Consider the following 57,671-nt stretch of genomic DNA (forward strand, 5'->3'; position numbering starts at 1 on the left):
CATGCTTTAAACGTTGACGCATTTTGGCGCTAGGTATGCTATCTAATGTTAGCGGCAATAAAATATTTTCCTTTACCGTTAACGTATGAACAAGGTTAAAATCCTGAAAAACAAAGCCTAATTCAGAACGTCTAAATTTTGCAAGGTCCTCATCATTTAAAACATAGGGATTTCTATTATTAATAACAATATCTCCAGCAGTGGGGCGATCAATGGTGGATACACTATTTAAAAATGTTGTTTTCCCACTTCCGGAGGGCCCCATGACTGCTACAAACTCCTGTTGCTGTAACTGGAAATCAATGCCTTTTAATGCCTTGTAGGTAATCTCCCCGATATATTCTTTTTGCAAATTGGTCACTTGAAGAATGATGTTTCCCAACTTGGAACAACTCCTTTAAATTAATTTGATAGCTATAGTATAAAAAAGGAGCGATCAATAACCCATTTCACTTGATGACGGGAATATGACAAAGTTGTCATATTCATTTTATAAGACTGCTTGAGAAATTGATGGAAAACTTAGTGTGATCATGTGAGGATTGCAAGGTGAAGGGATGGTCTAGTATAGTTAAAACCTTTTTCACTAAAAATAATCCTATGCCTGTTGCTTCTCCATTTGTTCGTCCTTTTTTGCCCGTATAAAACAAATCAAAGACACGAGAAATTTCGTTAGTAGGGATTGTCTCACCACGGTTATCGATATGCAAAAAGTCGTTGTCATAATCAATATGGACAGTGCTTGCAACTTCACTGTATTTGACAGCATTATTTAATACTTGATAAAGAACAACCTTTAACCATTTACGATCGGAGTATATCATTTGATCTTCTGCCAGCGTTAATTTTGGGAAAACCTCTTTTGTAATAAAATAATCTTTCAAATCATTCACGACTTCTTTTACAAGCTCTTTTAAAAGAATAGGCTCAATTTTTAAATCAGCTACTAAGTTTGAACTACGCTCATACGTTAATAGCTGATTGAGTGTAAATGTCAGCTTATCACATTCTTTACTAATGGTTTGCCATTGCTGTAATTCGTTAGAAGTCATGGTGGACGCTGATTGTGTAAGTAATTGAATAACAGATAGCGGTGTTTTCATTTGATGTGCAAAATGTGATAATACGAGATGCTTTTCCTCCGCTTGCTCCTCTAATTGTTGCTGTTGCGTTAAATGTAAATATTGCATTTGTCTTAGTTTTTCACTATAGGCTTGTTCGATTGAAGCTTGGGGCTCATACAGATGAAGGTCGTCCCTCGATAGATCTTCTTTTTCTAAGTGTGTATATAGTCGTCTCCTTCGGTAATAACGGCCAACAAGCCAAAGGATAAATAGAAAGCTAACGAGAAAAATAAAATAAAAATAATGCGCTGTTAAATCATCTAATGCTTGAATCATCCAAGGTAAGAGTAGGAAGCTGATACCATAAAGAATAATAATACTCATATGATCTTTAAAAAACAGCTTCATTTTTCTTCCTCCACAAGTTGATAACCTAGGCCGCGAATGGTTTTAATTTCAAGCTGAGAGTGGATAGCTTCGAATTTTCTTCGTAGACGACCAATGTTCACAGATAATGTGTTTTCCTCCACAAAGGTTTCATCATCCCAAATAGCACTTAATAGTTTTTGGCGAGCTACAACATTTGGATAGGCTTCGAACAGTAGTTTACTGAGCTGCATTTCTTTTAAAGTTAGCAGGCTCTCATTGCTATCTGTTTGGAGACGGACTGTGTCTGGGTTTAATGTGGTATTGGCTATTGTAATGGTGGATGTATCAAAGGAAGCATACTCACCATATGTACGCCGAAGTAAACCATTCACTTTTGCCATAAAGACATCTAGTGAAAATGGTTTAGTAATAAAGTCATCAGCACCATTTTCAATACCATATACTTGATCGATATCATTGACTCTAGCTGAGACAATGATGATTGGACAAGTGGAAAGCTGACGAATTTTACGTGACCAAAAATATCCATCAAAGGTCGGGAGATTGATATCCATAATGACTAAATGTGGTTGGATGTCATTGAACTCTTCTATGATGTGCTGAAACTGTTGCACTGTATGGCATTCAAACTGATATTTCGATAAATGTTCGACAATCAGTGAAGCTATATTGCTATCGTCCTCTATTATGTATATTTTGTACATATCTATCGACCCTTCCTTCGCTCTTTACTTTATAATGTACCCTTTTACCATAAATCTATAGAAGAATTGTACCTTGGAACATCAAAAAAGAGCTACCACAAACTTACTTGAAGCTATTTTTAAATAAATTCCCTGTTAGACCTTTAGAATTATAAAGAATACTTTAAGTGTGAACAGAAAGAACTAATCGAGATGTATGCTTTCTTTGAATTCAAGCGCTTTACTCAATAAAGTAAAAAATACCCAGCTGTTAAGTTTTCTTTAAGAAGTATGACGTATGATGATTGAATAGATATATTAAATTTTAAGTTAAAACATAGATAAGATTTAACGAAAAAATCATCTCAATGGGAGAAATGATCTATTGTGGGTAAATTCAAGTTAAAGTTATCATTTCTTATTGTTTGTATGACAATAATGGTTGTACTGGCGACATCTGGTGTTAGTATTTGGAGTAGCTATCAAAGTTTTAACGAAATTTTGATGGAACATTTTATGCAAGATACATACGTAAAGGGATCTTCTGCAATTAAAGACGGCTATCTAGAGGACTCGATGAAGGAAGATATTACATTAGAACCATTTTTGGAACAGGTAGCTTCAAATGAAAAGATTATTCCTTTTAGCCTGTTTCTTAAAAAGGTTTTTGTCCCTATCGTTTTAGTCATTGCTATAGTAGTGGTGCTCGCTATATGGCTAGCATTAAAAATAGTACGCCCCCTAAATGAGCTTTCGACCATGATAGAAGCTGGCGAAAACGGGCAGGGGAAAGAACATATTGCTGATTGGTATGATGAAGCAAAGTTGCTGAAAAAAAACGTACAAAATATGATGATTTGCGCAGAAAGTAAAATTACTGATTTAACGGATCAATTAAATTTAGACTCATTAACAGGTATTCCGAATCGCAGAATAATGGATCAAACTCTCCATGAATTAATTATTAATAAAGTTCCGCATTCAGTTATCTTAATTGATCTAGATGATTTTAAAAGTATAAACGATACGTATGGTCATACCGTGGGGGATGAAGTATTAAAAGCTTTCGCTCATCATATGCAGCTAAATATGGAGGAGCAAGGTATGTGCTTCAGGTATGGCGGAGAAGAGTTTATGATTATTTTGCCTTCAAGGAGTATAGATGAAGCGGTAGAACTTGCAGAAAGCTTGCGGGTTAAACAGGCCTTACAGGAAACTGCGTGTGGTAGACCTGTTACAATGTCCGCCGGAATTACTGCTTTTACACCAAATGTACAGAGCCCAAATCAATTGATAGAAATTGCAGATCATGCTCTGTATAAAGCAAAACAGTCAGGGAGAAATTGTTTATGTGTAGTACGGAATATGAGACAAATGATTATTAAATCATGAGTAAAAGCATGCTGGCTTTCTACACCAGCATGCTTTTTTGTCGTCACTCTTGGTTGTTGTTTCCTTCATAGGCAAAACATTTAACTTAGACAATAGAGTACGTTTAAAAGAACGGTAAATTTTTATAGCCTCTGCTCGGTTCCCAATATTAGCATAGTGCTTGATTAATTGCTGGACAGCTTGATCGGAATATGGATTTAACTTTAAATCTATAAGTAACGAACGTTCTAGGTTTTTGACATCCTGAACTTGTTCATAATAATGGGCTAGTTCTTTCAGTAATTGAGTAAATAATTTATTCATCAAATTTGCTTTACTAGCAATCGGGTAGGCCATCGTAGCCATAAATTCTCCACGATAGTCTTGAAGAAGTGCTTCAGCCCTTTCGATATCCAATTTTCCGGTTTGTTCTTTTTTATTCAAAATAATCTCTAAATCATTAGCGTCACATTGAATATGGTCTAATGTTAAAATATAACACCCGTTTGTATAATCGATTACCTCTAAAAAGCCCTATGCTGAAAGGGAGGAGCGAAGGTATGAGACGGTGGTATGCAGTTGAAGCCTTGCTTTATTAAAATCAGTATAATAACTCCATAGATTATCAATAATAGTGTCACGAGGCACAGGGGTATTGAGATGTAAAAAAAGTAGTGCAAACAATTCTTTCGTTTTAATAGTCCGCCAATGAGAGGTTTTCCTTCATAGGAAACAACAAATTCTCAGAAGCATTTTATTTTTAGCAATGGCTCTGAATGAAATCATGTTGGCAATGACGTTATTTTTGGCTCAAGAAGATCCTCAACCCTTTGAATAGTCGTCGCTAAGCGAGATGTTGAAACGGGCTTTAACAGGTAATCATTGAATGTAGTTCAAAGGCTTGAACAGCACAGTCTCGGTAGGCTGTAACAAAACAATATAGATGCTCTCATTCCACGATTTTAATAGTACGGCAATGTCTAATCCATTCATACTTTTCATTTCAATATCTAGAAATGCTACTTGAAAGTCCAAGCTCGGTCCCTCTATAAGTAGATCTTTTACAGATGTAAAAGTTTTAATAACCTCAAACCTATCAAATTTTTGCAAGTGTTTCTCCATACTAATAAGTGCTAAAGGCTCGTCGTCCAACAATATCGTCCGAATCAAAATAAAAAACACGACCTTTCATTTCAGTTTAGAGGTTATTAGATTGAGATATCTATCCTTTGTATGGATGTGTTAGGATTTGCTGCTGAGGTAAATGCTCAGTAATTTACCTCAGCAGACATATTTAATTTCCATGCATGTTGCCATGTTTACCTCACGATTTGAAAATGGTTTTGGATGAATTCTCAATTTTTTATGTCATCTATTTCTTCTTTTATTGCCCGTAAATAGTAAATATCTAATATAAAAAATACTAGTCTAAACGATGATTTTTCCATCTAATTGGACGATTTGTTAAAAAAATAATCGAAATTGTATAATTTTCCGTTTTTATAGTAATAATTCCTAATATCAGGCAGACAGTCCTGAGTTATTAATTTGTAAGCTTATTGTTGCTTGCATACTAGATTATTTGACTCTAGCGTGCTAACAGCAGACTTGCAAAAAATAATAAAATATTGGAGGTATTACTAAACATGAAGAAGAAAGCTTTAGCTTTAGTAGTAACATTGACCGTTGGTTTGAGCCTATATGCCAGTCCTTCCTCTGCGAAAGACAATTCCGGCAATATTCTATGGGCACTCCCTCAAATTTATAATTTAACCGTTGGAGAATTTCAACAATTGGCAGAAATGGATTCGTTTTGGTTTTATCCAGAGCAAGATTTAGTGAAGGACACATCAAATACAGAAAAAACATTGGAAGATGAATATGTCATTAAAGGCGGTGACACATTATTTTCAATCGCACGTAAAAACGATATAACAGTTGATGAATTAAAAGCATGGAATAACCTTGGTACAGATTTGATTTTTGCTGGTGAATCTTTAGCTATAAAAGCTTCGGCAGCTAAACCAAAACCTAAAACATCAGAAGCAGTTTCGACAAGGGTGGTGGCTTCAACAGCAAAAACGAAACCTGCGAGCGCTCCATCAAGTGGATCTGGTAGAACGTTAACAATGCGTGCTACAGCCTATACAGCCTATTGTGAAGGATGCTCGGGAATAACAGCGAATGGAACGGATATTCGATCTAATCCAAATTTAAAGGTAATTGCGGTTGACCCTCGTGTCATCCCGCTTGGCTCAAAGGTATGGGTAGAAGGATATGGTGAGGCGATTGCAGCTGACACGGGCGGAGCTATTAAAGGAAATAAAATTGATGTCTTTATTCCTACCGAGGGACAAGCTCTTCAATGGGGCGTCAAAACAGTAACCGTCAAAATTCTAGACTAAAACATGAAGGGATTTCTCATAGGAGAGATCCCTTTTGTGCATGTAACGACCTCGGTAAAATTAATAAAAAGTGCATAAGTATTGATTAACTTGGAAACCATCAGAAATAGAGGAGGTATTTTTATGAAAAAAATTAGCTTAATTAGCCTTTCTTTATTAGTTTTAGTTGGTGGTTGTAGTTTCTTTGATAAGAAAGAAGAAAAAGTACAAGTAAATGCATCATCCCCATTAACAGCTACTGCAAAAGTCATTGGTGCAAATAACGAAAGTTATGGGAACGCGTATTTTCAGGAAGAAGATAATGGTGTAATGATGACCCTGGCATTATCAGGCCTACCACCAGGTACACATGGAATTCACATTCATGAAGTAGGGAAATGTGAGCCCCCTAAGTTTGAATCGGCTGGTGCGCACTTTAATCCGACCAAAAAAGAGCATGGTAAGTTAAATCCAAATGGTTATCATTTAGGGGATTTACCCAATCTAGAGGTTGGTGACGATGGCAATGTCGATTTGAATTTCTTAGCAGAAGGGCTAACATTACAAAAAGATCAACCAAATTCGTTGTTAGACAGTGACGGAAGTTCAATTGTTATTCATGAATCAGCAGATGACTATAAAACAGATCCAGCAGGTAACTCTGGTGCAAGAATTGCTTGTGGCGTTATTCAATAGAATAGAAACTGTATCCAATCATCATTGGATGCAGTTTTTTAGTTTTCGTTATTTATATGCACTTTTTATACGGTTTTGAATTTAGAAATTATATGTTTTTTATAGGTAAAAAAAGGTTAATTAAATAATAAACTATTTTTGAAAATTAATAGTAATGATCAACAGTTGTATAAATATAATATTCAGAATTTACTATAAAATAATTGACACAATAATACTTAATTTGCTAATTTTATATAGATTGTAATTATTATACTCAATGAGGGGGAGAACGATGGAGAAGAAACAATTTAGATGGTTGCTTTTATTAAGTGCGTTTGCACTTATGATTTTAGCAGCATGTGGGACAGATGGCGGAAGTGGCTCTAAGGATACGGACGAGAATGCTTCGGAGTCATCCGAAAAGCCCAAGTTTTTAAGTCTATTAACAGGTGGAACACAAGGTACTTATTATGCACTTGGAGGTACATTTGCTGATCTCATTACGAAAGAAACAGATATTAAAACAACTGCTGAGGTGTCTCAGGCATCTGCTGCCAATATGACTGCTTTGCAAGAAGGTAAAGGCGAAATTGCATTTGTTCAAACGGATATTGCTTACTATGCTACGGAAGGAAAGCTTATGTTCGATGGAAAGAAAATTGATACAATTTCAGCTTTAGGTGCCCTTTATCCTGAAACAGTCCAATTAGTTACTACAGAAGCAACAGGTATTAAGACTTATGCGGATTTAAAAGGGAAAAAAGTGTCTGTAGGGGCACCTGGTTCTGGTACTTATGCGAATGCCGAGCAATTACTAGAGATTCATGGCTTAACAATGGATGATATTAAAGCTCAAAATTTAGATTTTGGGGAGTCGACAGATGGACTTCAATCAGGTCAAATTGATGCGGCATTTATTACTGCAGGTACACCAACAGGTGCAGTTGAAGCGTTAAATGCTACAACGAAAGTAAATATAGTTGGTGTAGATGCAGGTAAAGCGGATGAATTAATTGCTAAATATCCTTATTATGCAAAGGATACAGTAAAAGCAGGGACTTATGGTATTGCAGAAGATACAGAAACGGTTTCAGTTCTTGCTATGCTAGCAGTGAAAAAAGAACTACCAGAGGATGTTGTCTATGCTATGACAAAAGCTATCTATGATAATACTGATAAGATTTCTCATGATAAAGGTAAATTTATAAAAGCTGAAACAGGCTTAGATGGTATAAGTATTGACATTCATCCAGGTGCTCAAAAATACTTTGATGAGAAGAAATAGTCTAAACTATCACTAAAATATGAAGGGGCTCGAATTGCGTAAAGCTTCGAGTCTTTTTCCTACTATAAGGTGTGAGTATAGGCGAGTAGCTTTTAAAGTAGGGAGAAGGATAAAATGCAACAGAGGAAAGTTAGTATTGCAGTCATTTTAGTAATCTTCTGCTTAATTAGTGTAGTTATTCTTCCATTTCAAAAGGTATTCACCTTTACAGAAACGCGCACGGCAAATCCGAGAGTATACTACATACCAATTACTGAAAATGAAAAATTTCAAATTAGATATACCCATTCCATACATAATTCAGATGTATTCGAATCCTATCAACATGTAAAGGGAAATCGTATTAAGATGTTAGAGATGGAATATGAAGATTTAGCAATAGGTATGCCAGGCTATGCCGAGGAGGGCCAAACATTTATAGAAAGGGACGGCAAATATGTTCTTCAATTTGATGATCATCGAGTCATTGACAATTTTACCATTTTAATTGGCGATTTGGATGTAGATTTGGTATTCAACTATGAAGGCGTGGAATATGATTTAAAAAAAGATTTACAAAGGGGAAAATCCTATTTATTTGAAATAAGGCAATTATCTCTTTATGAACAGTGGAAAGGAGTAAGGATGAAATGACAACACAGGAAAAAGCAAAGAAAGAAAGAGTAGAAGAATTCGAGCAAATTTCTGCTGAAGAGCAACAAGCTATACTTGAAAAATATGATATTGAATCCAACGTAAGAACTGTAACAGGTATTATGAGGCATGTCATTTTCTATGGTCTTTTAGCATTCTCTTTGTTTCAACTTTATACAGCCATTTTCGGGCAATTCCCAGCACAAATCCAACGTACTATCCATTTAGGCTTTGGTTTGACACTTATTTTTCTACTATTCCCTGCTCGTAAAAAAGCACCAAAGCACAAAATTGCATGGTTTGATTATTTATTGGCTTTGCTTTCAATAGGGGTAGGGTCGTACTGGTCTATGAACTATACTGAGCTTGTGAATCGCAATGGCTCTATAACACAAATGGATTTTATTGTAGGTCTTATTGCTGTTTTATTAGTGCTTGAGGCCGCTCGTCGCGCAGTCGGGCTTCCAATTACGATTATTGCAGCATGTTTTTTAATCTATGCTTATTATGGTCCGTATTTTCCGGCATTTATGGCACATAGAGGACAGGATTTAGAGAGTATTGTAAACCTTATGTATTTTACAACAGACGGGATATTCGGCACCCCAATTAGTGTGTCAGCCACTTTTATATTCGTATTTTTACTCTTTGGAGCCTTTCTAGTGAAAACAGGGGTCGGTCAGTATTTTAATGATCTAGCCGTTTCGTTGGCAGGTAAATTAATAGGCGGCCCAGCAAAAGTAGCAGTCTTTTCTAGTGCTCTACAAGGTACCATTTCGGGTAGCTCTGTAGCCAATGTCGTAACATCAGGCTCCTATACGATTCCGATGATGAAAAAACTAGGCTATCGTAAAGAATTTGCAGGTGCAGTTGAAGCGGCAGCGTCAACTGGTGGTCAGCTAATGCCACCAATTATGGGGGCGGCGGCTTTCCTAATGGTAGAGTTTATTGGTCGTGGCATTACGTATTGGGATATAGCAAAGGCGGCAGCTATTCCAGCCCTTCTATACTTTACAGGTATTTGGATTATGACGCACTTTGAAGCAAAACGAGTTGGTTTAAAAGGTCTTAGAGACGATCAAATGCCTAATCGAAAGGAAGTATTTAAGAAAATCTATCTTTTATTACCGATTGTTGCGATTATCGTACTAATGTTAACGGGGACACCTGTTATGCATGCTGCATTGTATGGAATCATTATTTCCATAGGGGTTGCTATGTTTAATAAGGATACACGGCTTAAACCGATGGACGTGATAGAGGCATTGGTCGAAGGTGCTCGTACTGCGTTAGGTGTAGTGGCAGCAACAGCTTGTGCAGGGATTATTGTAGGGGTTGTTGTAAAAACAGGACTTGGTTTAAGTCTAGCCAATAGTTTAGTAGCTTTGGCTGGTGGTAGTATTATCTTGACATTAATATTTGTGATGATTGCTTCACTTATACTTGGTATGGGTGCACCAACTACCGCAAATTATGTGATTACATCGACAATCGCAGCTCCAGCGATTGTAGCATTATTATCGCCGAATACACCGCAAGAGTTAGTACCATTAGTTGTATTACTATCGGCTCACTTCTTTGTGTTCTATTTTGGTATTATTGCAGACATTACACCACCTGTAGCGTTAGCCGCCTTTGCAGCATCAGGTATTTCAGGTGGCGATCCTATTAAAACAGGTGTGAATTCAGCAAAGCTTGCTATTGCGGCATTTATTATACCGTATATGATTGTCTTTTCACCGTCTTTATTAATGATTGATACGACAGTACCACAAATAATATGGGTTGTATTTACTGCTATTACAGGAATGGTTGCCATCGGTTCGGGTGTTATTGGGTATTGGTACCGTAAACTGTACTGGTTTGAAATAATAATTGTTTTAGTTGCTGGTTTATTACTTATTTATCCAGAGAAGTTCTCGGATTGGGTAGGTTTAGGCATCTTTATTGTCATGTTTGTGATTCAAGTATTATCCCATAAAAAGGGTAGTCACAATGATCATACAAATGACAAAACGGATGTGACTGTATCGTAAATTTTTGATGTAATACAATAGTAGTCTGCTCTAATAATAGCTGGCCCACGGTTTCAGTCAGGTGCTAATAGGCAGACTTTTTTTATTATTTGGAATTAAAAGGAATAATTTGTATCTCGATTGTTCTAAAAATGAGATTGATTTTATATTAATAATGCATAATGAGTATAATTTGTTGCGTTTTATCGAAGTCCTATTGTATAATTCTTTTATCAGAAAATTCAATTAAATAAAAGAGGGGTGATACAATGGGTAAATTGTTAAATTCTAAATTTGAGACATACTTAATGGATCAAGAATTTGACCGTAAGGAAGAGGAAGAAAGAAATGAGGAGTCATTAGCAATCGTGCAATATGAGGAATATCCAGAAGGATTTTTTACAAGTTTATAATAAATACTTGATGGCTATGTTGAAAGAGATAATAACTTTTAACATAGTCCATTTTTTTGTGTCCTTGCAATTTTAAGTGGCATATAAATTTATTAAGCTACTTCATATTAATGGGTCTTACTGCGTATATACTTTTATAAAATAGATTCATGTATAATGAGAAACAAAAATGCGTATAGAGGTGTCGTTATGTCAAAAGCTATAACATTAGAAGAAACAATGCATCAATGGTTTGAACATTTTCACAAATACCCTGAAGTGAGCTGGAAGGAGTTCGAGACGACAAAAAAATTAGCGTCAATCTTAGACGAATTGAATGTTTCTTATCGCTTGCTTGGGGATGTACCTGGATTAATTGCAGAAATTGGAGCAGGTGAAGAAGTTGTTGCGGTACGTGCTGATATTGATGCTTTATGGCAAGAAGTAGATGGGAAGTGGCAGGCAAATCATTCTTGTGGACATGATGCTAATATGACTATGGTGCTTGGCGCATTATTACTACTTAAAGATCAACCATTGCAACATCGCGTCCGTTTTATTTTCCAGCCTGCCGAGGAATTAGGGAATGGTGCAGTCGCTGCTTTTGATCGAGGAGCTGTTGAGGGAGTATCACATTTATTTGGTGTACATTTAAGACCTATTGAAGAGCTACCCCTTGGTAAAGTTTCACCAGCTATTCATCATGGTGCTGCCTATTTCCTAGATGGGACTATTCAGGGAATTGACGCTCATGGGGCGAGACCGCACCAAGGGAAAAATGCTATTGATGTCATTATGGCTGTTCAACAAATGCTAAACAGTATTCATCTATCGCCTTTTGAGCCACATTCTGCCAAGTTAACAAAAATTATAGCGGATGGCGGTAGTACAAATATTATTCCAGGGAATGCTAGTTTCTCGATGGACATTCGAGCACAGCATAATCAACAACTTGAATTACTTCGTAACAAAATTGAGTCTGGCTTAAAATCAATTCAGCAACAATTTGAAATTGATATGAATTGGAAGTGGCTTGATTTCACACCAGGCGCGGAGGTGTCAACAATTGCTGCAAAAATGGCGAAAGAGGCAATTGTTCAAGCATTGGGCGAGGAATATTTAGCAGATGAAATAACGACTCCAGGCAGTGATGATTTCCATTTTTATACCGTGAAGAAGCCAGAATTAAAAGCGGCAATGATTGGAATTGGGGCAAACTTAACACCAGGATTGCACCATCCTAAAATGACATTTGATCGTAGCGCATTAATGGATGCTGCCAAAGTACTTGCCTGCGTATTAGAAAAAAAACCTGAATAAAAAAATATTTTTTTAGCTATATGAAAAATGCAATAATTTTTTCATATAGCTTTTTTTGCATGAACATTTCTTTAAATGCATGGATATTCAAGGGTTTGCGGAGCTTTTTATTGCTACTTGAAAGCGTTTTATTGCCCTAAAACAAAGGGATTTGCTAGAGAAGCATAATTTTTTTGCGTTGACTTTTAATTTTTTGAATATTAAGCTAAAAAACGTAAAAAATTATTTGCGTCTTTGAAAAACCGAAAAGGGATTTGGTGCAAAAAAAGGGGATGGAAAAATGAAAAAGGATATAAATGCGGGCTGGGCACTACTAACTTTTGCAATTATGATTATTACAATGTTGATTACAGTAGTTGTTTTAGAGCAAAGTCCTCACGTACCTCTTCTTGTCGGCACAACTGTAGCAGCAATTGTTGCCAAAATGCATGGATACAAATGGTCTGAAATTGAAGAAATGATGTATAAGGGGATACGTTTGGCATTACCTGCCATTGTCATTATTATTTTAGTAGGTTTGACAATTGGAGCATGGATTGGCGGCGGGGTCGTAGCAACGATGATTTTCTATGGCTTAAAGCTAATATCTCCAGCGTGGTTTTTAGTAACAATTATGCTCTTATGTTCCATCGTGTCATTAGCTATTGGTAGTTCGTGGTCGACGATGGCGACAATCGGTGTCGCAGGCATGGGTATTGGTTTAAGTATGGGTATTCCAGCAGCTATGATTGCCGGTGCGGTTATTTCAGGTTCTTACTTTGGAGATAAAATGTCACCATTATCAGATACAACGAATCTGGCAGCTGGTTTAACAGGTACAAATTTATTTGAACATATTAAGCATATGCTTTATACAACGATTCCAGCGTTAATTATTTCACTTGTTGTTTTCGGATTTTTGGGTAGAAAATTTGCAGATGTTTCGATGAAATCAGAAGAAATTTTAACAACGTTAAAAGTGATGGAAGAAAGCTTTGTTATTTCTCCTTTACTATTACTTGTACCAGTGGGTGTTATTGTTTTAGTAGCTAAGAAAGTACCAGCAATTCCAGCTTTAATTATTGGGATTGTATCAGGTTTCTTACTACAAATTTTTGTACAAGGCGGTTCGGCTGCAAGTGCTGTACAAGCATTACAAGCCGGATTTGAAATCTCGACAGGCAATCACATGGTAGATGATTTATTTAACCGTGGTGGTTTAGATTCTATGATGAATACGGTTTCAATGACCATTGTGGCGATGACATTTGGTGGTATTCTAGAATATTCAGGGATGTTGAAAGCCCTTATGAATGTAATCATGAAGTTTGCTAAATCTACGGGGAGCCTTATTGCTTCAACAATTGCAGCGTGTGTCACAACGAATGCAACGTGTTCAGAGCAATACATTTCAATTGTAGTCCCTTCACGGATGTTTGCAGGTGTCTATCAGCAACGAGGCCTACATTCTAAAAATCTATCTCGTGCTTTAGAAGATGGGGGAACATTAACATCTGTTTTCTTCCCATGGAATACTTGTGGTGTGTTTATTTTAGCGACATTGGGTGTAGGCGCTATGGAGTATGCACCATATGCCATTCTTAATTTCATGGTACCTATTATTTCCATCATCTATGGATATATTGGTTTTGCTATTGTTAAATTAACGCCAGAAGAAATGGCGGAAGCAGAGAAACGTAAAAAGGAACAAGAAATGGAAAACACTGATAATATGGTAATGGTTGATTAATCATATGAATTCTCGTAGATGCTTAGCATTTACGAGAATTCCTTTTATATAATTGGTTAATAGGTGGCGAAATTTAATTCATAAATGGTGCGAGGTCGACCCTGTTGATGTGTCATTTCTTCGCCAACGACCTTAGCGTAACCTTGATCTACTAATTTTTTTATAATACGCTCAGTTGTACGTCTAGTAACCTGTAGGTATTCTGAAAGATTCTGCGATGTAAATTGTGCGGATTGCCTTTCATGACTAAAATTGATGATTTTAGAAATATTTAATGGACTTAAGCTTGTGAGTTTGGCCATTTGTAATACATAAGGATCATCTGTTTTTAAAGATAATTTACCTTCTGATTTGGGAAAGGGACCTAAAAGGTTTTTATGTTCATCCAGAATATAAATCTCAAATGGTTTCGAAAATGTTAAAGCATGCTGAGCATTTCGGGTGGCTTCTAACATGGAGTGACCATACCCGAAGGCTAGTTTAATTGGTATTTCAATTTGTTTAATAAGCTCTTTTAAAGTTTCCTTTACAAGTGCATTTTGTAAATGGCCAGCAGTTGTATAAAGCTCAAAGGTTTGTGATGAAATTTGTTTATATGTTGAAAAGGTAGCCTTCGCAATTTGATTTAAAATAGCTGAATCAATGGAAGAATCAGTAGGGAATTCTAAAAATCCAACTACGGCCTTAAATGATTCGGATTTTGTTAAAAGTGATTTTGATTTGGTTTCTTCGAGACATTGAATAATAGAATTCGTGGCATCTATCATGCGCATGGCAGGTATTTGATGTGCTTGTAATGTATCAAAAACACTGTGGATACTTGTAATCACGAAATCTATGCTTTTGGTATTCCACAGCGCAATGTGACGCTTTAGAATATGTTCTGTGGGTTCTGTAATAGAAATATGTTGAATATGTGGCTTCGGACCCTTATAGTCAATTTCTGTTAAAACATTATCAACAAATGCTGGATTCATTACATCAATTGAAATTCTATTGATTGGTATAGCATGTTTAGCTACTAGTGATAACAGAGTTGTAGAGATAGTTGTTTCATCTTGTTTTATATAATTCCAAGGTATTGGTATTTTCGGTAGGAGAGATTGAGCATGTAAAAAGGGTAATGTACCTCCGAATAAAAGAGCATCACATGGTTTAATTTGCTTCATTAAAATTGGCGCCTCAGAGGGGTGGTTGTATAGATAAAATTCTAATTGAATATTGTCTATATTTTGTGCGATACTAATAATACGCTTCATAAATGCTTTAGAACAAATAATCGCTATTTTCGTAGACATGGGCATCGTTCCTTTTCTATTTTTTTAAATATTTAGCGACGTATTAGCGACGTATATAACGACGAAGGAGACTGATTATTATGAAAATCCAACAAGTAGAAATTTATGCTATACATTTACCGCTAATTGATCCATTTATCATTAGTTATGCTACATATGATACAATGCCTTCTATTATTTTAAAAGTAACAACTGATACTGGTATTGTAGGTTATGGTGAAGCGGTTCCTGATGAACATGTAACGGGTGAAACATGGGAAAGTACATATGCTGTGCTTCAACATCATCTTGCACCTGCTGTTATTGGTGAAGATCCCATGGCCTTTGAAAAATTGCACGATAAAATGAATAAGATTGTAAAAGATGTTCCGGCAGCAAAGGCAGCTATTGATATTGCTTGCTTTGATATTGCTGGGAAAGCATTGGGAGTTCCAGTATATCAGCTTTTAGGTGGGCGTTATCATGAAAAATTCCCTATTACACATGTGTTAAGTATTGGAACGCCCGAGGCAATGGCTGAAGAGGCTGCGAAGCGTGTAGAGATGGGGTATCGTTCATTTAAAATGAAGGTAGGTACAGAGGTAACCCGTGATGTTGCTCGTATTAAAGCAGTAAGACAGCAAGTAGGTGAAGATATCGCCATCCGAGTAGATGTCAACCAAGGGTGGGAGAATGCTGCAACTACATTACAGGGCTTACGTGCAATGAAGGATTTAAATATTGATTGGTTAGAGCAACCCGTTGATAGTGAAGATATCGATGGAATGGTTGAGATTAAGTCAAAATCTGATGTACCTCTAATGATTGATGAAGGGATTCGAGGAGTACGTGAAATGCGTGAAATCATCGCCAAGCGTGCTGCAGATAAAGTAAATATAAAATTAATGAAATGTGGAGGCATCTATCCTGCAATGAAGCTAGCAGTTATGGCAGAAATGGCTGGTATTGAATGTCAAGTTGGTTCCATGGTAGAGTCCTCTGTTGGCTCTGCGGCAGGTTTCCATGTAGCATTTTCTAAAAAAATTATGACAAGTGTTGAATTGACAGGGCCATTGAAGTTCTCAAAAGATGTGGGTAATCTTCATTATGATGTTCCTTTTATCTGTTTAAATGAACAACCGGGTCTCGGTATTGATGTAGACGAAGCTGTTATGAAGGAATTGTGTAAGTTTTCAACTGTTGTCACAGCCTAAGGAGGCGAAACATGGAAAAAATATATGAAGGTATGCTAGGAGAGACTCCATACTTTGTCACAGAGTTAACAATTCAACATTTACAACAAATCGAAGACTTGCAGGTGGAGGTTTATGAAGCTTTAGCTGATAAAAGCATCTTACAGCCATTGAGCACCGAGGAATTCGAATTTATTCTAAATGGACAAGGTATGATGATAGGCGCCTATGCAGGTGAGAAATTGATTGCCTTCCGTGCCCTATTAAATCCTCCTATTGATGAGGAACATCTTGGGTATGATTGTGGAATTCCTGAGAGCGAATTTAATCGAGTTTTATATCAGGAGATTTCTAATGTTTCACCAAAGTACCGTGGCTACGGCTTACAAAAAACATTAGCGACAATAGTGATGAGTAACATCGATGTGGAAAAATACGATTATGTATGTTCAACAGTCAAGCCATTAAATATTCCGAGCTTAAAGGATAAGTTCGCTCAAGACCTTGTTATTAAAGGATTAAAAATTAAATATGTAGACAAACTACGTTATATATTCTTTAAGGATTTACGTCAAGAGCTCCCTTTATTGACAGAAAAACAAGTAATCAACATGAAAGATACAGCGGCACAACAGCAGCTTTTGAAGCAAGGCTTTCTTGGTACGTCTATGTATGCGGAAAATAATGATTGGTTTGTAGTATACGAAAAATAACATACAAAGCCTTAGCTTTCACATGTATTTGTGGAAGTTAAGGCTTTTTTTGTCTTGCTATTATTTCTTCATTGGACAAAATCCGCATGCCATTAATCCCGGTATATCTTTCGAAAAACAACACGATTTACGGACAGGGACATTGACTAAATTTGTTGGACTTAGACCCCCTGTATATTGTGCCCACCAAGATTTATTAGAGAAGCGTGCCCATGTTTTAGGGTCCTCCAATATTTCTATATCGTCCATAGCTTGATCGGCTAAGCCAGGGTTCGATAGTAAAATATGATAATGCCATAGTAAATAGCCAAAGAAATTTTCCCATATAGTAAGAGGGGAGATTGAAGTTACTTTTCGAAGTTGTTGAACAATCACATGACCATCGTATAGAATTTTTTCAATGACCACCTGACGTTCATTCTCCTCAACATAGCGCCAATCATTAGGATTAACAAACATAGCGACTGTAAAGCTGTTGAATTCCTTGGCAGCATCGAAGCGTAATTCAATTGGCTTTCCATCCCACACCTCGTCATAAGCGGCGAGCATATAAAGCTGCATAGCAAAAAACATCCCATAGCGGCGTGCGAAGTGAGAAATCGCGGCAGTTTCCGTAGCGGCGTCCGTGATACCCATCATGAGATTTAAAAAATCAGGATGGTAAAAGTCTTTATGTATATCAGCTAAAGTAAATAACGTTCGCTTTGGTTCCGTTGTATAAATACTATAGGAGTTTAATTGTTGAACTTGATCCATCGTTAAAGCTGGCATGATGATCCCCTTTTCTTAAGAGCTTTCGTAATTCAATTATAAAGTAATCATTTTTGCTTCACAAATGGAATGCCATATAGTAAAATACATTAAACATATAAGAAAAGTGGGTTTTAAAGTGTAATTGCCTCATGCAATTCCTAGACCACTGGTACGACTTAATCAATGGACGATACTATTAAGTGTGATCGCCACATGGATTACAGGAATTATATGGATTTTAGCCATTCCATTGGTTGCGAATTTATTGGGTGTCTTCTTTAACTATAACCCCATTATTCGGTTTGGGAGTTTGTTTCTCAAAAAAGCTCCATCTACCTATATACCAGAGGATGCACAGCAACAAAAATTTAATGCGAGTATAGCTAGCTTTTGTTTAACGGGTGGCTTGTTAGGTTATCTATTAAATTGGCAGGTAGTAGGTCATATCTTTACGGCAATGGTAGCAATAGCTTCTTCCATTGCTATAGCAGGTTTTTGTATAGGTTGCTTTTTACATTTTCAATTGAAGCAATGGCAGTACCGCCGTTCGTTAAAAAAATCTTTTTAAAAAATTATTAGATTATTGTTGACAATTTAATTGATAATGATTATCATTATCGTATAAAGATTATTCCTCCACTACAATACAGTGTAGAGAGGATGAACTTTAGCTACTTTTCTCCAGAAGTTTGCTAGTTCATGATTACGCTCCTAAAACCCCCCTCATTTTTTGGGAACGTGAAAATCTCAGACGACTCTTTCTATTATAGAATGGAGTCGTCTTTTTTTGAATTTATCTGTGGGGCAGACGTTTCAATTTTCATACTGCCAAGAAAAAAACAGCCCTCCAAATGAGCTGTTAGGAAGACAGCGTTTGTTGGGCAGTACTTTTTCTCCCAAGAATCATTGTGTAGTAACTGTGCAGTAGCATTCCGACAATAATGACACCTAGACCTGCCAGGGCAATCGAGTTAGGGAATGGAATACCTAATAATATTACCTCACTAATAATGACAAAAAGAATTTCTGTTGACTGTGTCGCTTCAACCGCTGCTAGTTTGCCCTGATGATCTTTTACACGATCTGTTGCAATGAAAAATAAAATAGTTGCTATGACGCCTGAGCTAATACCCACAAGTAATGATTGGAATAACTGGCCTGTTGAAGGTAGGCCAACTGTGAACAGGGCATAAATAGCCATGATAATCCATGCTGGCATCGAAGCGATTGTCATACCAAGAACACGTTGGAAGGTATCGATACGCCCTCCACAGACGTCCATCATTTTACGATTGCCGAGAGGGTAAGCAAATGCAGCGACGATGACAGGCAAAATCCCTAGCATTAAACTTTTAAATGAAACCGATTGTGCCTGAGGTATTTGGATTAGTAAAATACCTACTAAAATGACACATGAGATTAGAAGGGAAATGAATGGTATTTTTTGACGCACTTTTTTGCCAGCAATAACTGTCATAAAGAGTGGAGCTAATAATACGCCAGCAACAATGGTAAATTGCCAAGTGCCAGAAACTAACCAGCCTGGGCCAAATGCAGCGGCATAGGTTAACGGTGCATAGAATAAGACAAATCCTACAAAGCTCCAAAGAAGCCAAGCTGTAGGCTGTACTTTTATCTCATTAGATAATTGTGAAAAGCCTCTGCGATAAAACACAATGATAAGTAAAAAAGGTAGCATGAAGAAATAGCGTAATGACGCGCTCCATAGCCAGCTACCACCTTGCATTTCCATGGCATGATTTAAAATAAATGTTACAGCAAAAAAAAGGGAAGCTACTATGCCTATAGCAATTTCTTTCATTATGATCACCTCGATTTGAGTTCATCACTCAAATTCTTTATGTAATTAGAATATTCAGTAATTAATATAGAAAAAACGACGAAGAAAGGAACTAACCTTTCTCCGTTATATTTCAAGTCCCTTAAAGAACTACTTTGGCACAAGATAAACTATTCTGCACGTTGTTCAAATAGCTGAACGATTTCAATGATGACTTGTGTTGCCTTTTCCATTGTTTCAGCAGATACATATTCAAATTTACCATGCATATTTTCGCCGCCAGCAAAAATATTTGGTGTTGGTAAGCCCATATAAGATAATTGTGAGCCGTCAGTACCACCGCGTATAGGTAGGGTAATTGGTGTAATATCTAATTTTTCCATAGCCTCACGAGCGATGTCCACAATTTCTTTTACAGGTTCGATTTTTTCGCCCATATTATAGTATTGATCCTCGATAGTAATGCTTAAAGCATTCTCACCAAATTGCGCTTGAATTTTGGCTGCAGCATCTTGCATTAACTGTTTTTTCTCTTCGAATTTTTGACGATCATGGTCACGAACGATATACGATAGCTCTGCATGCTCGATAGCCCCTTTAAAGCCCATTAAATGAATGAAACCTTCATAACCTTCAGTCTTTTCAGGAACTGCTTCTGTAGGCATTTCATTTTGGAAGGCAATAGCCATTGTAATGGCATTGACCATTTTATTTTTTGCAGATCCAGGATGGACGCTTGTTCCTTTTGTGACTACCTTTACGCCAGCAGCATTGAAGCTTTCGTATTGTAGCTCACCTAATGGTCCACCATCCATTGTATAGGCATAGTCTGCTCCAAATGCAGCCACATCAAATTTATGTGGGCCACGGCCGATTTCCTCATCAGGTGTAAACGCCACGCGTAATTTACCATGCTTAATACTTGGGTTTTGGATAAGGTATTCCATAGCTGTTATAATTTCAGCAATACCAGCCTTATCATCTGCTCCTAACAATGTCGTACCATCTGTCGTAATAAGTGTTTGACCAATGTAATTTTGAAGCTCAGGGAAATCAGTTGGTGACATCACTAAGTTTTTGTTTAGCTGAATATCTCCACCTTCATAATTATCTAAGCGCTGCGGGTTAACATTTGTTCCCGTAAAATCCGTAGTTGTGTCCACATGTGCTAAAAAGCCGATAGTTGGAATATCTTTGTCTGTATTTGCTTCTAGTGTCGCAAATAAATAGCCATTTTCATCTAATGTAATGTCTGTTAAGCCTACAGTAGCAAGTTCATCTTTCAAAACATGTAACAGATCAAATTGTTTTGGTGTAGAAGGAGTAGTTTCGCTTGTGAAATCTGATTGTGTATCAATTTTTGCATAACGTATTAATCGCTCAATTACTTGTTCTTTCATAAGTATGGCCCCCTAATGTGTATGTGTAATTATTGTAACACTTTACTTCGGATTTCGGAATATTGAAGAATACTTAAAGCTATGAGTAATTGGGCACTATAATAAGTCAGCATAATGACTTCATGTGAAAAAGCTAATGGCATTACAAATTTATTAATAGATAAATAGGAATCTGAGGCGATAAATAACAAAGCACCTATTGTTGCGAATTTAGAGCCAGTTTTAATTGCTGTCCATCCCATCGTTAAAATGACTGCAATATAGGCGATCACTGCAATAGCTAAAATCGTTTCACCAGTTTTGAAAACGGATCCTGCAATCCAAATGGCCATTCCTGCTCCGTACAGTAATAAGATTATTTTTGCCCATATTGGTACTGGTTCCTCGTTTGCAGATGAGAAGGCAAAAATATAAAAGATATGGCCGATTAGAAAACTAGTTAGCCCAATTAAAAACCATTGCAATGTATAGTCGCCAATCATACAAAATACTAGACCTATAATAATCAATAGTTGATATTTTTTTTTATGTACGGGTTTCTGAATGGCCGCTAAAATAATCATCAACAACATCGGGATGACCTTAAAGATTAGTTGTAAGCTTTCTGGAATATGAGAAAAAAGAAAAATGTAATACAACCCAAATAAAATAATGAAAGCAATTAATATTTTTTTAAACACTATTTTCAGCTCCTTTTCTATTATGAAATTCTTTCTTTATGATAGAATTCCTTTATTTATCTATGCAGCCAACATTTTTTATCTGATAGTGAAGAGCGGGGACTCACCTCTTTAAGTAACGAGTCGACAGGGAGAGTGAATCTAAACGATATTGAAATAAAGGATATGCAAAACAATACGTCCTTTGGATATTCCGGTGGTCCAACATTTTGATGGCGAAAATCACCATCAGATGTTATAGACTTTAAAAATACCTGGACATAAAGACGCCTACATGTAATTTAATATACCTTATGTATGAAACTTTTTTAGTATGTAACCGTAAATAAGAAGACAGAAAGCTTTAAGAGAGGATGAACCAAATGACTAAGCTACTAATAGCTTCTGCAGTCATTGCATTAATCGCGAGTGTGTTAGTAACACCGCTTATTACTAAGAAGCGAGAAGATGGAAAATCTAGAAAGGTGATAGGATACTTTTTTATTGGTGTCTTTGTGCTAGGGTTTTTAGCAACAGGAATCACTTTGTATGTAACAAAAATTGACGTCAATTGGCTTGTTTTCTGGCCAGCTATTATTTTATTAACGTTAATTGGTGCAATGCTTGCAAGTGGCATTGAACGAAAAATAAAAGGTGTTTTATTTTTAGCGAGCCTAGGTGTTGCAGTCTATGTTCTATCAGCACCATTATGGAATGCGAATGAGAAATTTAAGTCTTCAGAAATGAAGGAAGAAGTGGAGCTAAAGCCGTTTGATGAGACACAGACACCTGCAAGTGTTCCACCAAAATTTGCTCGTAATAAAATGAAAAAGGCATTCGGGCAAGTACCGAATACAAGCTATTATGAATTAGGTCGTTTACAAATTCAAAAAGTAAAAGGTGAATATGTTTATATCGCACCAGTTGAATTTTCGGGATTCTTTAAATGGATGAATGGTGATACGACACCTGGTTACTTTATTATGAGTGCTACAGATTCAGCAGATAATCCTAAATTTGTAAAAGAGGAAATGAAATATGTTCCTTCAGCCTATTTAAATACCAATTTAGAACGTCATATTCGTTTACAACATCCATTCCTTATATTCTACGGAGATGTACAACTTGAAGTAGATGATGAAGGGAAGCCTTATTACATTCGCTCATATGGTGAATTTATTTCTGGGCGTAATGGCTTTGATGTAAAAGGTATTGTCTTGGTCGATGCACTTACAGGGAAGTCAGAAGTAGTTAAGCTTGATGCTATACCTGAATTTATTGATGGTGCAGTTTCACCTGAGACTGTAAGCTTACAGAACAGTTATTTCGGTAATTATGTTCATGGTTTTTGGAACAGTATGTTTGGTAAGAAAGATGTGAAAATTCCTTCGGACGAAGGTACAGAATCGAATGTCAGTCCTATTTTTGATGAAAAAGGCGATATGTATTACTTTACCGATTTTACAAGTCCTAAAGAAGGCGTAGATTCCATGTTAGGTTATTCCTTAACGAATGCAAGAACAGGCGAAGCAACCTATTACACAGGTAATCTAGATTCAAGCTATATGGACTCACAGGGGAATTTGCAAATTATCGAAAAGAAATTTATTGAGAAAAAATGGGCTGGTGAAATGCCTGTATTATATAATTTTTATGGAGAAGCTAGCTGGCTGACAGCGGTGCTTGATTCAAATGGATTTTTACAAAACTATTTCATTGTTTCAGCAGCCAATCCTGAAATTTCTGTTTACGCTACCACTCCAAGAGAAGCACTGAAGCTGTATAAAACTGCTTTAAGTCGTGGAGGAAATACGGTAGATGGTAGTTCAAATGCAGAAGAGAAACAGGCTAGCGGAAAAGTTGTCCGAGTTTACAAGGAACGACTTGGTGATTTTACGACGATTTCTTTCTTATTAAGCAATGGTGAAAATTACTTAGTAAGTGCCGAAACAGAACCTTTAGCTATTTATTTACAAGAAGGTGACGAGGTTATTATCAAATATGGTGACACAGGGGAGCAATTCCTGCCAGTCCGTTCTTTAATTATTAAAGGCTTACAATAAAAAAGTAAAAGACGATCTTGTTCGTTATATCAAGAGCGTCTTTTTTATGTTCCTTCGTTTTCAATAAAGCTGAGCATTTTTTCTCTATGGTTTATAAAGAGTGTTTTTGCATGATCATTTAATGTGAAAGTGTCTTGTAAGTATCCTTTTAGCAATTTTTCCTCGTAGGCAAAAGACTGGTTGTCCTCATTTTCTAAAATAAAGGATAGTAGAAGAGCGTGTAATACTAACACTTCTAAATTTTGAGTATTAGTAATAAATTTTAAATTGAGGATAGAGGTATGGGCAACAAATTGATTGACATAATCTATCGCATATTTATAAACGGCTATATCTGTTTCAGGCTCAAGTCGTTTTCTTAGTTGAGTGCAAGCAGCATTTAGTTCTTCAATTTTTAAAAATAAACCTCTTACACTTCTCTTATGTTGTTGTTCTAAGGTACGAGCAAGATGTTTATTGATATAGGACATTGCTTGTATAACTCCCTTCGTAAATAAGTAATCATTTATTAATATGAATGGAATTGTTTGAAAATGGAAGAGTCTTTACGTTTAATTTATTATTGTACTTAATAGATATATCGAGACATAATGACTAGAGTTTATACAAATTAGTATCGATATTATGAAAAAAATGGGGTTATTATCATTCGATAGTAACCCCATTTTAGAAAAAAGTTGTTTATTTCCAGTTAAATCCTTTCGTAGCTAAAAAATCTTTTATATGAGGACGACGTTGCTCAATTAAAAAATCAGCCATTTGCTTTGTCCAATTATCGATTTTTCTGTTAGATGATCGACTATTATAATAGGCTTCCATTGTCTCATTATATGCTGGTAAAAGTTCATCATACTTCTCGGCATTGTATTCATTTTCATGTAATACGGCAGACACAGGCAAACGTGGTTTTACCTCATTACGACGAACAGGTACACCAATTGTTAGACCGAACAACGGGAAAACGTGATCAGGTAAATTAAATAAATCGCTTATTTCTGAAGGGTTATTGCGCACTCCTCCAATATAGCAAATGCCATATCCCATTGATTCTGCTGCAATAACAAAGTTTTGTGCAAACAATGATACATCAGCAACTCCAACAAGGACATTTTCGGCTGAATCTGCCACGATATCTACTCCCTCTAACTTACCTGCCATTTGTAGGCGTTTGAAATCAACGCAAAAAACAAAGGCTCCACCAGAAGTTTCATACTGACGGGGATTCCCAGAGAGTAATCCTAATTTCTCTTTTTTGTCTGCATCTGTTACCCATATAACACTATAGGCTTGCACAAAATGTGACGTGGCAGCCATTTGGGCTGTTGCGATTAATTCTTCAATAATTTCTTTTGAAATCGGGTTTCCATCATAGATTCTTACTGAAGAATGGTTTCGTAATAATTCTTTAACCATTTGTCTACTCTCCTTTGTCACTTATATATCAAGAGCATAGCACGCTTTCCAATCAAAATCGATTAAAGAGGGGTAGATAATTATATTTAAATAGTTTGGAAATGTAGAAATTATCTCGGAAAGTTAAATATTTCATTTGATATAGATTAAATATTCTAAATAGTATAAAATTATATAATCGGCTTTTTATTTGGTTGTGCTACCAAAAATTAGATTATTCTTATGCAGAAGAGGAGTGGGGTTAGCTCTTTTAATTAAGGATAAAGCCTCCTGCCTATTTGTTTGAAGCAGAGGTAATTTTGATGACAGAGATAATGGAACCAAATACTAGTTGAACAAAAATAAAGTGGGATGGAGGAATAAGGAATGGAAGAAAAGTTAGCGAAAAAGCTTCGTCATGAGCAATTACGAGGCAAGGTTGTAACAGCAGAAGAAGCAGCATCTTGGATTAAGGATGGCATGGTATTAGGGATGAGTGGTTTCACTCGTGCTGGAGATGTAAAAGTTGTACCTCTTGCTCTTGTAGAGAAAGCTAAAAAAGAGAGCTTCCAGGTAGATATATATACAGGAGCATCTCTAGGCCCTGAGGTAGACCAATACCTAGCGGAGGCTGGCGTTATTCGCAAGCGAGGACCTTTCCAGGCAGATGCTGGTATTCGCAATAAAATTAATAGTGGTGATATCACATTTGTAGATGCACATTTATCTCATAATGCGGAGTTGGTTCGCCAAGGCATTATAGGACCTATTGATTTTGCAATTATTGAAGCGGCTGCTATTACAGAAGATGGCTTATTAATTCCTACAACTTCAGTTGGTAACTCTCCGATTTTTGTGCAAGAGGCAGATCAAATCATCATTGAATTAAACATAGCACAACTTGATGCATTAGAAGGTGTTCATGATATTTTCGTTCCTGCACAACAGGGGAAACGGGACCCAATCCCTTTGCAAAATGTGTCTGATCGTCTCGGTACAATTGGTATTCCGTTAGATTTAGATAAAGTAAAAGGTATCGTAGTTTCTGATATTTTAGATGCGCCATCAACGATCGTTCCTGCTGATGAGGAAACGGATATTATGGCTAATCATCTGTTAAACTTCCTACGAGAAGAGATTAAAGTTGGACGTTTAACAACAAGCTTGCGTCCAATTCAATCTGGGGTTGGATCAGTGGCGAACGCAGTGTTACTTGGTTTTAAAGATTCTGAGTTTGAGAACCTAGAAGTATTCTCAGAAGTACTTCAAGATGCAGTATTTGAATTAATCGATGCAGGAAAAGTGAATTTTGCTTCTGCTACTTCCATTACCCTCTCTGAACAAGTAGGAAACCGTGTTTATGGGAATTTTGACAAGTATGCGGATAAATTAGTACTGCGTCCACAAGAAATTTCTAACCAACCAGAAATTATTCGTCGACTCGGTTTGATTTCAGTAAATACGGCATTAGAAGTTGATATTTACGGAAATGTTAATTCTACACATGTTTCTGGCACTAAAATGATGAATGGTATCGGGGGATCGGGTGACTTCGCCCGCAATGCGCGTTTAGGTATTTTTGTGACTAAATCCTATGCTAAGGGTGGGAATATTTCGAGCATTGTCCCAATGGTATCGCATGTGGATCATACAGAGCATGATGTTGATGTTATCGTAACAGAGCAGGGAGTGGCTGATTTACGCGGGCTTGCTCCGAGAGAACGTGTAGGTCTAATTATTGATCATTGTGCTCACCCTGACTATCGTGAGCAGCTATGGCAATATTTTAACGACGCTAATGAGGCAACTGGTGGACATCATACGCCACATGATCTTGAAAAAGCGCTGTCATGGCATGTCAATTACGCAAAAAGTGGGACAATGAAAGACCCAGCTTTATCAAAATAGAATTCTAATAAAAAGGCCTTGAAGGACAGCTGCTCCCTCAAGGCCTTTTGTTGTATAAGTTTATCTAAGACGATTAGAGTTTAAAGTAGGCCAATCCATTTCCAATAAGTTGCAGAGAACAGCAAAATTAGGAGGAAGCCGAGAATCGTTAGTGGGATACCTGATTTCAGGAAATCCTTTGTTGTAAACGCTCCTGTACCATAGGCAAGCATATTTTGTGGTGCACTAATTGGTAATAGGAAACCAAAGCTAATAACAAATTGTTGTACAATAACAAAACCAACCTGATCAACATTAGCTGTTAATGTGGAAGCTAACACGATAAACACTGGTATAAGTGCAGAGGCTAAGCTTGTTGCACTAGCAAAACCTAAATGAATAAGAATATTAAATAATGTTACGATAGCAATCGTAGCAAGAATTGGCATAGTATCTAGACCGAGTGAACCAAAAACTTTATCTGATAACCATGATGCACCTTTTGTATTCAGCAAAATAGTTCCGAGCATAATACCTACTGCAAAGACAATGATTGTTCCCCAAGGGATATGAGGTTCAACTTCCTTCCATGAATAAACGCCGATTTTAGGCATTAGTAGTACAGCAATGGCGATAATTGTAACCGTTGTTGTATCAAATGGATGGAGCTTGCCTTCCGTTGCCCAGAAAAATAGTAAAACTAATGATGTAACGATCAACCGAATCTCAGGTGCTTTTAACGGCCCAAGCTCAGCCAATTGTTTCTTGATGACTTCTTTACCACCATCAATATTGCTCGTCTCAGGCTTAATAAGCGTAATCATAATGAAAAATAAGGCTACTGACATAATAATCGAGAATGGGGCAGCATAAAGTAACCAAGCACCCCATGAAATATTCACATTAAATTGCTCTTGGATGAAATTCAAAGCAACCATATTTTGCGCTGCCGCAGTTTTAATACCGATATTCCAAATGGAGACGGCTTGTACAGAAGTAATAACGAGTAAAGCAGCAAGTCGACTATCACGTGGTAAACCGAATGCTGCGACCATTCCAAGAAGAATAGGGACTACTGCGCCAGCACGTGCAGTAGCTGAAGGAACAAAAAATGCAAGGGCAATTGAAACTAATATTGCACCGAAAACTATGGCTTTTGTTTTTGTTCCTACAAGTGAAAGAATCCAAAGAGCAAGTCGTTTATGCAAATTGGTAATTTGCATGGCTGCTGCTAGAAAAAGAGCCGCTGCTACTAGGGCCACGGCAGAGTTACTAAAACCACTTAATGATAGTTTTAAGGCGCTAGCAGTACCTAGTTGTGTTGTTGGATCATCCATGGATGGTGCAAGTCCTAGTAAAACAGTGACGAGTGCGATAATCATTGCAGAGCTAACAGGATATGAAACGGCCTCTGTTACCCACAGGATAACCGCGAAAGCTAAAATGGCTAAAGCGCGCTGTCCGGATACAGGTAGCTCACCGTTATTAGGTAAAAAAATAATGATAATTAATAAAGCAAAAGCCAACCCAATCCATAAAGGCTTTAAATTACGCTTCGTTGTTGTTTGTTTAGGTGAAGACATATTTTCTCATCCCTTCTACGTCTACGTAAAAATGACGGTTATTATCCATAACATCGGTCAGTATAATGTTTTTTTAAGATAAGAATTCGTCCATTTGTTGTATAGAATGAAAAGAAGCGAAATATGTCTGTTTTACAGCTTTAATAGTAATTAAAGAGATAATTTATGGTCATAAAAAATACAAATATCTCCTAAAAAATATTATTTCTTTTTCTTGAAGGCAGAAGTAACTTTAGGTTCGGTTCCATTGATTAAACGTTGAATATTTTCAATGTGCAAAATAATAGCAATAGCAAAAAGTAGAATGGCAATAATGGTCGGGCCAAGCCCAGGAATCCATAAATAAGTAGCGGTACAAAAAATGAGGTAAAACTCTAATACCCCAACAATTAAATAGTTCGTTGCAAAAGATAAAATAATAAATAGAATAAGTGCAAATAAACCAATCTTCCAATCAACCGCAAGTAAAATTCCAATGATAGAGGCAGTCCCTTTTCCACCATTGAAGCCCATATAAAAAGGGAAATTATGCCCCAAAATAACCCCTGCAGCTATCAAATAGGTGAGGAGCCATGTTTGTTCTGCTGTTAAATGTGTTGCATCTGTTAAATAAAAATGTGCACCGACGATGGCTACGACGCCTTTGCCAATATCGATAAGAGCTACTAAAACGCCATATTTCCAGCCGAGTGAAAGCGTAGCATTAGAGGCACCAGCATTGCCATGGCCAGCTTTTTTTAAATCAACCCCGGATAAAAATTGTGCCACTTTAGAGCCGTGAATACAGCCAATCAAATAGCCAACAACTAGAAAACAGATCACGGCTTTTACCATAAAAATACTCCTTTCAAATTTTTTTTAAAATAGTGTATGCGTTCTTACTACGTAAAAGAGCAGACAGAAGTTTCGGAAAAAATAAAATTTAGATGTTGACAGAAAAAAACTCTATGCTTATACTTTGTAACAACGATGGAAATTGAATCTCATACTCTTATCAAGAGCGGCGGAGGGATAGGCCCTATGATGCCCGGCAACCAGTAGGTGATGAACTTACTAAGGTGCTAATTCCTACAGATTCTTACTTGGATCTGGCAGATAAGGGGAGGAAAACTTGCAACCGCAACCCTCTTCTTAGCTGAAGAGGGTTTTTGTTTTCTACAGAAAAATCCTCCTCATCTCCGGTACCATCGTAAAAAAATAACCAAATGGAGGTACACAATGACAAATTTTAAACCAGAAACACTGCTGTTACATGGCGGTCAAGAACCAGACCCAGTGACGGGTTCTAGAACAGTTCCTGTTTACCGTTCAACTGCTTTCGTTTTTAAAGACACTGCTCATGCGCAACGTCTTTTTGCCTTAGAGGAAGCGGGAAACATTTACACGCGAATTACGAATCCGACAGTGGATGTTTTTGAAAAGCGTGTGGCTTTATTAGAAGGTGGGACGGCAGCAGTAGCACTTTCATCTGGTGCAGCAGCTATTGCATTTTCTATTTTAAATCTAGCTGGAGCAGGAGATGAAATTGTAGCAGCCAGTTCTTTATATGGTGGTACGTATAATTTATTCGCTAATACATTACCAAACTATGGTATTAAAACGATTTTTGTAGATGAAACAAACCCAGAGAATTTTAAGGCTGCCATTACTGATAAAACAAAAGCTGTCTTCGCAGAAGTTTACGGTAATCCAAGCTTAAAGGTTTTAGATATTGAAGCTGTAGCTAAGATTGCACATGACAACAGCTTACCATTAATTATCGATAGTACATTTGCTTCTCCTTATGGTTCTACACCAATTGACTACGGTGCAGATGTGGTAGTTCACTCAGCAACTAAATGGATAGGTGGCCATGGGACAACTCTAGGCGGTGTTGTTGTAGACGCTGGTAAGTTTGATTGGACTAGTGGGCGATTCCCAGGCTTTACAGAGCCGGATGCTTCTTACCATGGTTTACGCTATGGAATAGATACAGCTTCTGCAGCATTTGCTACAAAGCTGCGTGTACAGCTGTTACGTGATTTTGGACCAACGTTAAGTGCAGATGCAGCTTTCAATCTATTACAAGGTTTAGAGACGCTTCATTTGCGTATCCCTAAACACAATGAAAATGCTTTAGCTGTGGCTGAATATTTACGTAACCACCCATCTGTGGAGTATGTAAATTATAATGGCCTGGAAGATTTTCCAACACATGAGTTGGCGAAAAAGTATTTAAAAAATGGCTTCGGCTCAGTGCTTACATTTGGCATTAAAGGTGGACGTGAAGCAGGACGAAAGCTTATTGATCATGTAAAGCTGTTTTCACATGTGGCAAATGTAGGGGATGCTAAGTCGCTAATTATCCATCCAGCATCTACTACACACCAACAATTATCAGCAGATGAACTAATTCAAGCTGGCGTAACCGAATCGCTCATTCGCTTATCAATCGGTTTAGAGGCAGTGGAGGACATCATTGCAGATTTAGAGCAGGCTATTACTCAGGCAACAGCAACAACTGAACAAACAGTAGAAGCGTAATATAGAATGACAGGCGAGTGTTGTAGCGTTTACGTATTTTCTCATTCGAATAGCCTCATTTGGTATACGTCAAACGTTGCTACATTAACCAATTACCTCATCCGGTAATTATCAGAACCTTTTAAAAAATAATACCAAGTAATTTTATATGTATTATTGACTTTGTTAAAACCTTGTTATATACTTGGAATTAAGTTAAGTGTTCGGAAAAACCTCGTTGAAAAGGTAAATGTTTTCATAAGTGCTCCCCCCACTTTTGAATAGATAGGAGAGTAGTTACATAGCCAGTGGCTACTCTTCAAAAAAACTGATGATAAAGGAGTGTTTAAAATGGGTAATCTCTATAGTGCGCAAAACATTGCATCTTATCTAATTTATGAACTAAATGAAGGGCATGTATTTGTTAACAATCAATCCATTCAACACATCCTTACATTAGTGGAACATAAATGGCAGCAAATTTTTGGTCATTCAGCATATCAGGAACAGGTTTGCGCAGATGATATTGGCTATACGATTAAGGAAATTTATGAGACATATGAGAAGTATGGTGTGAGCCACATCCAGCTTCCAGCAACAGAATTTTATTTGAAATACGGTACATTTCAATTAGTAGAACGTACGTATGCAATACCAAATTTTACAGAAGAAGAAATTAGTATTGTTCAACAAGCTTTAACACAATATCGTTTTCAATTGCTTTCAAAAGCGAGCTAAATAATCCCTCATATATTTAGGCTCATTCTCTGCTGCTACAGGGAATGAGCCTTTTTTATAGTAGTTTAATTATTTAGCTGGTTTATGGGTGTCTGAACATACATATATAATAGAAGAAAGACATCATTATTTGAGAGTAAAGAGTCAATATTTGTTCGAATTTTATGGATAAACTAAAAAAACGTATAGTAAAAGGAATGAAACCGATTTCTTTTGCACGTCTAGGGAAAACAAATGTCCTTCCTAGAAAGATTTTTCTTGTGTAAAGTATATATATGCGTTACAATTTTCTTTAAGTTAAATTTCGAATTATTTGAATTTGTATATGATCTAACATGTACTGAATATCAAAATTTATCCAAAATTAAGGGTTGGCTAAGGCCTGCGGTTGGTGTCAAATGATTTGGCACAACCCCACGGAGAGTTTGGCTTGATGAAACTGCGGAATGTAAGTTGGAGGGAATAATAAGAATGGCAACTATAAAGGCAGCGATTTTAGGATTTGGAACGGTAGGTCAAGGGATCTATCATATATTAAATGAAAAGCGGGAAGATCTTAAAAATAAATTAGGCATTGAGTTGGAAGTAGCGAAAATTTTAGTAACAGATGCTAGCCGCGAACGTGTACCAGGCACAGCACATTTGATGACTACAAGCATGGATGATGTATTGGCTGAACCAGACATGCAAGTAATATTTGAAGCCATTGTGAATGAAGAGCCTGCATATAGCTATTTAAAGAGAGCGGTAGAGAATAAATGTCATGTTATTACTGCCAACAAAGTCATGTTTGCAAAGCGTGGGTTAGAGTTACAAGAACTTGCAAAAGCAAATGGTGTCTTTGTAGGCTTTGAGGCGACTACTGCTGGAGGAGTACCTGTTATTAAAACGATGAAAAATATATTACTTGTTAATGATGTTAGTCGTATACAAGGTGTTTTAAATGGTACTTGTAATTATATTTTAACTAAAATGCGAGCAGAGGGCTGGTCATTTGATACAGCTTTAAAAGAAGCGCAAAGTTTAGGCTACGCTGAGGCAGATCCGTATAATGATGTTTCTGGTCAGGATGCCTTTAAAAAGTTAATGATTTTAAGCGCCCTAGCATTTGGAGAGCAACCTGATTGGGCGGATGTAGAAGTTATCGGCATAGATAGTATTTCAGCTTCGCAGGTCCATGAGGCATGTGAAAAGGGTTTACGTTACCGTCATGTAGCTGAGGTGGAAAAACTAGCTAATGGGAAAATTGTAGCAAAGGTTGGACCACAACTGGTTGATAAAGAACATCCACTTTATCCAGTCGATGATGTGTTCAATGCAGTTGCATTAGAAACAAATTATATTGGTACTTTAACCTTAGTAGGTCCTGGTGCTGGAATGTACCCAACAGCAAGTGTGATGGTAGAAGATTATGCTGAAATCATCGGGAAAAGGGCAGGATTTGTTGTAACGATTTAATCATTATTATTTTATAAAGGTAACCCGCCATTCAACAATGATCTATTGATTGAATGGTGGGCTTTTTAATCCTCGTCTTTTACGTCAATATCCTCTGGTATCGGGGTAGATCTCCATATTTCAATTTCCTCTTTAATACGTTCCAATTGATTAAAATACGTACTAAATTGTCCACTATTTATGAGTATCATATTTCCATCGAAAACGGAACGGATGCGTCCCTCATAGACTAGGCGTATTATTTGTTCTTCAGGCATACCTAGTTCAATTGCTGTCTCTTCAATTGTTTTGTACATACAACTCGCTCCTTTAACTGTATTCATTATAACGTCCATTTAACCGAATGCATACTGGAGTGGATGAAAGAAAAAGTAAAAATGATAATTGTTTGATTTTGGATAAATATGTATGATTAGTATTGGAAGGAAGAAGGCGGAGGGGGTCTACATGTTAAATCTGTTATTTGTATGGTTAGCAGCTATTTTATGGGGGATGACAGGAACTGCCCAAACGTTTTTAGATAATAATGTATCTCCGATTGCAGTCGCCATTATTCGTTCTGCCATTGGTGGTGGAATCCTCTTAGCTATTACAATTTTTTGGCGAAAAATTAATTTTCTACATTGGTCGTGGAAATGGATGATTTTAGCTGCGGCTAGTATTGCTCTTTTTCAAGGTCTTTTCTTTTCATCAATACGTCTAACAGGTGTAGCAATTGGAACTGTTGCGACCATTGGAAGTGCACCGGTATTTTCAGGCATTATTGAATGGATTATATGGAGAAACCGACCATCTATTATTTGGGGGCTAGCTACATTGATAGCGATCATGGGCTGTCTTTTATTGTTTATCAATAATGGGGAAGAAGCTGTACAAATGGGTGGCTTTGGTTTAGCGCTCTGTGCAGGGTTATCTTTTGCCTTTTATACAAATATTAGTAAGAAATTAATGGTGCAGGAAGATGCTTTACCAGCAGTTGCTATGACGTTTTCGCTCTGTACTTTATTTTTACTACCGTTTTCACTGTCTAATGGTTTTGCTTGGTTAGAAAATATGCAAAATTTATGGACGATACTATTTATGGGAATTATGTGTACTAGCGTAGCTTATTTACTGTTCTTAAACGGTTTGCAAAAAATAAATTCATCAACAGCTGTAACTCTATCCTTAGCTGAGCCATTGACAGCCGCAATACTTGGCGTTTTTCTAGTCGGAGAACAGTTAAGTGGCGTGTCCTGGCTAGGTGTAGCAATGCTATTAGGCAGCATTGTTGTGTTGACGATAGGTGGGAGGCAAGAAAGGCTTCATAATAAGCTAAAACCTTAAGAAATTCTTCATTTTTTTACTAGCTGGATTTTAAGATTTGAAAGGTACACTTATATTTGAGAGCGAGGTGTCTATCATGACGAAACTAACAGTTCTTGTTACAGACGACGATCAAGATATTCGTGATGGTATTGAAATTTATTTAAAAAATGAAGGCTATAATGTTATAAAAGCAGCAGATGGCTTAGATGCAATAGACAAGCTAGAAAATAATGAAGTACATTTAATTATTTTAGATATAATGATGCCAAATATGGATGGGATTACTGCGACATTTAAAATTAGAGCAGAGCGCAATATCCCTATTATTATGCTTAGTGCAAAGGCAGAAGATGGAGATAAAATTCATGGATTATCGGTAGGCGCGGATGATTATGTAACAAAGCCATTCCATCCATTAGAGCTATTAGCACGAGTGAAATCACAGCTTAGACGCTATGTACAACTAGGAACGTATAGTGAAGGTGCAACAAAAGTAGAAATTGACGGGCTTACTCTTGATGAAGATGCTAAAGAAATCATTTTAGAAGGAGAACCAGTTCGACTAACTCCAATAGAATATAAAATTACGGAATTATTAATGAAAAATGCAGGGCGTGTTTTTTCGATTCGTGAAATTTATGAACGAGTTTGGAATGAGGAAGCCTACAATGCTGAAAATATTGTAGCTGTGCACATTCGAAAAATTCGTGAAAAAATTGAAGCGGACCCAAAAAACCCACGCTATCTAAAGGTGGTATGGGGCGTTGGCTATAAAATGGAAAAATAAAATAGAGAAGTATATGACTATTGCAGGATTCATTGCAGGTGTTGTTGGACTTATTTATTTTGGCGTTTATGCTTATCAAATCGTCGATTCTCGCTCCTCAGAGGTTTTACAGTTACTAGAAAGAATTTTTTAGAGGAGTGTTAGTGGTATGATAAAAAAATGGAAATCCCTACTGGTGTTAATGAGTCTCATTTGGACTATTTTCGGCATCTTTACTTTTTGGCATGTAGGCTATCAGTATATTGGTAAGTCCTATTTCGAATCAGAAAATTTCCAACATGAAATCGATAATTTTACTTCAGAACTCGGGCCGTTAGTAATAAATTTACCGAAGGCTGAAGACTTAAAAGGGAAAATAGAGATTACGCAGTCTCAAATAGAAGATCATCGAAATTATTATGGTACATTAGGACAGCAAATCGATAATATTAAACAACAATACGAACAGCGAATTCAGGAAGCAATGGATGCCAATGCGGGAGAATTACAAATAAAGTTAGAGACTGAACGAGATAATAAAATTAAAGACATTACGGCAAATTTCGAAAACGATGAACATGTAAGAAAGAAGATTCTTGCTGGGGAAGAAGCACTCATCGATAAATATATAAAAGCAGCACAGAGTGAAGCTAAAAGCTTTAAAAAGTCTTATGATTACTGGTCTTATGAGTTGACGAATACGGAAACAGGAGAAACATACCGTGCAGGTGATGTTTCAGAAAGTAGTGCCTATAAAATAAAGTATTCTGAGCGAAATCCATTGTATGTGGGGAATATTAGTAATAATGTAAGGGATATTTTTTACCGTACAGAAACTTATGTGGATGTCGATAATCTTTATGAAACAACTGAATATATAGGTGTCTTAACCATCTCTAAAAAAGCAGTTCAATCATTAGGTGTTATGCAGGATTATAATCGTTTTCACCGTAATCAATATACCTACTTCTTTATATGGCTCACTAGCATAATAACGGCAATTTTTGCTTGGAGAGGTCGTAAGGATGTACTGCAAACTGTTAAAGGAATGAAGGAAAAAGACGTTTTAAATAAGGTGAAATTCGATTTTCAAGTTGTTTTAGTGTTGATCACAGGGTTTATGTATCTTATTTCATCTCAAATTGTTTTTGAGTCGATTGAATACACTTACGATTACAATTTCCAATATAATTATGTACGCTCTATACTAGATTTCGCCTTTAAATTAGGTGTGTTAATTATCATAGGAATTGCTTTCTTTATTCAATTAATTTGGCTTTATACAAGAATAGATACGTTGAAAAAGTTAGAGCAAAATGTGAAATCCAGTTATTTATGGTCACTCGGGGATTCAATTACGGATTTATTTATTAATCGCTCTATAGCGATGCACGCACTGTTCATGTTAGGGGCAGCCTTCTTTGGAGGAGGTAGCCTTGTCGCTTCTATGTTAAGAGGAGGAGCTTTCCCAGTTCTTGTTCTAGGTGTGTGTATGTTTGTAGGGTTTCCAACCTTGATTGTTTTCTTATCAAGAATGGGTTACTTAAACCGTATTATGAAGGATACAAAAGATATGGCCAATGGGCGACTGAATCGTGACGTGAAAGTGAAAGGGAAGTCCCCACTCGCTAGTCATGCTGAAAATCTTAATCATTTACGAGAAGGCGTTCGAACATCTATGCATGAGCAGGCTAAAAGTGAACGTTTAAAAACAGAGCTTATTACCAATGTGAGTCATGATTTACGAACTCCGTTAACTTCGATTATTACGTATACGGATCTTTTGAAAAAATCTAATCTTACAGAGGAAGAACGTCAACAATACATTCATATTCTCGATAAAAAATCAGAACGTTTAAAAGTATTGATTGAAGATCTCTTTGAAGTATCGAAAATGGCAAGTGGTAATATTGAGCTTCAACGAAGTCGTGTAGATTTGACACAACTTATTCAGCAGGCGGTAGGGGAGCATAAGGAAGATTTATTACAGTCGCGTTTAGATTTACGAATGACGATGCCTCATGAGCCTATTTATGCCTATGTAGATGGTCAAAAATGGTGGAGACTCATAGATAATTTAATTGTTAATGTATTGAAATATGCGTTAGAGGGTACCCGCGTCTATGTGACGTTAAAACGAACAGCAGATGGTGATGCTGAATTAACGGTAAAAAATGTTGCGAAGTATGAAATTAATGAAGACGCTGATGAACTATTTGAACGTTTCAAACGTGCAGATGCTTCACGTCATACAGAGGGATCTGGACTTGGATTAGCCATTGCGCAATCTATTGTAGATTTGCATGGAGCTCGCATGACAATTGATGTGGATGGCGATTTATTTAAAGTGACAGTTCGAATTTCAGCAGTATGAGGAAAAGGTGGTGGCAGAGGATTGCCACCATCTTTTTTTCATTATAAGCCTAAGTTCTTCGCGATAATTACTTTCATGACTTCATTCGTGCCTGCATAGATGGACATAACAGGAATGTCTCTGTACCTTCGTGCAATCTTATATTCCTCCATATAGCCATAGCCACCATGAAGCTGCATGCATTGCGTGGCTATCTCACGGGCATTTTCAGTTATCCAGTATTTTGCCATGGATACTTTCGTTACCACATCTTTTCCTGCGAGATGCTCTTCAATCAATGATTCCAGAAATGATTTACCGATCTCCATTTTAGTAGCCATTTCAGCTATTTTAAATTGTGTATTTTGAAAGTCTCCAATGGACTTGCCAAATGCTTGGCGTGATTTTACATAGTTTAGTGTTAAGGCAAGCATATCCTCAGTTGCTGTTTGTGCTGCAATTGCCACAGCTAACCGCTCTTGTTGAAGTTTTTCCATCATATAAACAAAGCCCTTACCTTCTTCACCAAGTAGGTTTTGTACTGGCACTCGGCAATCTTCAAAAAATAGCTCAGCTGTATCTTGAGCATGCATACCGACCTTTTCCAGCTTCCTCCCTTTTGTAAAGCCTGGTGTACCTTCTTCAATAACAAGTAGACTAATACCTTGGTGTTTTTTTTCAGCGGATGGATTTGTTTTCACGGCGACAACCGCTAAGTTGGTATGAATTCCGTTTGTAATAAAGGTCTTTTGGCCATTTACAATATAATGGTCTCCATCACGAATAGCTGTTGTTTGAATATTTGCTAAGTCTGAACCTGTACCTGGCTCAGTCATGGCGATCGCTGTAATATAGTCGCCTGAAATACATTTTGTCAGCCACCGTAATTTTTGTTCATGTGTACCGAAGGATTCAATATAAGGTACGACAATATCATTATGCAGGCCGATCCCAATAAGACTTGAGCCTATACGCTCAAGCTCTTCTTGAATAATAACACCAAAACTAAAATCAAGACCTAGTCCACCATATTGCTCTTCTACTTGAGGGCAAAGATAGCCCATATCACCAAGTCTTCGCCAAAATGTAAGCGGGATAAGATGATCTTTTTCCCATTGCGCATAATGTGGCTCGGCTTCTTCTGCTAAAAACTTACGAAAGGTTTTACGAAATAACTCATGCTCTGTTGTTTCAAATTTATAACGTGTCATTTGAACTAGCACCCCTTTTTGCTCGTAAATACGTAAATCTTCTCTATCATCTATTATGTTACTGGAATATTTGTGAAAATAATAGTAGCTTTTTATACTAAAATGACGAAATTGTAATTTATGTCCAGTGAAATGTCATGTAAAACAAAAGAATGATACGAAATAATGAGCTATGCTTACAATGTAGGGTTAAAGCATTTAGTTCCTATTTTCTTTAGAAGATTATTCAAGTACTTCATCCCATATGACTGTTACATATAAATGATATAATCAACTAAATATATAGGAAAGTAGAGGACGAAGATATGCCAAAAGTAATTGGAGGTATACTTTTAATTAGTATTTATAGTGCGTTGACTTTCTATTTGGGGTGGGGAGTAAAGCAGTGGCTAGGGGCTATGGGATGGTTCCGTTACCCAATCTTATTTTGGTTAGTACTGTATCTTGTCGCTTTCAGTATTATTATTGGAAGATTGCATGAGTCCTTACGATTCTTTTCAGTTATTGGTAATTACTGGATGTTTATTTTTGAATACGGTTTATTGCTATGTTTAGCAGCACAATTGATTATTTGGCTAACACCCTTTAAAAATGTACAAATAATTGGTAGTATAGCAATTGCTGTATTATTTATGCTAAGTATTATCGGCTCTTATTTAGCCTATTCTCCAGTCGTTCGTCATTTAGAAATAACTGTTGATAAGAAGGATAGTGAACTGAAGTCATTGAGAGCTGTTGTGGCATCTGATTTTCATTTAGGTGTTTTATCGCATAAAAGGCATTTACAACGTTTTGTTGACTTATCGAATGAAGCACAGCCGGATATTGTGTTGCTAGCTGGAGATATTGTCGATGATGATCCAAAATGGTTTGTTCAAGGGGAAATGGCAGATGTCATGAAACAGTTAACATCTACATATGGAACTTATGGTATATTGGGGAATCACGAATATTATGGTAAAAAGATTCCTGAATTTATAAAAGAAATGAAAAATGCCAATGTAAATATACTACTTGATGAAACAATTCGTATAGATGATGCGTTTATATTAACAGGGCAAGAGGACAGGACGAATAAAGATAGAAAGTCACTAGCAGAGTTAAAGTCTTCCGAAAGCTTACCATGGCTCGTAATGAATCATACGCCTGACGATTTGTTAACTCCTTCGAAACTGGGGGTGGACTTACACATGTCAGGTCATACGCATAAAGGTCAACTGTGGCCAAATCAGTATATTACCGCTCGAGTGTTTGAACTGGATTATGGTTATAAGTTGAAAGATCAAATGCATACACTTGTTTCATCAGGCTATGGCTTCTGGGGTCCGCCAATGAGAATCGGTAGTAGGTCAGAACTTTGGATAGTGGATATGAAATTTCGTTAATGGCTACAGCTGTGGGTGACTTATAGGTGAAATAGCAGTAGTATATGAAAATGGAGTAATTTATAATAAGTGAGTATTTGATTAATAAAGGTAAGGTGACAAGGTGGAAATTATAGAGTTATTAAAAGCACTGATTTTAGGCTTTGTTGAAGGTATGACAGAATTTGCCCCAGTATCTTCAACTGGCCATATGATTATTGTTGACGATATGTGGTTAAAAACAGAGGAGTTTTTAGGTAAATATCCTGCCAATACATTTAAAATTGTCGTTCAATTGGGCTCCATTTTAGCTGTTATCGTGGTGATGTGGAAGCGTATGTTAAGCCTAGTTGGCTTATACAAAATTGATGGTCAGTCTCAGTCCATTAATAGACGTTTTAACTTATTGCATGTTATTGTCGGTATGCTACCAGCAGTTGTCTTAGGGTTTGCATTTAAGGATTTTATTGACGATCATCTATTTAAAGTAGAGCACGTTGTTTATGCACTAGTAGCAGGGGCTATCCTAATGATTGCAGCCGATAAATTGGCACCAAGAAAACCAAAAGTAGATTCTTTAGATAAGATTTCATATGGTTTAGCCTTTAAGGTTGGGCTAGTTCAATGTTTATCTTTATGGCCAGGATTTTCACGATCAGGTGCGACTATTTCTGGTGGGGTATTATTCGGTATGAGTCACCGTGTGGCAGCCGATTTTACATTCATTATGGCGGTACCTATCATGGCAGGAGCTAGTTTAGTATCTGTTTTGAAAAACTGGGACACATTATCAATGGATTATTTCGGATTCTACGCTGTCGGATTTATTAGTTCATTTATCTTTGCGTTACTATCAATCAAGTTTTTCTTAGCACTTATTTCAAAAGTGAAATTAATGCCTTTCGCAATTTATCGTTTAGTTTTAGCAGCAGTTCTTTGCGTAATTATTTTCATGTAAACAAAAAGTCACTCTTCTTTCACAAGAAGCGGTGGCTTTTTTGCCTTAAATTTATTGCTTTTTCAATCCATCTTTCAAATAAAATGAATAAAATTAGGTATATAGTATTTGTTTTAGAGTAAATGTGTTATTGTATTTAATAAATACAGACAACATTTACCCATATATTGTTCATTTGGTAGGTTTGAGATTATAATTGATACATAAAGTATCTACTTATTTGTTGTTTTTTAATAGCATGTAGGATAATAGACTTAGCTCGGTATATGATTATAATATGAGGTGGATAAAATGTTTCAAATTGTAAGTAGATCTAAGAAAAATACAATTGAAATAAGTAATGAAGCTAATATAGGCATTTTTATTAAAAATCCTGATCGTTTATTGCAATTGAATCTTGTGGAATTAAGCGTATATGATCTTCAATTAATTAATAGTTTAAAGCCATATGTGGAAAGAAACGTTGTGGAGGTTGTTGCGGCATTTTATCATGCAATTGAAAGTGTGCCAGCATTACGTGAGGTTATTCAAAGGCATAGTTCCAGTGAGCGCCTACGTCAAACATTACGCCATCATATTATTGAAATGTTTGAGGGGAGAATAGATGAAGCTTTCCTTGAAAAGCGTAGACGTGTGGCAAAAATGCATGTGAAAATTAACTTATATCCGAAGTGGTATTTAGCAGCCTTTCAAATTCTTGAAAAATCTTTACGTAAGATAATTTTTGAACTTCGTTTGTCTAAGGGGGAGGAAGAAAAATTTTGCGATGCCATCAGTAAAATATGTAATTTTGAACAGCAAATTGTTTTAGAGGAATACGATAACTATGCAAATACATTGATTGAGGAACAGCGCAATAACGTTCGAGAGCATGTCAAGGATGTAATTGGTGGGATTTCTACTCACATAGAGGCTCAATCACAAAATACATCGGATACAGTGACAGAGCTTGTTAATAGTGCCCAAAAGGTGAACGATTCATTGAAGGATAGCATTCATGAGGCAGAATCGATGCAAAAGGTTTCAAGTGAAGGCTATGCCAAAATTGTTTCTATTAATGAACAAACAGGGAAAATTCATCATAAGACATTTGAAATGGCAAATATGGTGGAGCAGTTGGATGAATCCTCTTCAAAAATCAATGCAGTGGTTGAAATGGTTAAAAGTATTTCGGGTCAAACAAACTTATTGGCATTAAACTCGGCAATTGAGGCGGCGCGTGCTGGGGAGCATGGCAAAGGTTTTGCGGTTGTTGCCAATGAAGTACGTAAGCTTGCGGATCAGACGAAAAGTTCAGTTGAGCAGATTGCTGATTTAATTCAGATGTCTAATGGAATTACCACACAAGTAGTTCAAGCTATACAGGATATACAAGAGCTCGTAAATAATAGTATCAAACAGAATGCCGAGTCCTTAAAGGCATTTGATGCAATATCTACCTCCGTAGAGGATTCCATTTCAAATTTCCAAAACGTAGGGAAGCAAATATCAGATTTAGCAAATATTATTGAGACGATAGGTGAATCCTCTGATGAATTAGAGAGAGTTGCCAATCGTTTGAATACGACCATCAGAGAATTTTAAATGAGATGTAACTATGCATACAGCTTATGCATAGTTTTTTTATGCTTACAAAGTGGATAAAATGATTGATTTCACGGATAAACAAAGTCTTTAGGCTGATGAAAAGGGAAATTAGCGATTATTATAGAAGGTTGCAAACTAGAAACCTCTAGAAAATGCTTCCCTTAAGTGTTACGCTATAGGCGAATTAGGGAAATGAGTAGAGAGGTGTTTGGAACATGAAAAAGAAATTATTTATTACACGTAAGTTTCCTGCACATATTGTTGAGCCATTAAAAGAGTTTTATGAAGTTTCTCAGTGGGAAGAGGAGGAGATTGTCATCCCTCGCGATAAACTACTTGCATCTGTCGCTGATTGTGAAGTGTTGTGGGTAACAATTGCAGATCAAGTGGATGAGGAATTACTTTCGCAAGCACCAAACCTAAAGCTAGTAACAAATTTAGCAGTTGGTTTTAACAATATTGATGTGAAGGCTTTACGAAAAAGAGGTATTATGGCGACAAATACGCCTGGTGTCTTAACGAATACAACGGCTGATTTAGTATTTGGCTTACTGCTTGCAACGGCTCGTAGAATTCCGGAAAGTGAGAGATATTTACGAGAGGGAAAATGGAAAAGCTGGTACCCGATGCAGCTGGTTGGTAAAGACGTATCAGGGGCGACGATTGGAATAATAGGGATGGGCCGAATTGGTCAGGCTGTTGCTAGACGAGCAAAAGGTTTTGATATGAAAATTTTATATAATAACCGAAGACGTCGACATGAGGCGGAAGAGATGTATGGCTTTCGCTATGTATCATTAGAGGACCTCTTACAACAATCTGATTTTGTTGTAATTATGACACCTTATAATAGTGATACTGAGGGTCTCATTGGTGCACATGAATTAGCGTTAATGAAAGAGGATGCTGTCTTAATAAATGCTTCTCGCGGTGGAATTATTGATGAGGCAGCTCTATACGATGTCCTGAAAAGTGGCAAGTTATGGGCAGCAGGGCTGGATGTCTTTGAACAAGAGCCTGTTGCTATGGATCATCCATTGTTGACACTCCCGAATGTAGTGGCACTGCCGCATATCGGTAGTGCGTCCTTAGAAACGAGAACAGCTATGCTCATGTTAAATGTGAAAGCATTGGCTGCTTATGGACAGGGCAAGGCTATTTCAAATCGAATTGATTAAAAAACGGAGCATATCACTGATAGATATGCTCCTTTTATTTTATCTATTGAATAAATCGAATATACCACCAATACCGCCTTCACCTTTTGACTGGCCGCCACCGCCTTGTGAAATTGGTGCCGCTGCAAAGACACGACTTGCTAAACGGCTGAATGGTAATGATTGCACCCAGACAGTTCCTGGTCCACGTAATGTAGCGAAGAAAATCCCTTCACCGCCAAACAATGCAGTTTTTACGCCTCCAACAAGTTCAATATCGTAATCTACATTTGAAGTCATCGCAACTAAACATCCTGTATCTACACGTAAAACTTCCCCAGGCTGTAATGTTTTTTCATGAATGGCTCCTCCTGCATGTACAAATGCCATACCATCGCCTTCAAGCTTTTGCATAATGAAGCCTTCACCACCGAAGAAGCCTACACCGATTTTTTTCTGGAATTCTACGCCCACAGAAACACCTTTAGCTGCAGCTAAGAACGCATCTTTTTGACAAATAATTTTCCCGTTTAATTGACTTAAATCCATCGGAATAATCTTACCTGGGTACGGGGAAGCGAAATAAACATGCTTCTTACCTGAGCCAACATTTGTGAATGTCGTCATGAATAAGCTTTCACCTGTTACTAAACGTTTACCAGCACCTAATAATTTGCCCATTAGACCACTTTGTGAGCCGCCTTTTGAACCATCGCCAAAAATAGTTTCCATATGGATGGAGTCATCCATCATCATTAAAGCGCCTGCTTCCGCCACAACTGTTTCTTGTGGATCAAGCTCAACTTGCACATATTGCATGTCGTCACCAAATAACTTGTAGTCAATTTCATGATTATTCATAAGGGATTCCTCCAAAAGTAAATTTATTGATATTCTATACGATTATAAAACACTTTGGTTTCAATAAGAAATTAAATAATTTAGAAAAAAAGGGAATTAAATAGAAAATGGCGAATATAAAAAACTAGAATGTGTATTATTTATTTTCATATAACTAAGGGTGTTATGAATATACATAACCTTAAGCGATTCCTCCTTTTGGAGTATTCTCTAATAGAGGGGAAGCAGTTAAGTGAAAATAAAGCCTCTGGCAATTGTCACTGATAATCATAGTATGACAGGGTATATCACATCTTGAAAATTCGGAATATTGAAGTATTTTATTCTATTAAGATTCATAGATTTTGTACCTGAGGAATACAACTGGTTACAATAGCTGAGGCATCATAGAGTATTTCAGGGGGTGTATGTAGTGGAGATTAAAAACTATATTGGTGGTAAATGGAGCACACATTCACATTTACAAAGTATAGCAGTGACGAACCCTGCAAATGGTGAGCAACTTGCTACCATACCACTATCTACTTCTAATGAGGTAGATGAGGCTGTAGTAGCAGCCAAACAAGCACAAAAGAGCTGGGCACTTGTGCCTGCGCCAAAGCGTGCAGAATTTTTATATGCCATCGGTCAAAAAATGAAAGAAAAAAAGGAATATTTGGCGACCGTTTTAACAAAAGAGATGGGTAAGGTAATTGAAGAAGCAAGAGGAGAAGTGCAAGAAGGAATTGATATGGCCTATTATATGGCAGGAGAGGGTCGTAGGTTGTTTGGTGAAACAACTCCGTCTGAATTGGCCAATAAGTTTGCAATGAGTGTAAGGGCACCAATTGGAGTCGTAGCGCTTATTACGCCGTGGAACTTCCCTGTTGCGATCGCCACGTGGAAATCTTTCCCTGCTATTGTGGCGGGTAATACATTCATTTGGAAACCATCAAATGAGACACCTATGATGGCTTGTGAAATGGGTAAAATTTTTGAAGAAGTTGGTTTACCTGATGGAGTAGCAAATATTGTGTTTGGTACAGGACCGACTGTAGGGACTGCGCTCATTGAACACCCTGATGTAAAGGTCATTTCCTTTACTGGGTCGACGACAACAGGCAGTAAAGTAGCGGAGCTTGGCGGTAAACATTTGAAAAAGATTTCCTTAGAGATGGGTGGAAAAAATGCTGTCATTGTTATGGATGACGCAGATCTTCAACTGGCTACAGAGGGTATACTTTGGAGTGCCTTTGGTACCGCTGGTCAAAGATGTACAGCATGTAGCCGAGTAATTGTGCATAAAGATGTTAAAGAGCAATTAGAAAATCGTCTCTTAGATGAAATGCAAAAACTCACAATCGGGAATGGTCTAGACGAAGGAGTTAAAATTGGGCCGGTGATTAATAAAGCTGCATTGGAAAAAATTAATCACTATGTACAAATAGGCAAGCAGGAAGGTGCCACGTTACTAGCTGGTGGTAGAATTTTAAATGAGCCACCATATGACAATGGGTTTTATTACGAGCCTACATTGTTTACGAACGTGAAGCCTGACATGATTATTGCCCAAGAAGAGATTTTTGGTCCTGTCGTTTCTCTAATTGAGGTAGCAAGCTTAGAGGAAGCAATTGAAGTAAATAATGGCGTGAAATTTGGCTTATCAAGCTCAATTTTCTCACAAAATGTTAATACTATTTTCCGCGCACAGCGTGATTTAGACACGGGTATTGTTTATATAAATGCCGGCACAACAGGTGCTGAAATCCATTTACCATTTGGCGGTACAAAAGGAACTGGCAATGGACATCGAGATTCAGGTGTTGCAGCCCTAGATGTATATACGGAGTGGAAGAGCATTTACGTAGACTACAGCGGTAAATTACAAAGAGCACAAATCGATACAGAGTAACAGATCAACGAAAGGGGATGTTCTTGATGAAAGTTGTTGTATTAGGTGCAGGTTTAATGGGTAAAGAGGTAGCTCGTGATTTAATAAAAAATGATAAAGTCGATCGTGTATTTTTAGGTGATATCGATGTAAAAGTGGCACAGGACTTTGTGGATACTTTAAATACAGATAGGGTTGAAGTTGTAGAGCTTCATGCAGAGCAAGATGATTCGTTAATGAAGGTCATCTCAAAAGGTGATGTTGTGATCAATGCATTATTTTATTCCTTCAACGAGCGCGTTGCGAGAGCAGCTATTGAAGCGGGTGTACATTCTGTAGATTTAGGTGGCCATATAGGTGGTGTTACCGAAAATATATTAGATCTGCATGAGGAAGCAAAAGCAAAAGGTGTCACAATTATCCCTGACTTAGGTGTTGCTCCAGGTATGATCAATATTCTAGCGGGCTATGGTGCCTCTAAATTAGATGATGTTGAGTCTATTAAACTATTTGTTGGTGGCATTCCAACTGAACCAAAGCCTCCGCTTCATTATACACGCGTATTTTCTTTAGATGGTGTTTTTGATCATTATACTGAGCCTTCAAAAACGATTCAAAAGGGCAAATTACAAGAAGTTCCTTCCCTTTCAGGTGTTGAACCTATTTATTTTGATGATTTCGGTGTGCTTGAGGCATTTTATACATCTGGAGGCATCTCTACATTGTATAAAACATTCCCAAATGTCCGCACATTAGAGTATAAAACAATTCGTTATAAGGGGCATGCAGAGAAGTTTAAGCTATTAGCAGATTTAGGCTTCCTTGATTCAGCGAATAAGGTAGAGGTTGATAATCAAGAGGTGCCTGTTCGTTCTGTAGTTCGTGAGGCGCTTAAAAAGAAACTGGAGCTGGGAACAAAACCAGATGCGGTTCTATTACGTGTCATTGTTGCTGGTGAAAAAGCGCAACAGCAATTGACATATGAATATGAAATGGTTGTGCGTAAGGATATGACTATCAATGAAACAGCGATGGCCCGTGCTACAGCTAATACTATTTCGGTTGTAGCTCAGATGATAGGTGCGGGTGTTATTAAAGAGCACGGTGTTTTCCCGCCTGAATCAGTGGTCCCTGGCGATACGTATATTGAAGAAATGGCCAAACGTGGTGTAGTAATAAAAGAGACGTCTCATAAGTCTGCTATGATTGTGAAATGGTAGGTGCTGACCATGAATTTTGACATGTCCACGGAGCATGAAATGCTACGAAAAACGGTAAGGCAATTTGTTGATGAAGAAATTATTCCCTATATTGCAAAGTGGGATGCTGAAGGGGGCTTTGATGCTAAAATTTGGTCGAGGCTTGCGGAGCTTGGGCTAATGGGCGTTTGTGTGCCAGAGCAGTATGGTGGGAGTGGAATGGATTATAACTCCCTTGCTATTGTGTGCGAGGAGCTGGAGCGTGGAGATACAGCATTCCGAACAGCGGTATCCGTTCACACGGGTCTGAATAGCATGACATTAATGCAATGGGGTACTGAAGATCAAAAGCAGCGCTATCTTATTCCACAGGCAAAAGGAGTACGAATTGGTGCATTTGGTCTTACTGAGCCGGGTGCTGGCTCTGATGTGGCAGCTATGTCTACTACAGCTGTCCGTGATGGGGATCATTATGTCATCAATGGACAGAAAACATGGATTTCCTTATGTGATATAGCTGATCACTTTATCGTTTTTGCCTATACAGATAAGTCCAAGAGACATCATGGTATTAGTGCATTCATTGTTGAACGTTCAATGGCAGGCTTTACATCAAAGGCTATCAAAGGGAAATACGGGATTCGTGCAGGTAATACAGGTGAGCTCTTCTTTGAAGATTTACGTGTGCCAGTAGAAAATCGTCTCGGTGTAGAGGGAGAAGGCTTTAAAATAGCCATGTCTGCCCTAGATAATGGACGTTTCACTGTAGCTGCGGGGGCTGTCGGCTTGATCCAAGCGTGTCTTGAGGCTAGTGTGAAATATTGTCATGAACGAGAAACCTTTGGTAAGCCTATAGGAGAGCATCAGCTTGTCGGACAAATGATCGCTAATATGGAGGCTGGTTACCAGATGAGCCGTCTATTGGTCTATCGTGTTGGTGAGTTGAAAAATAAAGGTGTTCGTAATACTAGAGAAACATCTTTAGCAAAATGGCAGGCGTGCGATTTTGCCAATAAGGCTGCGGATGATGCAGTACAAATTCATGGTGCATATGGCTATTCAGATGAATATCCAGTTGCGCGCTATCTGCGGAATTCCAAAGCACCTGTTATATATGAAGGTACGCGAGAAATTCATACCATTATGCAGGCAGATTATGTATTAGGCAGACGCCAAGATAAGCCATTAGCTAATAGGCTGCCAAAATGGCCGTTTGAAGAATAAACGAGGGGGATATTATTCCCTTTCGTTTTTTTGTGTAGGGGTAACCACACCTTAAAAAAATTTCAGAATAATGTAACTTTCCATCTTTTTCTTAGTCTAATGGATAAACAAGTATATGAAAGAGAGGTAAAATAATGAAAAGTAAATGGCTGGCATTCATGTTGATAGCTGTTATAGCAATCGTGCCTGGTATTTTAACATGGGCAATGAATACAGAGGTCACTGCCAAGGCTGCAAGTGTGGGTATGGCTACCCAAAGTTGGCAGGCATCATTCTCTGTAAGCTTAAAGAAAAGTAAAATTACTGAGGACAATGTGTATGTAATGACAGAAAAAGGGAAAAAAGTACCTGCAACGATTGCATTGTTAGAAGATCAAAAAACATTAGTTGTAAAGGAACTTGTACCAGGCAGTTATCAATTACATGTAAAAAAAGAAGCCTTTGCACAGGGAGGACTTAATGTAGCTTCGCAAGTTATTCCATTTACAATTATTGAAACGTTAACATCCGTTCAATCAGAAAAAGAATTAGAACAATATTTTAAGAATTTGTTAAAGGCTCCTAGAGGTGAAATTAGAGAAGAAGAGATGTCTCAAAGTGCAAAAAGTGAAGATAAAGCAACAGCGAATAACGAGTCTACAACTAATAATCAAGTGGAAGGTGTAGAAGAAGGCGATATTGTTGTTGTCAAAGACGGTTTTATTTTTACTGCAAAAGATCAAAGCATTACAGTTGTGAACGCTAAAGACCCGCAGCATTTAAAACAGGCTGCAAATATTAAGCTGAAAGAGTCGCAATATATTTCAAAGCTTGCGCTATATGATAATTTATTAATAGCAATTGGGGATCAATATATTGAAAAAGCAGGCACGGGAATGGTCACAGCTTCATTTTATGACATTTCCAATCCAAACAAGCCAAAACATATACGCGATGTGGGGCAAGAAGGATATCTAAAGGATATCCGTATTGCAAAAGACACACTCTATTTAATTGGTAATATGTATCCGAACTATTGGGTATTACAACAAGAGCAAAAAGCAGATTTAAAACCAAAAACATATGATAGCTTGACAGGAGAAAAGTTCGAAAGTCTACCTTTAGAAAAAATTTCGATTTTGCCTAATACAATGGATGGTACCTATAGTTTAATTACAGCTATCGATTTAAAAAATGGTGCCAAAACAACGGCTAATACAAAAGGGTACTTGGGCGGCAGTAGTGGACTTTATATGTCAGAGAATGCACTATATTTAACGACACCAATTTATGAAGGTAATAACGCCATACCATTAGAAAAACGCGCTATGGATATGATATGGATGCCGAGAGCGGCTGACACGCAAATTTTCAAATGGAATATAGATGGAACAACATTGAATTTCACTGGTAGTACTGAAGTAAAGGGGACTGTTTTAAATCAATATTCTATGGATGAATATAAGGGTAACTTACGAATCTTTACAACAGAAGGTAATACGTGGGATGAGAAAAGTACCTCCTATAACCACCTCTTTATTTTAGATGAACATTTAAAAGCTTTAGGTACAGTGAAAAATATGGCACCTGGGGAAAAGATTTATTCTGCTCGTTTTATGGGAGATAAGGCATATGTGGTGACATTTAAAGAAGTCGATCCACTGTTTGTCATTGATGTAGCAAATCCGAAAAAACCAGCGGTCCTAGGGGAGTTAAAAATTCCGGGCTTTAGTAATTACCTGCATCCATTAGATGAAACACATTTAATTGGTATCGGCTATGATACAGAACAACGCTATGATTCGTATACGAAGCGCAATTTTACGGTGACGACGAATATGAAGATGTCATTATTTGATGTATCAGACTTCAAAAATCCAAAAGAACAATCCACCGTGAAAATTGGCGGAAAGGGATCCTATTCTGAAGTTCAATACAATCCAAAAGCGCTATTCCGAAATAAGGAATACAACTACTTTGGCTTCCCAGTTGTCCAATATGAAGCGGGTAAAGGAGACAACATTGTTTATAAAGGTCAGGGTGCTCAAATTTATGAAATTACTGCAGATAAAGGCATTACTCTAAAAGGGAATATTATGAATGCTACGAACGGTGAGCCATATGAGAATTGGGAGCAGGTCGTACAAAGGGTTGTTTATATAGAGGACGCTCTTTATACAGTAGCGCGTAATGAAGTGAAGAGCTATCAGTTAAAAGACTTTAAACCTCTAGATACACTAATCATTAAATGACAAAAAAAGTCCGATGAATTCAATTAGAATTCATTGGACTTTTCTTTGTGGTGGATCTTACTTTTGACGGTAGGGCAAAATCTCAGAAACTGTTACAAATTCATAGCCCTGACCTTGTAAATAAGCAAGAACAGCATCGAGGCCATCTGCAGTAGATTGATGGATATCATGCATTAGTACTATTGCATTATTGTGTAGATTATTTTTTACATTTGGCAATAATTGCTGTGCATTGCGATGCTTCCAATCTAATGTATCAATTGTCCAAAGCACGACTGGAACAGGAATCTCAGCGTCAATCGTGTCATTAGTTGCTCCATAAGGTGGTCTGAAAACAGTGGCACCGTGATTAATAGCCTTCTCTATTTCAGAGGCTGTTGTATTATACTCTTTCATCACTTGTTCTTGCGTAAGTTTTGTTAAAACCGGGTGATTCCATGAGTGATTGCCGATTTCATGCCCACGTGCAAGTACATCTCTTGCAATATCAGGATAATATTGTACACGACTACCAAGCATAAAGAAGGTTGCTTTTGCATGATATTTATCGAGAATGTTTAATATCTGCTCCGTCACTTTTGGGTGTGGACCATCATCAAATGTCAGCGCAATTCGTTTTTTATTTGGATCACCAGTAGGTGGTGGTGTAATTGGTTTTACATTTTCCATAGCAATTTGAAAATCAGAGGCTAACAATGGGTTAATGAGCGAAAGTGGTAGTTTCACTATTGGGGCACCTGCTGACCCGCTAGCAATCTCATATTCATCGAAATAGAATTGCAACGAATCGTCTGCAATTGCAAAGCGAGTGAAGTTGGACCATTTTGGTTCAGTAGCTTTTAATAATTCATCCTTTAAAAGCTCATCCTTTATTTGGAGATTCTTCTGCAAATCTTTTCGCACATTTGCGGCTAACGTCGATAAATTATTCTCGTCATTTTGTAATAATGTTTGAATAGTTATTTGCTCGCCAGTTTCGTTATTAATAAAGAATGTTTTCGTTGTGACCTCATGGTTAGCTCCACCTACGTAAAGCATCTTTGTTAGCACAAATGAATAGTAGTGCTCTCGGTACGGAAATGTTTCAAGACTAATATTTAATTCACCCATAACTTCTTTATTTTTTTTCATAGAGGCTAGATAGTTTTCTTTTGAATCCGTTATGTATTGTAATACGGCATCATTAAAAACTTCGTTATCTGTTTGTGGGTAATGAATGGCAAAAGGTGTACGTTTATCATTAGAAACATCTGTTACAATTCGTATCCCTGGAAACGCAGAACTTTCCGTTGATATATTACTATTAACCGATTCTGTATCGGTTTCTTTTGAAGCACTAATTTTTTGAAACTTAAATTCATCCTTAGATAGGATAATAACGAGTATAATAGTTGTTAAAGCTACAATGAGGCCAAGTAATAAAAAATCTATTATTGGGCCGCGTTTTTTTCTGCGTTCCTGCATGGTGTTGGATACGCTCCCCTCAATTTTATTTTCTATACAATCAGACGTGCCAATCATGAAAAAAGTTATACAAATCTATAAACTTTTATTGTTAATTTATAGAAATTAATGCTAGCCATTTTTCCTTCTTGAAGTAGTATATCGAACGTGGTTATACTACTGTATTAGTGGATAAAAAATCCTTACTAAAAATAGAACAACCAAAGATCAATTATGTAAAATTAAATTGAAAAAACCCAATCTTTTGCTGAAATTTTCAGTTGTGTTTTTAATGGCAGTTCGATACTATTGGCAAGGAACATTTTGAAGGAGGCAGATAGCTGCAATGGTCTTACAAGAAGCGGATAATGAACTTACGATTGACTGTTTGTTGCTTGCAGGGCGTATTATGATTGAAAGTGGTGCAGAAACATACCGTGTGGAGGATACGATGCTGAGGATGGCACATTCTCAAAATATGCCGAATGCTCAATGTTATGCCACACCGACTGGAATCATTTTTTCGTTAGGCAAGACACAGCCAACGAGAATTTCATCAATTTCCAGCAGGGTTACAGATTTACAAAAAATAGCCTTGGTAAATTCAGTATCTCGGAGACTCACATCTCACATGATAACATTAGAAGAAGCTTATGACGAGCTAAAGTCGATACAAAAAACAAATTATTTTTTACCAACCTATTTACAAGTTATTGCGGCCGCTTTTGCAAGTGGTTGTTTCCTTATTATGTTTAAGGGTGGGTGGTCCGATTTTCCTATCGCTGTTTTAGCAGGGGGGTTAGGCTTCCTAATGCTTGTAATAACGAATCATTTAACAAAAGTTAAATTTTTCTCTGAATTTACAGCATCACTCGTTCTCGGCTTTGTTGCCTTCTTCGCAGTAAAGTATGGTTACGGGACAGAGCTAGATAAAATCATCATTAGTTCTGTTATGCCGCTCGTACCAGGAATTTTGATTACGAATGCAGTTCGTGATTTAATGGCAGGTCATTTTATGTCAGGGATGGCAAAAGGAGCAGAAGCCTTTTTAACTGCCTTTGCCATAGGGGCAGCTATTGCCGTCACCCTAGGATTTTAGGAGGCGACTAGCATGCACACAATGGACATTATCATACAATTAATTGTTAGTTTTTTTGCTACAGCTGGGATTGCCATCATTTTTAATGTACCTAGAAAGACGCTACTTCATTGTGGTCTTGTTGGGGTAATTGGCTGGATTATTTATTATATTTTAACAGAGCAAGGAATGGATGTTGTTAAAGCCTCTTTCTTTGGTTCGTTTGTCATTGCCATCGTGGCTCATCTATATGCGCGTCGATTTAAAATACCGATGATTATTTTTATTGTTGGTGGAATCATTCCGTTAGTGCCAGGAGGCATGGCCTATAATGCCATGAGAAATGTTGTAGAGGATGATTATTTACAAGGCTTACAATATGGTTTAAAGGCATTTTTAATAACAGGGGCAATTGTTATTGGACTTGTCTTTGCAGAAGTAATTATTCAACTCATTTTCCGTTCAGTCCGTTCAAGTAAGGTGAAATTCCAAAAGGTCTATAAAAAATAAAAATAGGAGGCTGCATGTATGCTACGCAGCCTCCTATTTATTGTATTATTTTTTTACAAGCAATGCTTCGATTTCATCTGATGTTACAGGCTTACTAATATAGTAGCCTTGAATAGCATCGCAACCATAAGTAATTAACAAATCAGCCTGTTCCGCCGTTTCGACACCTTCAGCTACTACTTTAAGTTCCATGGATTTACCTAGCTGTACCATACCGTTCATAAGCTTTTGGCTCTTTTCGGATTTTAACAGAGAATTAGTAAATGTTTTATCGATTTTTACTGTATCTATTGGTAAAATTTGCATATATCTAAATGATCCATAGCCCGTACCGAAATCATCTAATATAAAGGAAATGCCTTCGTTTTCTAATTTGCGCATTTGCTGAGCAATAGATGTTGCAGCTTCTGCCTCTAACGCGAATTTTTCAGTGATTTCAATTTGCAGGAGGTTTGCTGGACAGCCTGTTTTAGCAATCATTTCAAGAATGGACTTAGCCATATTTTTATCACGGAACTCTCGTACAGAAGAGTTGATGGATACTTTTAAATCATGGCCAGCTTTTTTCCAAATTAACGCCTGTTCACACGCTCTCTCTAGCATAAAGGAACCGATATTATTAATTAGTCCTGTTTCTTCCGCAATTGGAATTAATTCATCAGGTGAAACCACACCAATCACTTCATCTTCCCAACGTACAAGTGCCTCAACAGCTGTAATTTTTCCAGAATAAACATCGATTTGTGGCTGATATAGGACCTTTAAATTCTTTTGATCAAGCGCTTGTAGTAATCGCTTTTCAATTAACGCTTTTCGATTTAAAGCTTTATGTGTCGCTGTTGATAGTGACACAATTTTATCTCCCCCAGCTTCACGCACAGTTGAAATAGTAGCAATAGACGCTTTCATAAGCTGAGAAAATGTTGTTTGATCTTCAGGATATCTAGTGATACCACCACTAATAGAGATTGGCACAGCAATATTGCCACTGTAAATAGGGTGCTGTTGTAAGTATGATAAAAAGCCTTGAATAAACCATTCACTTAAAGGTGTGATGACTACAAAATCATTTTCATTGATACGTGCCATCGTGCTATCTTGGAAATACATCTTAATACGATTTGTAAATTCAATAATTAGGCTTTGATCGATTTGTTGATCGTGTAGTTCTTTTAAAGTATAAAATTTATCAATACTTAAATAAACAAATGAAAAGTGTCTGTCATCCTCAATCATATTGCTAATGACCTTTTCAAGTCGGTGGGCATTCATCAGCCCAGTTTCCGTGTCGATATAAGCTATTTTCTCAAGTTGGTGTTGGATAGTTTTTGATTTAGTAATATCCTTTTCAATTAAGAAAAATTGTTGTTCACCTGTTTCCAGATTAAAGGTTGGGATAGCCGTTAGTAATACCCAATAGGATTGTCCCGCTTTGGTGATTTTTTCAACTTCACCTTGCCATGTGTGCCCGTTGTTTAAATTACGCCAGATAATATTTGTCACTTTTTCACTACGATCATTATCTGGGAACAACTGCCAAAATGTTTTGCCGATAACACGCTTTGGCGTCCATTGGCTTGTTTTTAGAAATTCATTATTACATTCTAAGATGAAACCATCGTGGTCAAGTGTTACAGTCATAAATGTAGCATTCAATCCTTGTTTAAGGTCTACAAATGTACTGCAATGAGAGACGGCATTAGTCATTAATTCTGGCAGCATAAAAATCATGAGAATCAAACGTTCTCCTTGCTCTGTATAAGGTTTAGCAAGCAGTGCTGTCGACATTTCTGTTTTTAAAGAGGTGTGAATTTGAATTTTTTCTATATACGTACTTTCCTCGCTTTGGAGGATAGCTTGAAAAGTTTCTCCAGGAAGCTGACGTAGTAGATTTTCGTGTATAGATGGAGTAGTATTTCCTGTAATATCATTAGTTGATAAACCAATCAGATGTTCAGCGCTCTTTCCCCAGATAGTGGCTTGTCCATCTTGATTTAAGATAATTGCAGGAAAAGGAAGTGAATTTAAATAATGTTCATCAATCGTAAATGATTTATGCATATGACTCATGAGTTTTCGATCTCCTTGGGTAATCAATATATACTAATATTATAGATAATTATATGGAATTAGTCATTATGAATATATTTGTAAATATTTGATAATGAAAAGAATTAGGACTTTTCTAATGATATTTAAGAAAAGATTTGAAGAAAAGTAACATTTTTTAGTACGTATATAGGAAGCAGGATTGGTATGCAACGTTTAAAAGGAATAATATTTATCGTTTCGGGTGCTATGTTATGGGGAGCGACTGGCCCCTTGATGGAGTGGTTACTGAACCATACATCATTGACTGTTTCCTTTATGTTAACAATCCGTTTATCGGTTGCAGGTATGATACTAATTACATATTTACTGTTAACGGGAAAAAATATTTTTGGTATTTGGCAGCACAAACTATGGGGTAGACAGCTCATTGTCTTTGGTATTGTAGGTATGCTAGGTGTTCAATTTGCATTTGTAGCAGCGATTCATGAAAGTAATGCAGTGCTAGCGACCTTACTCCAGTTTCTAGCGCCAATATTTGTTGTGGCATATGTCTCTCTTAGTTTAAAGAAATGGCCACCAAAATATCAAGTAATAGGAATTATTGGTACCCTTATGGGGTTATTTCTACTACTAACGAACGCATCATTTGAAAGTTTGCTTATTAGTCCAAAAGCATTGCTATGGGGTGTAGCAGTAGGTTTAACCTTTGCTTTTTACACATTATATCCTGCGCGTTTAATGAGAGAGTGGAATGTGTTGTTAGTAGTTGGCTGGGGGATGCTAATAGGTGGGCTCACATTAGGTATAGTGAGTCGGGTATGGCTGTCTAACCAATGGGTCGTTTTTACTGATTTTAAAACACTACTTTTAATGGTTGCTTTAATATTTTTTGGAACAGTCGCTTTCATATTGTTTTTAAGTAGTATGAAATATATAACAGCTGTAGAGACGAGTATCCTCTCCAGCATTGAACCATTAACGGCTATGATTATTTCAGTTATTGTCTTTGGTACTTCTTTAGGATTCTGGCAATTAGTAGGGGTATTCGTTATGCTTGTGTGTGTAACATGGCTTTCAATCGCAGGTGAGAAAGCATAAATATACTATTGTGGTAGTAATTTTTAACTAGCTATAAA

The 57,671-nt window shown here is 37.0% G+C and carries 51 protein-coding genes and 1 riboswitch (1 of these 52 running past the window's edge); of the genes, 32 read left to right on the plus strand and 19 right to left on the minus strand.

Going from position 1 to position 57,671, the window contains the following annotated elements; all coding sequences use genetic code 11:
• From MKX57_RS01700 to MKX57_RS01710, 3 genes are all read right to left on the minus strand, one after another.
• Positions 1-382 carry the 5' portion of an ATP-binding cassette domain-containing protein gene (locus tag MKX57_RS01700; RefSeq protein WP_008176267.1) on the minus strand. Its footprint begins 380 nt before the window's first position, so the window shows 382 of its 762 coding nt (coding positions 1-382); its start codon is at positions 380-382; the stop codon falls past the left edge of the window.
• A gap of 103 nt (positions 383-485) precedes the next feature.
• Positions 486-1,472: a HAMP domain-containing sensor histidine kinase gene (locus MKX57_RS01705; RefSeq protein ID WP_090002411.1), complete on the minus strand. Its 987-nt coding sequence runs from the start codon at positions 1,470-1,472 to the stop codon at positions 486-488.
• Positions 1,469-2,158 carry a response regulator transcription factor gene (locus MKX57_RS01710; protein WP_090002413.1) on the minus strand — a complete coding sequence of 230 codons (690 nt, stop codon included), beginning with the start codon at positions 2,156-2,158 and terminating at the stop codon, positions 1,469-1,471. Before MKX57_RS01710 ends, MKX57_RS01705 begins: the two co-directional genes overlap by 4 nt.
• A gap of 366 nt (positions 2,159-2,524) precedes the next feature.
• On the opposite strand from MKX57_RS01710, the gene MKX57_RS01715 reads away from it, so the two are divergent.
• Positions 2,525-3,529: a GGDEF domain-containing protein gene (locus tag MKX57_RS01715; protein WP_089985933.1), complete on the plus strand. Its 1,005-nt coding sequence runs from the start codon at positions 2,525-2,527 to the stop codon at positions 3,527-3,529.
• Here MKX57_RS01715 and MKX57_RS01720 read toward each other — a convergent pair.
• Together MKX57_RS01720 and MKX57_RS01725 are read right to left on the minus strand one after the other, a co-directional pair.
• The gene (locus tag MKX57_RS01720; protein ID WP_253734871.1) at positions 3,524-3,952 is read right to left on the minus strand and encodes a bacterial transcriptional activator domain-containing protein; all 429 of its coding nucleotides are present in this window, start codon (positions 3,950-3,952) and stop codon (positions 3,524-3,526) included. The genes MKX57_RS01715 and MKX57_RS01720 overlap by 6 nt on opposite strands.
• A 435-nt stretch (positions 3,953-4,387) precedes the next feature.
• Positions 4,388-4,690: a response regulator gene (locus tag MKX57_RS01725; protein ID WP_255250259.1), complete on the minus strand. Its 303-nt coding sequence runs from the start codon at positions 4,688-4,690 to the stop codon at positions 4,388-4,390.
• A gap of 464 nt (positions 4,691-5,154) precedes the next feature.
• Between MKX57_RS01725 and MKX57_RS01730 the strand changes: the two genes are divergently transcribed.
• From MKX57_RS01730 to nhaC, 8 genes are all read left to right on the plus strand, one after another.
• A complete protein-coding gene (locus MKX57_RS01730) occupies positions 5,155-5,913 on the plus strand; it encodes a 3D domain-containing protein (protein WP_342550703.1) in 759 nt (252 codons plus the stop codon).
• Positions 5,914-6,036: 123 nt separating this feature from the next.
• Positions 6,037-6,588: a superoxide dismutase family protein gene (locus MKX57_RS01735; RefSeq protein WP_008176255.1), complete on the plus strand. Its 552-nt coding sequence runs from the start codon at positions 6,037-6,039 to the stop codon at positions 6,586-6,588.
• A 274-nt stretch (positions 6,589-6,862) separates the two neighbouring features.
• Complete coding sequence (locus tag MKX57_RS01740; RefSeq protein WP_089985935.1) at positions 6,863-7,855, plus strand: TAXI family TRAP transporter solute-binding subunit; 993 nt, start codon at positions 6,863-6,865, stop codon at positions 7,853-7,855.
• 114 nt (positions 7,856-7,969) lie between these two features.
• Positions 7,970-8,488, plus strand: a complete 519-nt coding sequence (locus tag MKX57_RS01745; protein ID WP_089985936.1) for a DUF1850 domain-containing protein — start codon at positions 7,970-7,972, stop codon at positions 8,486-8,488.
• Positions 8,485-10,524: a TRAP transporter permease gene (locus MKX57_RS01750; RefSeq protein WP_342550704.1), complete on the plus strand. Its 2,040-nt coding sequence runs from the start codon at positions 8,485-8,487 to the stop codon at positions 10,522-10,524. The genes MKX57_RS01745 and MKX57_RS01750 overlap by 4 nt, the downstream gene beginning before the upstream one ends.
• A gap of 248 nt (positions 10,525-10,772) precedes the next feature.
• Positions 10,773-10,916: a hypothetical protein gene (locus MKX57_RS01755; protein ID WP_008176247.1), complete on the plus strand. Its 144-nt coding sequence runs from the start codon at positions 10,773-10,775 to the stop codon at positions 10,914-10,916.
• 189 nt (positions 10,917-11,105) lie between these two features.
• Entirely contained in the window at positions 11,106-12,215 is a 1,110-nt protein-coding gene (locus MKX57_RS01760; protein WP_342531691.1) for an amidohydrolase, read from the plus strand.
• A 280-nt stretch (positions 12,216-12,495) separates the two neighbouring features.
• Positions 12,496-13,944 carry a Na+/H+ antiporter NhaC gene (nhaC, locus tag MKX57_RS01765; protein WP_008176244.1) on the plus strand — a complete coding sequence of 483 codons (1,449 nt, stop codon included), beginning with the start codon at positions 12,496-12,498 and terminating at the stop codon, positions 13,942-13,944.
• A gap of 56 nt (positions 13,945-14,000) precedes the next feature.
• Here nhaC and MKX57_RS01770 read toward each other — a convergent pair whose 3' ends face one another.
• The gene (locus MKX57_RS01770; RefSeq protein ID WP_342531694.1) at positions 14,001-15,242 is read right to left on the minus strand and encodes a hypothetical protein; all 1,242 of its coding nucleotides are present in this window, start codon (positions 15,240-15,242) and stop codon (positions 14,001-14,003) included.
• A gap of 80 nt (positions 15,243-15,322) precedes the next feature.
• Here MKX57_RS01770 and MKX57_RS01775 point away from each other — a divergent pair, with 80 nt between their 5' ends.
• Positions 15,323-16,435: a dipeptide epimerase gene (locus MKX57_RS01775; protein WP_090002420.1), complete on the plus strand. Its 1,113-nt coding sequence runs from the start codon at positions 15,323-15,325 to the stop codon at positions 16,433-16,435.
• A gap of 11 nt (positions 16,436-16,446) precedes the next feature.
• A complete protein-coding gene (locus tag MKX57_RS01780) occupies positions 16,447-17,127 on the plus strand; it encodes an N-acetyltransferase (RefSeq protein ID WP_090002422.1) in 681 nt (226 codons plus the stop codon).
• A gap of 60 nt (positions 17,128-17,187) precedes the next feature.
• Here the strand turns inward: MKX57_RS01780 and MKX57_RS01785 are convergent, their stop codons facing one another.
• On the minus strand, positions 17,188-17,898 hold the full coding sequence (locus MKX57_RS01785; RefSeq protein ID WP_008176238.1) for a hypothetical protein: 711 nt from the start codon (positions 17,896-17,898) through the stop codon (positions 17,188-17,190).
• 124 nt (positions 17,899-18,022) lie between these two features.
• Here MKX57_RS01785 and MKX57_RS01790 point away from each other — a divergent pair, with 124 nt between their 5' ends.
• A complete protein-coding gene (locus tag MKX57_RS01790) occupies positions 18,023-18,448 on the plus strand; it encodes a DUF4395 domain-containing protein (protein WP_342550705.1) in 426 nt (141 codons plus the stop codon).
• A gap of 291 nt (positions 18,449-18,739) precedes the next feature.
• Here MKX57_RS01790 and MKX57_RS01795 read toward each other — a convergent pair whose 3' ends face one another.
• The 3 genes from MKX57_RS01795 to MKX57_RS01805 all read right to left on the minus strand — a co-directional run bounded on the left by MKX57_RS01795 (position 18,740) and on the right by MKX57_RS01805 (position 21,761).
• Positions 18,740-19,702, minus strand: coding sequence for a multidrug resistance efflux transporter family protein (locus MKX57_RS01795; RefSeq protein ID WP_342531702.1), 963 nt, complete (start codon positions 19,700-19,702; stop codon positions 18,740-18,742).
• A gap of 149 nt (positions 19,703-19,851) precedes the next feature.
• Positions 19,852-21,081: a peptidase T gene (gene pepT, locus MKX57_RS01800; RefSeq protein ID WP_008176232.1), complete on the minus strand. Its 1,230-nt coding sequence runs from the start codon at positions 21,079-21,081 to the stop codon at positions 19,852-19,854.
• Between the two features lie 29 nt (positions 21,082-21,110).
• Positions 21,111-21,761: a lysoplasmalogenase gene (locus MKX57_RS01805; protein ID WP_089985943.1), complete on the minus strand. Its 651-nt coding sequence runs from the start codon at positions 21,759-21,761 to the stop codon at positions 21,111-21,113.
• Positions 21,762-22,123: 362 nt separating this feature from the next.
• Here MKX57_RS01805 and MKX57_RS01810 point away from each other — a divergent pair, with 362 nt between their 5' ends.
• Positions 22,124-23,803: a tripartite tricarboxylate transporter TctB family protein gene (locus MKX57_RS01810; RefSeq protein ID WP_043990097.1), complete on the plus strand. Its 1,680-nt coding sequence runs from the start codon at positions 22,124-22,126 to the stop codon at positions 23,801-23,803.
• A 44-nt stretch (positions 23,804-23,847) separates the two neighbouring features.
• Here the strand turns inward: MKX57_RS01810 and MKX57_RS01815 are convergent, their stop codons facing one another.
• The gene (locus MKX57_RS01815; RefSeq protein WP_008176226.1) at positions 23,848-24,273 is read right to left on the minus strand and encodes a hypothetical protein; all 426 of its coding nucleotides are present in this window, start codon (positions 24,271-24,273) and stop codon (positions 23,848-23,850) included.
• Between the two features lie 211 nt (positions 24,274-24,484).
• Complete coding sequence (gene chrR / locus MKX57_RS01820; RefSeq protein ID WP_008176223.1) at positions 24,485-25,216, minus strand: class II chromate reductase ChrR; 732 nt, start codon at positions 25,214-25,216, stop codon at positions 24,485-24,487.
• 366 nt (positions 25,217-25,582) lie between these two features.
• Between chrR and MKX57_RS01825 the strand changes: the two genes are divergently transcribed.
• A complete protein-coding gene (locus MKX57_RS01825; RefSeq protein WP_008176221.1) occupies positions 25,583-27,103 on the plus strand; it encodes a succinate CoA transferase in 1,521 nt (506 codons plus the stop codon).
• Positions 27,104-27,183: 80 nt separating this feature from the next.
• Here the strand turns inward: MKX57_RS01825 and MKX57_RS01830 are convergent, their stop codons facing one another.
• Positions 27,184-28,665, minus strand: coding sequence for a DASS family sodium-coupled anion symporter (locus MKX57_RS01830; protein ID WP_342531708.1), 1,482 nt, complete (start codon positions 28,663-28,665; stop codon positions 27,184-27,186).
• 201 nt (positions 28,666-28,866) lie between these two features.
• Entirely contained in the window at positions 28,867-29,499 is a 633-nt protein-coding gene (locus MKX57_RS01835) for a glycerol-3-phosphate acyltransferase (protein ID WP_342531710.1), read from the minus strand.
• Between the two features lie 154 nt (positions 29,500-29,653).
• Positions 29,654-29,767, plus strand: a riboswitch (SAM riboswitch).
• A 116-nt stretch (positions 29,768-29,883) separates the two neighbouring features.
• Between MKX57_RS01835 and MKX57_RS01840 the strand changes: the two genes are divergently transcribed.
• The 3 genes from MKX57_RS01840 (at position 29,884) to MKX57_RS01850 (ending at position 33,363) form a co-directional block, all read left to right on the plus strand.
• Positions 29,884-31,188: an O-acetylhomoserine aminocarboxypropyltransferase/cysteine synthase family protein gene (locus MKX57_RS01840; protein ID WP_089985945.1), complete on the plus strand. Its 1,305-nt coding sequence runs from the start codon at positions 29,884-29,886 to the stop codon at positions 31,186-31,188.
• A gap of 330 nt (positions 31,189-31,518) precedes the next feature.
• Positions 31,519-31,905, plus strand: a complete 387-nt coding sequence (locus MKX57_RS01845) for a hypothetical protein (protein WP_342531713.1) — start codon at positions 31,519-31,521, stop codon at positions 31,903-31,905.
• Positions 31,906-32,376: 471 nt separating this feature from the next.
• Positions 32,377-33,363, plus strand: coding sequence for a homoserine dehydrogenase (locus MKX57_RS01850; protein ID WP_342550706.1), 987 nt, complete (start codon positions 32,377-32,379; stop codon positions 33,361-33,363).
• A gap of 65 nt (positions 33,364-33,428) precedes the next feature.
• On the opposite strand, the gene MKX57_RS01855 is transcribed toward MKX57_RS01850, so the two are convergent.
• On the minus strand, positions 33,429-33,659 hold the full coding sequence (locus tag MKX57_RS01855; RefSeq protein ID WP_036122699.1) for an excisionase: 231 nt from the start codon (positions 33,657-33,659) through the stop codon (positions 33,429-33,431).
• Between the two features lie 151 nt (positions 33,660-33,810).
• Between MKX57_RS01855 and MKX57_RS01860 the strand changes: the two genes are divergently transcribed.
• From MKX57_RS01860 to MKX57_RS01875, 4 genes are all read left to right on the plus strand, one after another.
• Positions 33,811-34,689 (plus strand): EamA family transporter, encoded by an 879-nt coding sequence (locus MKX57_RS01860; RefSeq protein WP_342531716.1) that lies wholly within the window; start codon positions 33,811-33,813, stop codon positions 34,687-34,689.
• A 76-nt stretch (positions 34,690-34,765) separates the two neighbouring features.
• Positions 34,766-35,458, plus strand: coding sequence for a response regulator transcription factor (locus MKX57_RS01865; protein WP_008176208.1), 693 nt, complete (start codon positions 34,766-34,768; stop codon positions 35,456-35,458).
• Entirely contained in the window at positions 35,436-35,591 is a 156-nt protein-coding gene (locus tag MKX57_RS01870; RefSeq protein WP_008176206.1) for a hypothetical protein, read from the plus strand. Before MKX57_RS01865 ends, MKX57_RS01870 begins: the two co-directional genes overlap by 23 nt.
• Before the next feature lie 15 nt (positions 35,592-35,606).
• Positions 35,607-37,811: an MFS domain-containing histidine kinase gene (locus tag MKX57_RS01875; RefSeq protein WP_089985948.1), complete on the plus strand. Its 2,205-nt coding sequence runs from the start codon at positions 35,607-35,609 to the stop codon at positions 37,809-37,811.
• A gap of 41 nt (positions 37,812-37,852) precedes the next feature.
• On the opposite strand, the gene MKX57_RS01880 is transcribed toward MKX57_RS01875, so the two are convergent.
• Entirely contained in the window at positions 37,853-39,001 is a 1,149-nt protein-coding gene (locus MKX57_RS01880) for an acyl-CoA dehydrogenase family protein (RefSeq protein ID WP_342531721.1), read from the minus strand.
• Between the two features lie 305 nt (positions 39,002-39,306).
• Here MKX57_RS01880 and MKX57_RS01885 point away from each other — a divergent pair, with 305 nt between their 5' ends.
• From MKX57_RS01885 to MKX57_RS01900, 4 genes are all read left to right on the plus strand, one after another.
• Positions 39,307-40,386, plus strand: a complete 1,080-nt coding sequence (locus MKX57_RS01885; protein WP_089985950.1) for a metallophosphoesterase — start codon at positions 39,307-39,309, stop codon at positions 40,384-40,386.
• Positions 40,387-40,489: 103 nt separating this feature from the next.
• On the plus strand, positions 40,490-41,323 hold the full coding sequence (locus MKX57_RS01890) for an undecaprenyl-diphosphate phosphatase (protein WP_012292617.1): 834 nt from the start codon (positions 40,490-40,492) through the stop codon (positions 41,321-41,323).
• Between the two features lie 291 nt (positions 41,324-41,614).
• Positions 41,615-42,907: a globin-coupled sensor protein gene (locus MKX57_RS01895; protein ID WP_008176197.1), complete on the plus strand. Its 1,293-nt coding sequence runs from the start codon at positions 41,615-41,617 to the stop codon at positions 42,905-42,907.
• Positions 42,908-43,125: 218 nt separating this feature from the next.
• A complete protein-coding gene (locus tag MKX57_RS01900) occupies positions 43,126-44,088 on the plus strand; it encodes a D-glycerate dehydrogenase (protein ID WP_239354086.1) in 963 nt (320 codons plus the stop codon).
• 39 nt (positions 44,089-44,127) lie between these two features.
• Here MKX57_RS01900 and MKX57_RS01905 read toward each other — a convergent pair whose 3' ends face one another.
• A complete protein-coding gene (locus MKX57_RS01905) occupies positions 44,128-44,928 on the minus strand; it encodes a TIGR00266 family protein (RefSeq protein WP_008176191.1) in 801 nt (266 codons plus the stop codon).
• 412 nt (positions 44,929-45,340) lie between these two features.
• On the opposite strand from MKX57_RS01905, the gene MKX57_RS01910 reads away from it, so the two are divergent.
• The 4 genes from MKX57_RS01910 to MKX57_RS01925 all read left to right on the plus strand — a co-directional run bounded on the left by MKX57_RS01910 (position 45,341) and on the right by MKX57_RS01925 (position 51,452).
• Positions 45,341-46,819 (plus strand): aldehyde dehydrogenase family protein, encoded by a 1,479-nt coding sequence (locus MKX57_RS01910; protein ID WP_043990092.1) that lies wholly within the window; start codon positions 45,341-45,343, stop codon positions 46,817-46,819.
• 26 nt (positions 46,820-46,845) lie between these two features.
• Positions 46,846-48,018, plus strand: coding sequence for a saccharopine dehydrogenase C-terminal domain-containing protein (locus tag MKX57_RS01915; protein ID WP_089985952.1), 1,173 nt, complete (start codon positions 46,846-46,848; stop codon positions 48,016-48,018).
• Positions 48,019-48,027: 9 nt separating this feature from the next.
• Positions 48,028-49,221: an acyl-CoA dehydrogenase family protein gene (locus MKX57_RS01920; RefSeq protein WP_089985953.1), complete on the plus strand. Its 1,194-nt coding sequence runs from the start codon at positions 48,028-48,030 to the stop codon at positions 49,219-49,221.
• A 134-nt stretch (positions 49,222-49,355) separates the two neighbouring features.
• Positions 49,356-51,452, plus strand: coding sequence for a beta-propeller domain-containing protein (locus MKX57_RS01925; protein ID WP_089985954.1), 2,097 nt, complete (start codon positions 49,356-49,358; stop codon positions 51,450-51,452).
• Between the two features lie 57 nt (positions 51,453-51,509).
• Here MKX57_RS01925 and MKX57_RS01930 read toward each other — a convergent pair whose 3' ends face one another.
• Positions 51,510-52,916 (minus strand): polysaccharide deacetylase family protein, encoded by a 1,407-nt coding sequence (locus MKX57_RS01930; RefSeq protein WP_342550707.1) that lies wholly within the window; start codon positions 52,914-52,916, stop codon positions 51,510-51,512.
• 325 nt (positions 52,917-53,241) lie between these two features.
• Here MKX57_RS01930 and MKX57_RS01935 point away from each other — a divergent pair, with 325 nt between their 5' ends.
• Positions 53,242-53,994 (plus strand): threonine/serine exporter family protein, encoded by a 753-nt coding sequence (locus MKX57_RS01935; protein ID WP_025115515.1) that lies wholly within the window; start codon positions 53,242-53,244, stop codon positions 53,992-53,994.
• Positions 53,995-54,006: 12 nt separating this feature from the next.
• The gene (locus tag MKX57_RS01940) at positions 54,007-54,483 is read left to right on the plus strand and encodes a threonine/serine exporter family protein (RefSeq protein WP_089985955.1); all 477 of its coding nucleotides are present in this window, start codon (positions 54,007-54,009) and stop codon (positions 54,481-54,483) included.
• A 45-nt stretch (positions 54,484-54,528) separates the two neighbouring features.
• On the opposite strand, the gene MKX57_RS01945 is transcribed toward MKX57_RS01940, so the two are convergent.
• A complete protein-coding gene (locus MKX57_RS01945) occupies positions 54,529-56,553 on the minus strand; it encodes an EAL domain-containing protein (RefSeq protein ID WP_089985956.1) in 2,025 nt (674 codons plus the stop codon).
• A 186-nt stretch (positions 56,554-56,739) separates the two neighbouring features.
• On the opposite strand from MKX57_RS01945, the gene MKX57_RS01950 reads away from it, so the two are divergent.
• Positions 56,740-57,633, plus strand: a complete 894-nt coding sequence (locus MKX57_RS01950; RefSeq protein WP_089985957.1) for a DMT family transporter — start codon at positions 56,740-56,742, stop codon at positions 57,631-57,633.
• Positions 57,634-57,671 lie beyond the last annotated feature (38 nt).

The organism is Lysinibacillus sp. FSL M8-0216, assembly GCF_038595555.1.
Lineage (GTDB): Bacteria > Bacillota > Bacilli > Bacillales_A > Planococcaceae > Lysinibacillus > Lysinibacillus fusiformis.

What these genes read in the sequence shown, in the direction of transcription:
- MKX57_RS01750 (WP_342550704.1), top strand. Translation starts at nt 8,485, where the DNA reads ATGACAACACAGGAAAAAGCAAAGAAAGAAAGAGTAGAAGAATTCGAG.
- MKX57_RS01760 (WP_342531691.1), top strand. Translation starts at nt 11,106, where the DNA reads ATGTCAAAAGCTATAACATTAGAAGAAACAATGCATCAATGGTTTGAA.
- MKX57_RS01710 (WP_090002413.1), bottom strand. Translation starts at nt 2,158, where the DNA reads ATGTACAAAATATACATAATAGAGGACGATAGCAATATAGCTTCACTG.
- MKX57_RS01775 (WP_090002420.1), top strand. Translation starts at nt 15,323, where the DNA reads ATGAAAATCCAACAAGTAGAAATTTATGCTATACATTTACCGCTAATT.
- MKX57_RS01900 (WP_239354086.1), top strand. Translation starts at nt 43,126, where the DNA reads ATGAAAAAGAAATTATTTATTACACGTAAGTTTCCTGCACATATTGTT.
- MKX57_RS01845 (WP_342531713.1), top strand. Translation starts at nt 31,519, where the DNA reads ATGGGTAATCTCTATAGTGCGCAAAACATTGCATCTTATCTAATTTAT.
- MKX57_RS01880 (WP_342531721.1), bottom strand. Translation starts at nt 39,001, where the DNA reads ATGACACGTTATAAATTTGAAACAACAGAGCATGAGTTATTTCGTAAA.
- MKX57_RS01915 (WP_089985952.1), top strand. Translation starts at nt 46,846, where the DNA reads ATGAAAGTTGTTGTATTAGGTGCAGGTTTAATGGGTAAAGAGGTAGCT.
- MKX57_RS01785 (WP_008176238.1), bottom strand. Translation starts at nt 17,898, where the DNA reads ATGCCAGCTTTAACGATGGATCAAGTTCAACAATTAAACTCCTATAGT.
- MKX57_RS01840 (WP_089985945.1), top strand. Translation starts at nt 29,884, where the DNA reads ATGACAAATTTTAAACCAGAAACACTGCTGTTACATGGCGGTCAAGAA.
- MKX57_RS01735 (WP_008176255.1), top strand. Translation starts at nt 6,037, where the DNA reads ATGAAAAAAATTAGCTTAATTAGCCTTTCTTTATTAGTTTTAGTTGGT.
- MKX57_RS01835 (WP_342531710.1), bottom strand. Translation starts at nt 29,499, where the DNA reads ATGGTAAAAGCCGTGATCTGTTTTCTAGTTGTTGGCTATTTGATTGGC.
- MKX57_RS01705 (WP_090002411.1), bottom strand. Translation starts at nt 1,472, where the DNA reads ATGAAGCTGTTTTTTAAAGATCATATGAGTATTATTATTCTTTATGGT.
- MKX57_RS01950 (WP_089985957.1), top strand. Translation starts at nt 56,740, where the DNA reads ATGCAACGTTTAAAAGGAATAATATTTATCGTTTCGGGTGCTATGTTA.
- chrR (WP_008176223.1), bottom strand. Translation starts at nt 25,216, where the DNA reads ATGGTTAAAGAATTATTACGAAACCATTCTTCAGTAAGAATCTATGAT.
- MKX57_RS01795 (WP_342531702.1), bottom strand. Translation starts at nt 19,702, where the DNA reads ATGAAAGAAATTGCTATAGGCATAGTAGCTTCCCTTTTTTTTGCTGTA.
- MKX57_RS01885 (WP_089985950.1), top strand. Translation starts at nt 39,307, where the DNA reads ATGCCAAAAGTAATTGGAGGTATACTTTTAATTAGTATTTATAGTGCG.
- MKX57_RS01830 (WP_342531708.1), bottom strand. Translation starts at nt 28,665, where the DNA reads ATGTCTTCACCTAAACAAACAACAACGAAGCGTAATTTAAAGCCTTTA.
- MKX57_RS01815 (WP_008176226.1), bottom strand. Translation starts at nt 24,273, where the DNA reads ATGTCCTATATCAATAAACATCTTGCTCGTACCTTAGAACAACAACAT.
- MKX57_RS01875 (WP_089985948.1), top strand. Translation starts at nt 35,607, where the DNA reads ATGATAAAAAAATGGAAATCCCTACTGGTGTTAATGAGTCTCATTTGG.
- MKX57_RS01810 (WP_043990097.1), top strand. Translation starts at nt 22,124, where the DNA reads ATGACTAAGCTACTAATAGCTTCTGCAGTCATTGCATTAATCGCGAGT.
- MKX57_RS01850 (WP_342550706.1), top strand. Translation starts at nt 32,377, where the DNA reads ATGGCAACTATAAAGGCAGCGATTTTAGGATTTGGAACGGTAGGTCAA.
- MKX57_RS01940 (WP_089985955.1), top strand. Translation starts at nt 54,007, where the DNA reads ATGCACACAATGGACATTATCATACAATTAATTGTTAGTTTTTTTGCT.
- MKX57_RS01905 (WP_008176191.1), bottom strand. Translation starts at nt 44,928, where the DNA reads ATGAATAATCATGAAATTGACTACAAGTTATTTGGTGACGACATGCAA.
- MKX57_RS01930 (WP_342550707.1), bottom strand. Translation starts at nt 52,916, where the DNA reads ATGCAGGAACGCAGAAAAAAACGCGGCCCAATAATAGATTTTTTATTA.
- MKX57_RS01770 (WP_342531694.1), bottom strand. Translation starts at nt 15,242, where the DNA reads ATGTCTACGAAAATAGCGATTATTTGTTCTAAAGCATTTATGAAGCGT.
- MKX57_RS01925 (WP_089985954.1), top strand. Translation starts at nt 49,356, where the DNA reads ATGAAAAGTAAATGGCTGGCATTCATGTTGATAGCTGTTATAGCAATC.
- MKX57_RS01780 (WP_090002422.1), top strand. Translation starts at nt 16,447, where the DNA reads ATGGAAAAAATATATGAAGGTATGCTAGGAGAGACTCCATACTTTGTC.
- MKX57_RS01755 (WP_008176247.1), top strand. Translation starts at nt 10,773, where the DNA reads ATGGGTAAATTGTTAAATTCTAAATTTGAGACATACTTAATGGATCAA.
- MKX57_RS01860 (WP_342531716.1), top strand. Translation starts at nt 33,811, where the DNA reads ATGTTAAATCTGTTATTTGTATGGTTAGCAGCTATTTTATGGGGGATG.
- MKX57_RS01745 (WP_089985936.1), top strand. Translation starts at nt 7,970, where the DNA reads ATGCAACAGAGGAAAGTTAGTATTGCAGTCATTTTAGTAATCTTCTGC.
- pepT (WP_008176232.1), bottom strand. Translation starts at nt 21,081, where the DNA reads ATGAAAGAACAAGTAATTGAGCGATTAATACGTTATGCAAAAATTGAT.
- MKX57_RS01945 (WP_089985956.1), bottom strand. Translation starts at nt 56,553, where the DNA reads ATGAGTCATATGCATAAATCATTTACGATTGATGAACATTATTTAAAT.
- MKX57_RS01825 (WP_008176221.1), top strand. Translation starts at nt 25,583, where the DNA reads ATGGAAGAAAAGTTAGCGAAAAAGCTTCGTCATGAGCAATTACGAGGC.
- MKX57_RS01895 (WP_008176197.1), top strand. Translation starts at nt 41,615, where the DNA reads ATGTTTCAAATTGTAAGTAGATCTAAGAAAAATACAATTGAAATAAGT.
- MKX57_RS01730 (WP_342550703.1), top strand. Translation starts at nt 5,155, where the DNA reads ATGAAGAAGAAAGCTTTAGCTTTAGTAGTAACATTGACCGTTGGTTTG.
- MKX57_RS01855 (WP_036122699.1), bottom strand. Translation starts at nt 33,659, where the DNA reads ATGTACAAAACAATTGAAGAGACAGCAATTGAACTAGGTATGCCTGAA.
- nhaC (WP_008176244.1), top strand. Translation starts at nt 12,496, where the DNA reads ATGAAAAAGGATATAAATGCGGGCTGGGCACTACTAACTTTTGCAATT.
- MKX57_RS01920 (WP_089985953.1), top strand. Translation starts at nt 48,028, where the DNA reads ATGAATTTTGACATGTCCACGGAGCATGAAATGCTACGAAAAACGGTA.
- MKX57_RS01740 (WP_089985935.1), top strand. Translation starts at nt 6,863, where the DNA reads ATGGAGAAGAAACAATTTAGATGGTTGCTTTTATTAAGTGCGTTTGCA.
- MKX57_RS01865 (WP_008176208.1), top strand. Translation starts at nt 34,766, where the DNA reads ATGACGAAACTAACAGTTCTTGTTACAGACGACGATCAAGATATTCGT.
- MKX57_RS01935 (WP_025115515.1), top strand. Translation starts at nt 53,242, where the DNA reads ATGGTCTTACAAGAAGCGGATAATGAACTTACGATTGACTGTTTGTTG.